Annotated in this window: 48 protein-coding genes (1 of these 48 running past the window's edge); 27 read left to right on the forward strand and 21 right to left on the reverse strand. The window is 71.8% G+C overall.

What is annotated here, in order from left to right; genetic code table 11:
* Nucleotides 1–155: 155 nt before the first annotated feature.
* The 3 genes from ACIP4P_RS41120 to ACIP4P_RS41130 form a co-directional block, all read right to left on the reverse strand.
* A complete protein-coding gene (locus ACIP4P_RS41120) occupies nucleotides 156–740 on the reverse strand; it encodes a molybdenum cofactor guanylyltransferase (RefSeq protein WP_400928362.1) in 585 nt (194 codons plus the stop codon).
* 17 nt (nucleotides 741–757) lie between these two features.
* A complete protein-coding gene (locus ACIP4P_RS41125) occupies nucleotides 758–1798 on the reverse strand; it encodes an MBL fold metallo-hydrolase (RefSeq protein ID WP_400928365.1) in 1041 nt (346 codons plus the stop codon).
* Between the two features lie 135 nt (nucleotides 1799–1933).
* Entirely contained in the window at nucleotides 1934–2581 is a 648-nt protein-coding gene (locus ACIP4P_RS41130) for an FMN-dependent NADH-azoreductase (RefSeq protein ID WP_400928368.1), read from the reverse strand.
* Between the two features lie 125 nt (nucleotides 2582–2706).
* Between ACIP4P_RS41130 and ACIP4P_RS41135 the strand changes: the two genes are divergently transcribed.
* Complete coding sequence (locus ACIP4P_RS41135; RefSeq protein ID WP_400928371.1) at nucleotides 2707–3147, forward strand: winged helix-turn-helix transcriptional regulator; 441 nt, start codon at nucleotides 2707–2709, stop codon at nucleotides 3145–3147.
* A 108-nt stretch (nucleotides 3148–3255) separates the two neighbouring features.
* On the opposite strand, the gene ACIP4P_RS41140 is transcribed toward ACIP4P_RS41135, so the two are convergent.
* Entirely contained in the window at nucleotides 3256–4023 is a 768-nt protein-coding gene (locus ACIP4P_RS41140) for a polyprenol monophosphomannose synthase (protein ID WP_350515716.1), read from the reverse strand.
* A gap of 341 nt (nucleotides 4024–4364) precedes the next feature.
* Between ACIP4P_RS41140 and manA the strand changes: the two genes are divergently transcribed.
* Nucleotides 4365–5543: a mannose-6-phosphate isomerase, class I gene (gene manA / locus ACIP4P_RS41145; RefSeq protein WP_400928375.1), complete on the forward strand. Its 1179-nt coding sequence runs from the start codon at nucleotides 4365–4367 to the stop codon at nucleotides 5541–5543.
* A 43-nt stretch (nucleotides 5544–5586) separates the two neighbouring features.
* On the opposite strand, the gene dnaB is transcribed toward manA, so the two are convergent.
* On the reverse strand, nucleotides 5587–7080 hold the full coding sequence (gene dnaB / locus ACIP4P_RS41150) for a replicative DNA helicase (RefSeq protein ID WP_400928501.1): 1494 nt from the start codon (nucleotides 7078–7080) through the stop codon (nucleotides 5587–5589).
* Nucleotides 7081–7659: 579 nt separating this feature from the next.
* Between dnaB and ACIP4P_RS41155 the strand changes: the two genes are divergently transcribed.
* On the forward strand, nucleotides 7660–9066 hold the full coding sequence (locus tag ACIP4P_RS41155; protein WP_350515713.1) for an MATE family efflux transporter: 1407 nt from the start codon (nucleotides 7660–7662) through the stop codon (nucleotides 9064–9066).
* Nucleotides 9067–9136: 70 nt separating this feature from the next.
* Here the strand turns inward: ACIP4P_RS41155 and rplI are convergent, their stop codons facing one another.
* From rplI to rpsF, 4 genes are all read right to left on the reverse strand, one after another.
* A complete protein-coding gene (gene rplI, locus ACIP4P_RS41160; protein WP_350506558.1) occupies nucleotides 9137–9583 on the reverse strand; it encodes a 50S ribosomal protein L9 in 447 nt (148 codons plus the stop codon).
* Nucleotides 9584–9600: 17 nt separating this feature from the next.
* Nucleotides 9601–9837, reverse strand: coding sequence for a 30S ribosomal protein S18 (rpsR, locus tag ACIP4P_RS41165; RefSeq protein ID WP_350515712.1), 237 nt, complete (start codon nucleotides 9835–9837; stop codon nucleotides 9601–9603).
* 79 nt (nucleotides 9838–9916) lie between these two features.
* Nucleotides 9917–10537, reverse strand: a complete 621-nt coding sequence (locus tag ACIP4P_RS41170) for a single-stranded DNA-binding protein (RefSeq protein ID WP_400928381.1) — start codon at nucleotides 10535–10537, stop codon at nucleotides 9917–9919.
* Between the two features lie 95 nt (nucleotides 10538–10632).
* Nucleotides 10633–10923, reverse strand: coding sequence for a 30S ribosomal protein S6 (gene rpsF, locus ACIP4P_RS41175; protein WP_350515710.1), 291 nt, complete (start codon nucleotides 10921–10923; stop codon nucleotides 10633–10635).
* A gap of 320 nt (nucleotides 10924–11243) precedes the next feature.
* On the opposite strand from rpsF, the gene ACIP4P_RS41180 reads away from it, so the two are divergent.
* The 3 genes from ACIP4P_RS41180 to ACIP4P_RS41190 all read left to right on the forward strand — a co-directional run bounded on the left by ACIP4P_RS41180 (nucleotide 11244) and on the right by ACIP4P_RS41190 (nucleotide 13880).
* Nucleotides 11244–11543, forward strand: a complete 300-nt coding sequence (locus tag ACIP4P_RS41180; protein WP_350515709.1) for a hypothetical protein — start codon at nucleotides 11244–11246, stop codon at nucleotides 11541–11543.
* A gap of 170 nt (nucleotides 11544–11713) precedes the next feature.
* A complete protein-coding gene (locus ACIP4P_RS41185; protein ID WP_400928385.1) occupies nucleotides 11714–12832 on the forward strand; it encodes a lipid II:glycine glycyltransferase FemX in 1119 nt (372 codons plus the stop codon).
* 13 nt (nucleotides 12833–12845) lie between these two features.
* Nucleotides 12846–13880 carry an alanine racemase gene (locus tag ACIP4P_RS41190; RefSeq protein WP_350515707.1) on the forward strand — a complete coding sequence of 345 codons (1035 nt, stop codon included), beginning with the start codon at nucleotides 12846–12848 and terminating at the stop codon, nucleotides 13878–13880.
* A 57-nt stretch (nucleotides 13881–13937) separates the two neighbouring features.
* Here the strand turns inward: ACIP4P_RS41190 and ACIP4P_RS41195 are convergent, their stop codons facing one another.
* Both ACIP4P_RS41195 and ACIP4P_RS41200 read right to left on the reverse strand, forming a co-directional pair.
* Nucleotides 13938–15521 carry a glycosyltransferase family 87 protein gene (locus ACIP4P_RS41195; RefSeq protein ID WP_400928389.1) on the reverse strand — a complete coding sequence of 528 codons (1584 nt, stop codon included), beginning with the start codon at nucleotides 15519–15521 and terminating at the stop codon, nucleotides 13938–13940.
* Nucleotides 15522–15690: 169 nt separating this feature from the next.
* Nucleotides 15691–18387: a transglycosylase domain-containing protein gene (locus tag ACIP4P_RS41200; RefSeq protein ID WP_400928392.1), complete on the reverse strand. Its 2697-nt coding sequence runs from the start codon at nucleotides 18385–18387 to the stop codon at nucleotides 15691–15693.
* 350 nt (nucleotides 18388–18737) lie between these two features.
* Here ACIP4P_RS41200 and ACIP4P_RS41205 point away from each other — a divergent pair, with 350 nt between their 5' ends.
* The 5 genes from ACIP4P_RS41205 to ACIP4P_RS41225 all read left to right on the forward strand — a co-directional run bounded on the left by ACIP4P_RS41205 (nucleotide 18738) and on the right by ACIP4P_RS41225 (nucleotide 23984).
* The gene (locus ACIP4P_RS41205) at nucleotides 18738–19433 is read left to right on the forward strand and encodes a PadR family transcriptional regulator (RefSeq protein WP_400928395.1); all 696 of its coding nucleotides are present in this window, start codon (nucleotides 18738–18740) and stop codon (nucleotides 19431–19433) included.
* Nucleotides 19434–19563: 130 nt separating this feature from the next.
* Nucleotides 19564–20646 carry an inositol-3-phosphate synthase gene (locus ACIP4P_RS41210; protein ID WP_350515703.1) on the forward strand — a complete coding sequence of 361 codons (1083 nt, stop codon included), beginning with the start codon at nucleotides 19564–19566 and terminating at the stop codon, nucleotides 20644–20646.
* A gap of 176 nt (nucleotides 20647–20822) precedes the next feature.
* The gene (locus ACIP4P_RS41215; protein ID WP_400928398.1) at nucleotides 20823–22157 is read left to right on the forward strand and encodes an MFS transporter; all 1335 of its coding nucleotides are present in this window, start codon (nucleotides 20823–20825) and stop codon (nucleotides 22155–22157) included.
* Nucleotides 22158–22291: 134 nt separating this feature from the next.
* Nucleotides 22292–22891, forward strand: coding sequence for a hypothetical protein (locus ACIP4P_RS41220; protein ID WP_400928401.1), 600 nt, complete (start codon nucleotides 22292–22294; stop codon nucleotides 22889–22891).
* Between the two features lie 34 nt (nucleotides 22892–22925).
* The gene (locus ACIP4P_RS41225) at nucleotides 22926–23984 is read left to right on the forward strand and encodes a hypothetical protein (RefSeq protein WP_400928404.1); all 1059 of its coding nucleotides are present in this window, start codon (nucleotides 22926–22928) and stop codon (nucleotides 23982–23984) included.
* A 59-nt stretch (nucleotides 23985–24043) separates the two neighbouring features.
* Here ACIP4P_RS41225 and ACIP4P_RS41230 read toward each other — a convergent pair whose 3' ends face one another.
* Nucleotides 24044–25471 carry a CCA tRNA nucleotidyltransferase gene (locus ACIP4P_RS41230; RefSeq protein ID WP_350515727.1) on the reverse strand — a complete coding sequence of 476 codons (1428 nt, stop codon included), beginning with the start codon at nucleotides 25469–25471 and terminating at the stop codon, nucleotides 24044–24046.
* Between the two features lie 363 nt (nucleotides 25472–25834).
* Between ACIP4P_RS41230 and ACIP4P_RS41235 the strand changes: the two genes are divergently transcribed.
* The 7 genes from ACIP4P_RS41235 to trxA all read left to right on the forward strand — a co-directional run bounded on the left by ACIP4P_RS41235 (nucleotide 25835) and on the right by trxA (nucleotide 36632).
* Nucleotides 25835–28366: a DUF6049 family protein gene (locus ACIP4P_RS41235; RefSeq protein ID WP_400928407.1), complete on the forward strand. Its 2532-nt coding sequence runs from the start codon at nucleotides 25835–25837 to the stop codon at nucleotides 28364–28366.
* A gap of 58 nt (nucleotides 28367–28424) precedes the next feature.
* Nucleotides 28425–30890, forward strand: a complete 2466-nt coding sequence (murJ, locus tag ACIP4P_RS41240; protein WP_400928410.1) for a murein biosynthesis integral membrane protein MurJ — start codon at nucleotides 28425–28427, stop codon at nucleotides 30888–30890.
* Nucleotides 30891–31197: 307 nt separating this feature from the next.
* Nucleotides 31198–33192: a protein kinase family protein gene (locus ACIP4P_RS41245; protein ID WP_400928413.1), complete on the forward strand. Its 1995-nt coding sequence runs from the start codon at nucleotides 31198–31200 to the stop codon at nucleotides 33190–33192.
* Nucleotides 33193–33233: 41 nt separating this feature from the next.
* Complete coding sequence (sigM, locus tag ACIP4P_RS41250; protein WP_400928416.1) at nucleotides 33234–34007, forward strand: RNA polymerase sigma factor SigM; 774 nt, start codon at nucleotides 33234–33236, stop codon at nucleotides 34005–34007.
* Entirely contained in the window at nucleotides 34004–35032 is a 1029-nt protein-coding gene (locus ACIP4P_RS41255; protein ID WP_400928419.1) for a hypothetical protein, read from the forward strand. Before sigM ends, ACIP4P_RS41255 begins: the two co-directional genes overlap by 4 nt.
* Nucleotides 35033–35205: 173 nt before the next feature.
* Nucleotides 35206–36171, forward strand: a complete 966-nt coding sequence (trxB, locus tag ACIP4P_RS41260; RefSeq protein WP_350515694.1) for a thioredoxin-disulfide reductase — start codon at nucleotides 35206–35208, stop codon at nucleotides 36169–36171.
* 134 nt (nucleotides 36172–36305) lie between these two features.
* Complete coding sequence (gene trxA, locus ACIP4P_RS41265) at nucleotides 36306–36632, forward strand: thioredoxin (protein WP_350515693.1); 327 nt, start codon at nucleotides 36306–36308, stop codon at nucleotides 36630–36632.
* Nucleotides 36633–36725: 93 nt separating this feature from the next.
* On the opposite strand, the gene ACIP4P_RS41270 is transcribed toward trxA, so the two are convergent.
* The 9 genes from ACIP4P_RS41270 to rpmH form a co-directional block, all read right to left on the reverse strand.
* A complete protein-coding gene (locus ACIP4P_RS41270) occupies nucleotides 36726–37343 on the reverse strand; it encodes a GNAT family N-acetyltransferase (RefSeq protein WP_400928423.1) in 618 nt (205 codons plus the stop codon).
* A 131-nt stretch (nucleotides 37344–37474) separates the two neighbouring features.
* Nucleotides 37475–38539: a ParB/RepB/Spo0J family partition protein gene (locus tag ACIP4P_RS41275; RefSeq protein ID WP_400928426.1), complete on the reverse strand. Its 1065-nt coding sequence runs from the start codon at nucleotides 38537–38539 to the stop codon at nucleotides 37475–37477.
* The gene (locus ACIP4P_RS41280; protein WP_350515726.1) at nucleotides 38536–39486 is read right to left on the reverse strand and encodes a ParA family protein; all 951 of its coding nucleotides are present in this window, start codon (nucleotides 39484–39486) and stop codon (nucleotides 38536–38538) included. Before ACIP4P_RS41280 ends, ACIP4P_RS41275 begins: the two co-directional genes overlap by 4 nt.
* 269 nt (nucleotides 39487–39755) lie before the next feature.
* Nucleotides 39756–40601 carry a 16S rRNA (guanine(527)-N(7))-methyltransferase RsmG gene (rsmG, locus tag ACIP4P_RS41285; protein ID WP_350515690.1) on the reverse strand — a complete coding sequence of 282 codons (846 nt, stop codon included), beginning with the start codon at nucleotides 40599–40601 and terminating at the stop codon, nucleotides 39756–39758.
* A 159-nt stretch (nucleotides 40602–40760) separates the two neighbouring features.
* Nucleotides 40761–41291: a R3H domain-containing nucleic acid-binding protein gene (locus ACIP4P_RS41290; RefSeq protein WP_350515689.1), complete on the reverse strand. Its 531-nt coding sequence runs from the start codon at nucleotides 41289–41291 to the stop codon at nucleotides 40761–40763.
* A 65-nt stretch (nucleotides 41292–41356) separates the two neighbouring features.
* Complete coding sequence (gene yidC, locus ACIP4P_RS41295; protein ID WP_350515688.1) at nucleotides 41357–42466, reverse strand: membrane protein insertase YidC; 1110 nt, start codon at nucleotides 42464–42466, stop codon at nucleotides 41357–41359.
* A 3-nt stretch (nucleotides 42467–42469) separates the two neighbouring features.
* The gene (gene yidD / locus ACIP4P_RS41300) at nucleotides 42470–42784 is read right to left on the reverse strand and encodes a membrane protein insertion efficiency factor YidD (RefSeq protein WP_350515687.1); all 315 of its coding nucleotides are present in this window, start codon (nucleotides 42782–42784) and stop codon (nucleotides 42470–42472) included.
* A complete protein-coding gene (gene rnpA, locus ACIP4P_RS41305) occupies nucleotides 42781–43209 on the reverse strand; it encodes a ribonuclease P protein component (protein WP_350515686.1) in 429 nt (142 codons plus the stop codon). The genes yidD and rnpA overlap by 4 nt, the downstream gene beginning before the upstream one ends.
* An 18-nt stretch (nucleotides 43210–43227) precedes the next feature.
* Nucleotides 43228–43365: a 50S ribosomal protein L34 gene (gene rpmH / locus ACIP4P_RS41310; RefSeq protein ID WP_031067783.1), complete on the reverse strand. Its 138-nt coding sequence runs from the start codon at nucleotides 43363–43365 to the stop codon at nucleotides 43228–43230.
* A gap of 354 nt (nucleotides 43366–43719) precedes the next feature.
* On the opposite strand from rpmH, the gene dnaA reads away from it, so the two are divergent.
* The 9 genes from dnaA to ACIP4P_RS41355 all read left to right on the forward strand — a co-directional run.
* Nucleotides 43720–45519, forward strand: a complete 1800-nt coding sequence (gene dnaA, locus ACIP4P_RS41315) for a chromosomal replication initiator protein DnaA (RefSeq protein WP_400928434.1) — start codon at nucleotides 43720–43722, stop codon at nucleotides 45517–45519.
* 934 nt (nucleotides 45520–46453) lie between these two features.
* Nucleotides 46454–47584 (forward strand): DNA polymerase III subunit beta, encoded by a 1131-nt coding sequence (dnaN, locus tag ACIP4P_RS41320; protein WP_350515684.1) that lies wholly within the window; start codon nucleotides 46454–46456, stop codon nucleotides 47582–47584.
* A 218-nt stretch (nucleotides 47585–47802) separates the two neighbouring features.
* A complete protein-coding gene (gene gnd, locus ACIP4P_RS41325; RefSeq protein ID WP_400928438.1) occupies nucleotides 47803–48678 on the forward strand; it encodes a phosphogluconate dehydrogenase (NAD(+)-dependent, decarboxylating) in 876 nt (291 codons plus the stop codon).
* Between the two features lie 37 nt (nucleotides 48679–48715).
* Nucleotides 48716–49849 carry a DNA replication/repair protein RecF gene (recF, locus tag ACIP4P_RS41330; RefSeq protein ID WP_350515682.1) on the forward strand — a complete coding sequence of 378 codons (1134 nt, stop codon included), beginning with the start codon at nucleotides 48716–48718 and terminating at the stop codon, nucleotides 49847–49849.
* A 105-nt stretch (nucleotides 49850–49954) separates the two neighbouring features.
* The gene (locus ACIP4P_RS41335) at nucleotides 49955–50500 is read left to right on the forward strand and encodes a DUF721 domain-containing protein (protein ID WP_400928506.1); all 546 of its coding nucleotides are present in this window, start codon (nucleotides 49955–49957) and stop codon (nucleotides 50498–50500) included.
* Between the two features lie 268 nt (nucleotides 50501–50768).
* Nucleotides 50769–52784 (forward strand): DNA topoisomerase (ATP-hydrolyzing) subunit B, encoded by a 2016-nt coding sequence (gene gyrB / locus ACIP4P_RS41340; protein WP_400928442.1) that lies wholly within the window; start codon nucleotides 50769–50771, stop codon nucleotides 52782–52784.
* Nucleotides 52785–52915: 131 nt separating this feature from the next.
* Nucleotides 52916–55462 (forward strand): DNA gyrase subunit A, encoded by a 2547-nt coding sequence (gene gyrA / locus ACIP4P_RS41345; protein WP_400928509.1) that lies wholly within the window; start codon nucleotides 52916–52918, stop codon nucleotides 55460–55462.
* Between the two features lie 145 nt (nucleotides 55463–55607).
* A complete protein-coding gene (locus tag ACIP4P_RS41350) occupies nucleotides 55608–56354 on the forward strand; it encodes a DUF3566 domain-containing protein (protein ID WP_400928445.1) in 747 nt (248 codons plus the stop codon).
* A 257-nt stretch (nucleotides 56355–56611) separates the two neighbouring features.
* On the forward strand, nucleotides 56612–57671 hold the 5' portion of the coding sequence (locus ACIP4P_RS41355) for a class I SAM-dependent methyltransferase (protein WP_400928449.1). 314 nt of this gene lie beyond the right edge of the window; 1060 of the gene's 1374 nt are visible here — the first part of the coding sequence; its start codon is at nucleotides 56612–56614; its stop codon lies off the right edge, out of view.

Consider the following 57671-nt stretch of genomic DNA (forward strand, 5'->3'; position numbering starts at 1 on the left):
CGTGACGGGTGATTTTCAGACTGCCAACGGCGGCCGGGCACAGTCGAACAGGGTCGGCAGTCCGAAAATCACCCAGCCCCCGGAGCACCCACCCCCGGAACCGCCCCCGGCGTCACCCACCCTCCCGAGAGCCCACCCCAAACGACAGACCCCCCTCAGCCCCCCTCCCGCTCCCGAGCCTGCTCCAAGTCCTCCCAGGTATCACAGTCGTACGCGACGTTGTCCGTATCAGCCACCCGCACCCCCGCCAGCCCCCCGACCAGCCGCCACAACGGCCGCCCCGCCGGATCACCCAGCCCGACGAGCGCCGAGCGCAACGCCGCCGTGCGGTAGGCAGCGGCGAGCGGCTGGTCCCGACCCCCCGCGTCGACCAGCACCGCGGCCTCCACCGACGCCCCCGCATCGTCCAGGGCGGCGACCAACCGATCGACCGTACGCCGGTCCAGAAAAGGCAGATCAGCGGCGAACAGCAGCACGACCTCCGCGGTGACGAGGTCCAGCCCCGCCGCGACGGCGGCGACCGGTCCACCACCGGGCGGCCGCTCCCTGGTCCAACGGACTCCCACCCGCGCGGTCGGCCGGACCGGCCCGACCACCACGGTGGTCCGAGCGCCCACACACGCGGCGAGCACCCGGTCCAGCAGCGTGCTCTCCCCCACCAGCAACCCGGGCTTGTCCACCCCGCCGAGCCTCCGGCCCGCGCCGCCGGCCGGGACGATCACGTCGTACGGCGTCGTCATGCGGCCAGTATCCCGCGCTACCCGCCCGCCCCTCCCTCCGAAGAATCCCCGCCCTCCTCGGACTCCCCGGACTCCCCGGACTCCTCGGACTCAGAGACCCCAGAGGACCCAGAGGACTCCGCAACCTCCCCCACCGCCGCCCCCCGCGCGATGTTCGCGACAGCCCCCAGCTCCAGGAAGGACGGCAGCGTCAGCTCCCCGTACCGCTCGTTCATCGCCGTCACCAGCGCCTCCGGGTCGTCCGGGTGCTCCGCCAGCAGCCGGTCGAAGTCCTGGAGGTACTCCCCGGTGAAGGCGAGCACCCGGGCCGCATCGTCGCCCTGCTCCGGCGCGCGGTGCCCGGCGATCACCCGGTCCACCCCGAGGTCGGCGATCCGGCCGAGGTTGTGGCCCCAGGTGGTGCGCTGGGCCGGGGTGGTGTCGGCGGTCCACACGTGGGTGCCGTTGCAGACGAAGTCCCCGGCGATCACGGTCCGGATGCTCGGCACGTGGACGACGGTGGACTCCCCGCAGTCGGCCTGGCCGAGCAGCAGCACCGGGATCACCTGCCGGTCGAGCATCAGCGGCTGGGGCAGCAGCGGCGCGGGGACCAGCGGGTGGTCCGGGATGTCGTCGCCGTAGACCGGCTTCCACTGGGCGACCTTGGCCGCCACGGTGCGCCGGATGCCCTCGACCACGGCCGGCGCGGCCAGCAGCTGGGCGTCCGGGAAGAGCCGGAGCACCTCCTCGGCGCCGAAGTAGTGGTCCGGGTGCTGGTGGGTGACCACGATGGCGAGCAGGCGGCGGCCCTTGCCCGCGACCCACTCGGCGAGTTCGCGGCCCGCGCTGCGGGTGAGCTGGGCGTCGACCAGGATCGCGGTCCGCTCGCCGAGGATCAGCGTGGAGGTGGTGAAGAAGGCCGACTCGGGCCCGGTGAAGACGGCGACCTCCAGCGGAGGGACCGGCCGCCCGGCGTCGTCGACGGCACCGGGCACGGCGGGCTCGGCGGCCCCGGCCGCGACGGGCTCGGCGTCCGCCCGCTCCGCGCCGGCGCTCTCCTCGGGCGGGGACGACGTCACGGGCTTGCTCCCTCTGGTTCGGCGGTCGGACTCCTTGCGCCCTACAGCATGGGAGTACCGGCGGCCGATTGCGCGGAAGGCGCGCCCGGCGGGGCGCGCCTTCGGACCCAGGTCACACCCCCCGGGTCGGACCGCTCAGGCCGCGACCCGGGCGGCCGTCTCCTTGCCTCGGCGGGCGGCCTGCTCCAGCGCCTGCGCCTTGGACTCGACGGCCTTCGGCAGCAGCTCGGCCAGCGCCGGGACGACCGCCGCCATGGTCAGCTCGGGAACGATGAAGTCGACCTCCAGCCCGAGCCCGCCGCCCAGCACCTTCTCCAGGTAGGTGGTGACGAACTCGAACGGCTCACGCGGGGCGCCGGGCGCGTACGAGCCGCCGCGGGAGGCGACCACGGTGACCGGGGTGCCCTTGGCGGAGGGCGCCTCGCCGGCCGTGCGGCCCATCAGGATCACCTGGTCCAGCCAGGCCTTGAGGGTGGACGGGATCGTGAAGTTGTACATCGGGGCGCCGATCAGCACCGCGTCGGCGGTCTCCAGCTCGACCATCAGCTGCTCGCGCAGTGCGAAGGCGGCGGCCTGCCCGGGGGTGCGCGCCTCGGCCGGGAGGTATCCGGCGTTGATGCCCAGGGCGTCCAGGTGCGGTATCGGGTCGGTGGCGAGGTCGCGGTGGATCACCGTGCCGCCGGGGTGCTCGGCCTGCCAGGCGGCCCGGAACGCGGCGGTGACCTCGCGGGAGACGGAGCCGTCGGTGAGGGCCGAGGAGTCGATGTGCAGGAGCGTGGCCATGACTGAACCTCCGAATGATAAGCAGCTGCCTTTTCCGCTGCAGCTGCAGACAACACAGTAGCTGCAAACAACGTAGCAGCTTACTTTTCTGCAGTCACTAATGACCGGTCGAGTACGCTGGACCCATGGCCGAGCACGAGGCAGTCACCGACGCAGTCACCGAGGCAGTCCCGACCGCCGCCAACCCGTGCGCCCCCTCGGAGCAGGGCTGCTTCAACGTCGAGCTGGCCCTCAACCGGGTGTTCACCCTGCTCGGCAAGCGCTGGACCGGCCTACTGATGGGCGTGCTGACCCACGGCGGCCCGGCCTACTTCTCCGAGCTGCGCCGCGCCGTCCCGGGCATCAGCGAGCGGATGCTCTCCGACCGGCTGACCGAGCTCACCGAGGCCGGGCTGGTGCTCCGCGAGGTCGACCCCGGCCCCCCGCTGCGGGTCAGCTACCGGCTCACCGAGGCCGGTCTCGCACTCAAGCCGGCCCTCACCGAACTGGCCGTCTGGGCCGACCGCCACCTGCCGGAGAGCGCCCTCAAGAGCGGCTGCGGCCCGGCGCCCAAGACCGGCTGCTGACCCGGCTGCCGACCCGGCCCCGCCGGAACACGACGCCGGCCCCACCCGAACACGACGAAGGGCCCGCCCGCCGGATTCGGCGAACGGGCCCTTCGGTACGAACGGACCTCAGCGTGCGGCGGCGCCACCGCGCAGCCGGGCCACCCGGTCGGCGATGCCCCAGGAGGTCACCCGCCAGAGCGCCTCGACCACGATGGTGCGGCTCATCTTGGACGCGCCGAGCTCGCGCTCCACGAAGGTGATCGGCACCTCGGCGACCTTGAAGCCCGCCTTCACGGTGCGCCAGGCCAGGTCGACCTGGAAGCAGTACCCGGCCGAGGCCACCTCGTCCATGCCCAGGCCGAGCAGGGTCTCCTTGCGGAAGGCCCGGTAACCGCCGGTGACGTCCCGGATCGGCACGCCCAGCATCAGCCGCGAGTAGGTCGAACCGCCGCGCGAGAGCAGCAACCGCGACTTCGGCCAGTTCACCACCCGGCCGCCCGGCACCCAGCGCGAACCGAGCACCAGGTCGGCGCCGCGCAGCGCGCCCAGCAGCCGGTCCAGCTCCTCGGGCTGGTGCGAGCCGTCCGCGTCCATCTCGACCAGGACGTCGTAGCCGTTGTCGATGCCCCAGCGGAAGCCCGCCAGGTAGGCGGCGCCCAGGCCCTCCTTGCCCTTGCGGTGCATGACCTGGACGTTGGCGTCCTCGGCGGCCAGCTTGTCGGCCAGCTCACCGGTCCCGTCGGGGCTGTTGTCGTCGGCGACCAGCACGTGGGCCTCGGGCACCGCGGCCCGGACCCGACCGACGATCCGCTCGACGTTCTCCGCCTCGTTGTAGGTCGGGATGATCACCAGGACCCTGCCGAGATCAGCAAAACTCTGCTGGTTCACGGTCACGTACAAACCTCTCGGCCGATGGCGGGGAGTGTCAGAGACACCGTCGCCCGCACTCTGGAACGCGGCCCGGCCGACAGCCCGCCGACGGGATGACCACGGTGGAGAATGCTGCGGAGGGCGGAGACTACTGCGTCCTGGCATTCTACTACCGCGCCCGGGAACCACCGGTCGGACCACGGCACTCCCATCCCTTGCCCACTGTTTCCCCGCACGTGACCCGGGTCGGCTAGGGTCGATGCCCTTGCCCGTACGCGGTCCGCCCGCACCGCCGGGCCCGCCCCGGAGATCCGGACCAGGGACGTCCGGGGCCGCCCCGTCAGCGAAGGAGTAGGACCGCGCGCATGGACAGGCTCGTCAACACCGTCCGCCCGTACGCCTGGGGGTCGCTCACGGCCCTGCCCGAGCTGCTGGGCCAGGAACCGACCGGCGAACCGCAGGCCGAGCTGTGGATGGGCGCCCACCCCGGCGACCCGTCCCGGGTCGACCGCGGCGACGGCCCGCGCCGACTGGACGAGCTGATCGCGGCCGACCCCGAGGGCGAACTCGGCGCGGCCAGCGTGGCCCGCTTCGGCCCGGGCCTGCCGTTCCTGTTCAAGGTGCTCGCCGCGGGCATCCCGCTGTCCATCCAGGCCCACCCCACGCTCGACCAGGCCCGGGCCGGCTTCGCCGCCGAGAACGCCCTCGGCATCCCGCTGGACGCCCCCGGGCGCAGCTACCGCGACGACAGCCACAAGCCCGAAATGGTCTGCGCCCTGGGCGAGTTCGAGGGCCTGTGCGGGTTCCGCGAGCCCGCCGGGGCGGCCGGGCTGCTGGCCGGGCTCAAGGTCCCCGGGCTGGACCGGGTGATCGACCTGCTGTCCGTCGAGGACCCGGCCGAGGCGCTGCGCGGCGCCCTGGCCGCCGTCCTCACCCTGGACGGCGCGACCGTCCGGGAGGCCGTCGAGGTGCTGGCCGGCACCGACCCGGCCGGGGAGTACGCGCCGTACGCGCGGATCGCCGAGGACTTCCCGGACGACCGCGGCGTGATCGCCGGCATGCTGCTCAACCACGTCCGGCTGCGGGCCGGCGAGGCGCTCTACCTGGGCGCCGGGGTGCCGCACGCCTACCTGTCCGGCGTCTGCGTGGAACTGCAGGCCAACTCGGACAACGTGCTGCGGGCCGGCCTCACCCCCAAGCACATCGACGTGCCGGAGCTGCTGAAGATCGTGCTCTTCGAGCCCGGCGCCCCCGGGGTGGTGCACCCGGTCCGGGTCGACGGCACCCCCGGCGAGCAGCTCTACCCCGTCCCGATCGACGAGTTCCGGCTCTCCCGCTTCGAGCTGGACGGCGTGGAGCGGGAGATCGACGGCCGCACCCCGCAGATCCTGCTCTGCACCGAGGGCGCGGTACGGCTCACCGCCGCCGACGGCGCCGTCCTGGACCTCGGCCGCGGCCAGTCCGCGTTCCTCCCGGCCACCGGCGCCCCGACCCGCCTCTCCGGCCCGTCCGGCACCCTGTTCCGCGCCACCGTCACGGTCTGACCCGGGCCCGGGCGCCCGCCCCCTGCGGGGCGGCCGCCGGCCGTCAGTCCCTGGTCATGTCGACGAAGCGCGAGTAGTGGCCCTGGAAGGCCACCGTGATGGTCGCGGTCGGACCGTTACGGTGCTTGGCGACGATCAGGTCGGCCTCGCCCGCGCGCGGGGACTCCTTCTCGTAGGCGTCCTCGCGGTGCAGCAGGATGACCATGTCGGCGTCCTGCTCGATCGAGCCGGACTCTCGCAGGTCGGAGACCATCGGCCGCTTGTCGGTGCGCTGCTCGGGACCACGGTTCAGCTGGGACAGCGCGATGACCGGGACTTCCAGCTCCTTGGCCAGCAGCTTGAGGTTCCGGGACATGTCCGAGACCTCCTGCTGGCGGTTCTCGGCCCGGCGGGAGCCGCCGGACTGCATCAGCTGGAGGTAGTCGATGACGATCAGCTTGATGTCGTTGCGCTGCTTGAGCCGGCGGCACTTGGCGCGGATCTCCATCATCGACAGGTTCGGCGAGTCGTCGATGAACAGCGGCGCCTCGCTGACGTCGGGCATCCGGCGGGCGACCCGGGTCCAGTCGTCGTCCGTCATGTTGCCGGAGCGCATGTGGTGCAGCGCGACCCGGGCCTCGGCGGAGAGCAGGCGCATGGCGATCTCGTTGCGGCCCATTTCGAGCGAGAAGATCACGCTGGGCAGCTTGTTGTGGATCGAGCAGGCCCGGGCGAAGTCCAGCGCGAGGGTGGACTTACCCATGGCGGGTCGGGCCGCGATGACGATCATCTGACCGGGGTGCAGCCCGTTGGTGAGCTGGTCGAAGTCGGCGAAGCCGGTCGGCACGCCGGACATCTGGCCGTTCCGGGAGCCGATCGCCTCGATCTCGTCGAGGGCGCCCTCCATGATGTCGGCCAGCGGCGCGTAGTCCTCGTTGGTGCGCTGCTCGGTGACGGCGTAGATCTCCGCCTGGGCCGCGTTGACGATCTCGTCGACGTCGCCCTCGGCCGCGTAGCCCATGCCGGCGATCCGGGTGCCGGCCTCGACCAGCCGGCGCAGCACCCCGCGCTCGGCGACGATCTGGGCGTAGTACTCGGCGTTGGCCGCGGTCGGGACGGAGTTGACCAGGGTGTGCAGGTAGGAGGCGCCGCCGACGCGCTGCAGCTCGCCGCGCTTGGTGAGCTCGCCGGCCACGGTGATCGGGTCGGCCGGCTCGCCCCGGGCGTACAGGTCGAGGATCGCGCCGTGGATCATCTCGTGCGCGGGCCGGTAGTAGTCGGCCGGCTTGAGCACCTCGACCACGTCGGCGATGGCGTCCTTGGACAGCAGCATGCCGCCCAGGACGGACTGCTCGGCGGCGAGGTCCTGCGGGGGGACGCGCTCGAAGCCGTCGACGCCGCCCGGGCCGTCGTCGTCCCGGTGGTCCCGGTCCTTGCCGTTCTTGCCGCCCTTGCCGAAGCCGCCGCCGCCCTTGCGGAAGCCCTCGCCGCGGCCGCCACCCTGGCCGTTGCCCTGGCCGCCGCCGCCCTGCCCGCCGCGGTTGCGGGAGACCGGCAGCCGGTCGCCGGGACTGTCCGGGAACGGGGCGTCGTCGAAGGCACCGGCCGGGAAGGGGTCCTCGGCGGTCTGCCAGTCCTCCTCCGGCGGCGGGGCGTCGTGGTCGTCGTACTGGGGGCCGGTCACGCGTGTTCCCCGATCAGCGAGTGGTGCGAAGTTGGAGCGGGCCTTGCCGGTGGCTGGGTGGAGCGGAGTCGCTCCTCTTTGTACGCCACGGCACCGACAAATCGGACGCCGGGGTGGGTGGGAGTGTCGGGTGGAGGGCCCACGCTAAGGCGCCGGACGCCCTTGCGCCAAGGTGGTTATCCACAGGGGGTGTGGACGAGCGGCCCGGGGCTGTGGAGAACTGCCGCAAAGCTGTGGACACCCCTGTGGAAGCTCCTGTGGATAACCGGACGATCGACCCTTCGTCAACTCATTGACCTGGGATTACCTCTTCCGAGGCCTGTGCATGAGAAATTCTTCACACGCCGCCGGGCGGCCACGGGCACGTACCGGAGGGAGTGCGCCGCTCACAGTTTCGAGTAATGGCTGAACATTGGATAGGCCTATTACCTGTGGATGAGTACCCTGGAGCGCATGAGCGCCGCCACCGACGAGCCACCCAGACCCAGCCCGGGCCGCAGTCCCGACCCCAGCCCCGACCGCAGCCCGGGACGTGACCCCGGACGCCGTTCCGGGCGCGGCCACGACCGCGAGATCCTCGCCCTGGCGGTGCCCGCCTTCGGTGCCCTGGTCGCCGAACCGCTGTTCCTGATGGCCGACTCCGCGATCGTCGGCCACCTCGGCACCCCCCAGCTCGCCGGGGTCGGCGTCGCCTCCGCCGCCCTCACCACCGCGACCGGGGTGTTCGTCTTCCTCGCCTACGCCACCACCGCCGCGGTGGCTCGCCGGATCGGCGCCGGGGACCGCCGGGGCGCCGTCCAGCAGGGTGTCGACGGTCTCTGGCTGGCCCTCGGCCTGGCCGTCCCTGTGGTCCTGCTCACCCTGCTGCTGGCCCCCTGGGCGGCCGGGGTGCTGGGCGCCTCGCCGACCGCGGCGCCGTACGCCGTGACGTACCTGCGGATCAGCTCGCTGGGCATCCCGGCGATGCTGCTGGTGCTGGCCGCCACCGGCGTGCTGCGCGGCCTCCAGGACACCCGTACGCCGCTGCTGGTGGCCGTCGCGGGCTTCACCGCCAACATCGGCCTGAACGTCGGCCTGGTGTACGGCGCCGGGCTCGGGGTGGCCGGCTCGGCCTGGGGCACCGTGCTGACCCAGACCGGGATGGCGGTCGCCTACCTGGTCGTGGTGGTCCGCGGCGCCCGCCGGGAGCGGGCCTCGCTGCGGCCGGACCCGGTCGGCATCCGGGCCGGTGCCCGGGCCGGCGGCCCGCTGCTGGTGCGCACGGTCAGCCTGCGCGCGGTGCTGATGCTCGCCACCGCGGTGGCCGCCCGGCTCGGCGACGACCAGGTGGCCGCGCACCAGATCGCGATGACGCTGTTCGGCTTCCTGGCCTTCGCGCTGGACGCCATCGCGATCGCCGGGCAGGCCATCATCGGCCGCCACCTGGGCGCCTCGGACGCCCCGGGCGCCCGCGCGGCGACCCGGCGGATGGTCGAGTGGGGCGTGGGCTCCGGGGTGGTGCTCGGCCTGCTGGTGGTGCTCGCCCGGCCGCTGTTCGTCCCGCTGTTCACCCCGGACCCGGTGGTCCAGGGGCAGCTGCACACGGCCCTGCTGCTGGTCGCGCTCTGCCAGCCGGTGGCCGGCCTGGTCTTCGTGCTGGACGGCGTGCTGATGGGCGCCGGGGACGGCCCGTACCTGGCCCGGGCCTCGCTCGCCACCCTGGCGCTGTTCGCCCCGGCGGCCCTCGCGGTGCCGGCCACCGGCAGCGGGCTGGCCGGGCTGTGGTGGGCGATGAACCTGTTCATGCTGGTCCGCGCGGTGTTCCTGGTGGCCCGCGCCCGCGGCGGCCGCTGGCTGGTCACCGGGGCGGTCCGGGGCTGAGCCGGTCCGGGAACGACCGAGGGCCGGACTCCCCGGGGGGAGTCCGGCCCTCAGGCCACTGCTAGGAAGCTCAGGCAGCCACGACGGCGACGTCGAGGTTGGCCACGACGTCCGAGTGCAGCTTGACCGAGACCTTGTGGGTGCCCACGGTCTTGATCGGCGAGGCGATCGCGACGGCGCGCTTGTCCACGGCCGGGCCGCCGGCGGCCTTGATGGCCTCGACGACGTCGGCCTGGGTCACCGAGCCGAACAGACGGCCGGCGTCGCCCGAGCGAACGGCCAGCTTGACCTGGACGCCCTCGAGCTTGCCCTTGACGTCGTTGGCGGCGTCGAGGGTCTGGATGGCGTGGATCTTGCGGGCGCGACGGATCGCGTCGACGTCCTTCTGGCCACCCTTGGTCCAGCGGATGGCGAAGCCACGCGGGACCAGGAAGTTGCGGGCGTAGCCGTCCTTGACCTCGACGACCTCGCCGGCGGAGCCGAGACCCGGCACCTCGTGCGTGAGGATGATCTTCATTACTTGGTCACCCTCTCTTAGCGCGCGGTGCTGGTGTAGGGCAGCAGCGCCATCTCACGGCTGTTCTTCACGGCCGTGGCGACGTCACGCTGGTGCTGGGTGCAGTTGCCGGTGACCCGGCGGGCACGGATCTTTCCGCGGTCGGAGATGTACTTCCGCAGCAGGTTCGTGTCCTTGTAGTCAACGTAGTTGACCTTGTCCTTGCAGAACGCGCAAACCTTCTTCTTAGGCTTGCGAGCAGGCGGCTTCGCCATGGTGTGCTCCATTTGGGGTTCACGGCCCGGCCGGCGTCCGGGGACGCCTGCGGCCGGGCCGCACGAAATCTGTCAGCTCTTAGAACGGAGGCTCTTCCGAGTAACCGCCGCCGGACGGGGCACCGCCCCAGCCGCCGCCGCCCTGGTTTCCACCGGACGGAGCGCTGGACGCCCACGGGTCGTCGGAGGGGCCGGACTGACCGCCACCGGAGTTGCCACCCCAGTTGCCGCCGCCCTGCTGACCGCCACCGCCGCCCCAACCGCCGCCCTGGCCGCCGCCGCCACCCTGCTGGCCGCCGAAGCCGCCACCGGGGGCGCCACCGGGACCACCGGACCGGTTGGCCCGGGTGACCTTGGCGGTCGCCGAGCGCAGGCTCGGGCCGACCTCGTCGACCTCGACCTCGAAGACCGTCCGCTTCTCGCCTTCCTTGGTCTCGTAAGACCGCTGGCGCAGTCGGCCCTGCACGATGACGCGCATGCCGCGCTGCAGCGACTCGGCCACGTTCTCCGCCGGCTGCCGCCAGACGTTGCACGTGAGGAAGAGGCTCTCGCCGTCCTTCCACTCGTTCGTCTGACGGTCGAAGGTGCGGGGGGTGGACGCGATGCGGAACTTCGCGACCGCCGCACCCGACGGGGTGAAGCGCAGCTCGGGGTCGTCGACGAGATTGCCGACGAGGGTGATGACGGTCTCGCCTGCCATGGTGGTGATGACCTCTCGGGAAGATGTCCGTTCACCGCTGTTTCACGTGAAACAGCGGACGCGAGCTACCCGAGACCCGAAGGCCTCGGGTTGGCTCAGTGGGTCTCCGGGCGCAGGACCTTGGTCCGCAGAACCGACTCGCTCAGGCCCAGCTGGCGGTCGAGCTCCTTGACGACCTCAGGCGTGGCCTTGAGGTCGATGACCGAGTAGATGCCCTCGGACTGCTTGTTGATCTCGTAAGCCAGGCGGCGACGACCCCAGGTGTCGACCTTCTCGACCTTGCCGCCGCCGTTGCGGACGACGGTGAGGAAGTTCTCGATCAGGGGGGAGACAGCGCGCTCCTCGACCGAGGGGTCGAGGATGACCATCAGCTCGTAGTGACGCATGAGTAACCCACCTCCTTTGGACTCAGCGGCCACGGTCTCTCCGTGGCAGGAGGGTTGTGCGTAGCGTCGGCACCGGTGCGGTGACGACTCCGGGCCCACCGTAGCGGCCGGGTCGGACAGTCGGACCCCGACCACCCGAAAGAGGGTGTCGCCCGAAAGAGGGCGCAAGGGGGCACAACTACACCAGTGCAGACGGCACAGCCTACCTGCACCCGGACGGCCGAACAAAACGCATAGGGGTTGTGAGACGGACCCAACCGCCGCAATCTGGACGGAACGGGATTCCTGCCCGTTCGTCTCCACGCCAGGAGGTGGGACCCATGGCCCAGTCCGTCCACCGCATGCCCGCCCTCACGCTGAACACCGACGGCCACCCGCACCCCCGAGAGAACACCCTGGTGGCCCTGACCGCCGTCCTCGGCGTGATCGCCTTCACCACGTCGTTCTTCCACAACCTGCACCTGCTGACCTCGTGGACCGGCCTGGCCGGGATCATCACCGGGCTGTGGGGCATGTTCGTCTCGGTCACCACCGCCGAGCGCTTCGTCCTGATGATCACCCTCGGCGCCTCCGCGATCGGCTTCTACCTCGGGCTCGCCCGGGGCGGTCTCTGGGGCTGAGCGCCCCGCTCCAGGAACCCTCGGCGCCCCCGTCGCGTATCTGCTCAAGAGACAGGTACCCGACGGGGGCGCCGTCGTGCCCGCAGCGGTGGGCTCCCGGGCCCCGGACGATAGGGTCGAGCCCGAGAACCTGGGGCCACCGCAGCCCGACCGACGAGGAGCACCGAGCAATGAGCCTGCGCCTGAGGACGATCACCCGCGAGGAGCACCTCGCCTTCATCAGGAGCCGCGCCTCGGCCAGCCACATGCAGGTGCCGGCCTGGGGTGACGTGAAGGCCGAGTGGCGCTCGGAGTCGATCGGCTGGTTCGACGAGCACAACCAGCTGGTCGGGGCGGGCCTGGTGCTCTACCGCCAGCTGCCGAAGGTCAAGCGCTACCTCGCCTACCTGCCCGAGGGCCCGGTGATCGACTGGTTCGACCGGGACCTGGACCGCTGGCTCTCCCCGATGCTGGCGCACCTGAAGTCGCAGGGCGCCTTCTCGGTGAAGATGGGCCCGCCGGTGGTCATCCGCCGCTGGAACGCCGCCACCATCAAGGAGGCCATCGCCGGCAAGCAGGCCAAGCGCCTGCGCGACATCGAGGCCGACTGGTACGAGGCGCGCGCCTTCGAGGTGGCCGACCGGCTGCGCAAGGCCGGCTGGCTGCAGGGCGAGGACGGCGGCGCCGGCTTCGGCGACGTCCAGCCGCGCTACGTCTACCAGGTGCCGCTGGCCAACCGCTCGCTGGACGACATCCAGAAGGGCTTCAACCAGCTCTGGCGCCGCAACATCAAGAAGGCCGAGAAGAGCGGCGTCGAGGTGGTCCAGGGCGGCTACGACGAGCTGCCGATCTTCCACCAGCTCTACCTGGTCACCGCCGAGCGCGACAAGTTCACCCCGCGCCCGCTGGCCTACTTCCAGCGCATGTGGAACGCCCTCAACTCCGAGGACCCGAACCGGATGCGGCTGTACATCGCCTACCACGAGGGCGAGCCGCTGGCCTCGACCACCATGCTGGTGGTCGGCGAGCACGTCTGGTACTCCTACGGCGCCTCGGCCAACCACAAGCGCGAGGTCAAGCCGTCCAACGCGATCCAGTGGCGGATGATGCGCGACGCCTACGCCCTCGGCGGCGGCGTGTACGACCTGCGCGGCATCAGCGACACCCTGGACGAGAACGACCACCTGTTCGGCCTGATCCAGTTCAAGGTCGGCACCGGCGGCCAGGCGGCCGAGTACCTCGGCGAGTGGGACTTCCCGCTGAACAAGCTGCTGCACAAGGCCCTCGACCTCTACATGTCCCGCCGCTGAGGAGGCTGCCCCGATGACGCTGTCGCTCTACCTGGACACCGAACGCTGGCGCACCCACCAGCGCTCCGTCCTGGCCGAGTTCCCCGGCCTGGTGCCCGTCGCCAAGGGGAACGGCTACGGCCTGGGCAACCACCGGCTGGCCGAGGAGGCGACGCTGCTGGGCACCGGTGTGCTGGCCGTCGGCACCGCGTACGAGGCGGCCGACGTCGCCGAGTGGTACGGCGGCGAGCTGCTGGTGCTCACCCCGTACCGGGTCGGCGAGGAGGTGCTCCCGCTGCCGCACGCCCGGGTGATCCGGACGGTGGCCGGCGTGGACGCGCTGCGCTCGCTGCACGGCGCCCGGGTGGTGCTGGAGTGCATGACCACCATGCGCCGGCACGGCGTGAGCGCGGCCGACCTGCGCACCGTCGCCGCCGAACTGGACGGCGTCTCCTTCGAGGGCCTCGCGCTGCACCTGCCGATGGACCGGCCGGACGGCTCCAGCCCGGTCGAGGAGGTCGCGTACTGGGTAGACACCGCGAAGGCGGCGGGCATCCCGGTGCACACCGTCTTCGTCAGCCACCTCGGCGCGGCCGGCATGGACCAGCTGACCCAGCGCTACCCGGGCACCGTCTTCCGGTCCCGGATCGGCACCCGGCTCTGGCTGGGCGACCACGGCGCGCTGGAGGTCCGGGCCACGGTGCTGGACGTCACCCCGGTCCGCAAGGGCGACCGCTACGGCTACCGCCAGCACCCGGCGCCCTCCGACGGCCACCTGCTGGTGGTCGCCGGCGGCACCGCGCACGGCATCGGCCTGGAGGCGCCCAAGTACGTGGCGAGCATGGGCGCCCGCGCCAAGGGCATCGCCCGGGCCGGGCTGGCGACCGTCAACAAGACCAAGTCGCCGTTCCACTGGGCGGGCAAGCAGCTCTGGTTCGCCGAGCCGCCGCACATGCAGGTCTCGCTGCTGTTCCTGGACGGGGAGACCGCGCCCCCGGTGATCGGCGACGAGCTGGGCCTCCAGGTCCGGCACACCACCACCCACTTCGACCGGGTGGTGGACCGCTAGGTCCCGTCCGGCCCGGGCGGAAGGGTCCGGGGGCGGTCCCCGCCCCCGGACCCTTCGTCAGGCCTTCTCCTCGGCCGGCTCCGACCGCCGTGGCTCCTCCAGCCACTGCTCGAAGGAGTCGGCCGACCCGTGTCCGGGGTAGCCCTCGTCCTCGTGCAGCCGCCGGGCGGCGCCCAGCGTGACCACGTCAGGGGCGTGGTCCAGCACCCCGCCGGAGGGGTCGTCGCTGCCGTCCCAGCGGACCGGGTCGCGGTCCGGGTACAGGGCGTCCCGGACCACCAGCACGACCAGGTAGAGCGTGCCGAGCAGGTGCAGCACGATCGCGAAGTGGTACCAGGGCTCGCCGATCCCGTGCTGCTTGGGTCCGGTGACGAAGCCCAGGTGGGACCAGATGCCCAGGGTGTAGAGCACCTCGCAGGCCTGCCAGATCAGCAGGTCGCGCCAGCGCGGCCGGGCCAGTGCCGCGAGCGGCAGCAGCCAGAGCGCGTACTGCGGCGAGTACACCTTGTTGACCAGCACGAACAGCGCGACCACCAGGAAGGCCAGCTGGGCGAACCGCGGCCGGCGCGGCGCCGCGAGACCGAGCCACGCTATGGCCGCGCACCCCAGCACCATCAGCACGCCGATGTAGAGGTCGAGGTCGGCCAGCGCCACCCCGCGGTTCTGCATCAGGATCAGCCAGAACGAGCCGTAGTCCTCGCCGCGGTGCTTGCTGAAGACGTAGAAGGTCGACCAGCCCTGCCAGTTGGCCAGCATGATCGGCAGGTTGACCAGCAGCCAGGAGCCCACCGCGCCGCCGAGCGCCAGGCGGAACTCGCGCCACTTCCCGGCCCGCCAGCAGAGCACCAGCAGCGGGCCGAGCAGCAGCAGCGGGTAGAGCTTGGCGGCGGTGGCCAGGCCGATGAAGACGCCGGCCCAGACCGGCTTGGAGCGGGCCCACCAGGCCATCGCCACGGCGGCCAGCGCGACCGCCAGCAGGTCCCAGTTGATCGTGCCGTTGAGCAGCAGGATCGGCGAGAGCGCGAACAGCAGCGCGTCCCAGGGGCGGCGGCGGTGGGTGCGCGAGAGCGCGACCGCGGCGACCACCGCGCAGGCCATCAGCAGCCCGGCGTTGATCACCCAGAACCACTGCTCCTGGTCCTGCTCGGTGCCGCCGCCGGGCGTCAGCCAGGCCGCGACCTGCATGAACAGGCCGGTCAGCACCGGGTACTCCAGGTACTGGAGGTCCCCCGTGGTGCCGGGGATCCGGTCCACGTACGGGTGCAGCCCGGCCGCGAAGCCGCGGCCGGAGAACAGGTGCGGGACGTCGCTGTAGCAGGCGTGGATGTACTGCGGCGAGCCCGGCTGGAACCAGGCCTGCTGGTAGCACGGCAGGTTGTGCACCATGCCGAGCGCCGAGACCACGATCACCACCAGCGCCAGCACCCGCACCGGGATCCACCAGGAGACGCCGAGCAGCGCCCGTCGGCCGGGCGGGCCGCCGAACACCTCGCTACCGGCCGCCGCCACCCGGTCCTCGTCGGCCGGGACGACCACGGTGTTGACCGGGGGCGCGGCCGTGGCGACGGCTGCCGGGGTGGGCCCTGCGGCGCCACCGGGCCCGTGCGGGCCCGCGGTTTCGTCACGATCGCTCGACGTCATGCCGGACATCCTGCCGCACCGGATGCGCCGCGACGAGGAGGACCCCGCGGTGGTCCGGCGGTACCGGTGGGGCGCGGGCGGCGAAACGTGACGAAACGGCGGTGGCGGCCCTCCGGGGAGGACCGCCACCGCCGCTCTGCCGTCTTACCGGCCGGACCGGCCGGCCCGGCTACTGTGCGGCCGCTCCGCCGCCTTGGAGGCCGCCGCCGGTGGTACTGCTCGGGGTCGGCTTGCCGCCGGTGCCGCCCGCACCGTTGGCGCCGCCGGCGCCGTTGCCGCCCGCACCACCGCCGGGGCCACCGGCACCGCCGGCACCACCGGCACCGCCGGGCGGCGGCGTCGACGGGCAGTTGAGGCCGCCGATGAGGCCGCCGCAGGTGTCCGTCGGCCTCGGCTTGTGGGTGGGACTGGTCGGCTGCTGGGTCGGCTGGCAGTCGACGCCCGGCACACAGCCCCCGTCGTGGGTGGGCTGCGGCGGCTGCGGCTGGTTGGGCTGCTGGGTCGGCTGCTGGGTCTCCACCGTGGTCGGCGTGGAGGAGGCCGTCTGGGTCGGCGAGGCGGAGGCCGTGGACGGCGCACCGGAGGAGTCCACCTCGGTGCCGACCGGCTGGGGGGTCGGGAAGTCCATCTTCTTCTCGTTGGCCAGGGCGGCCTTCATGTACCGGGTGAAGACGTCGGTGGGGATGTCACCACCGTGGATGGACTCCTTGCCGCCGGTGCCGTTGAGCGACTCCCGGTCGTGCTTGTTCGGGTCCTCTCGCCACATCGCGACGCTGGTCACCAGCTGCGGGGTGTAGCCCACCCACCAGGCCGACTTGTTCTGGTCGGTGGTACCGGTCTTGCCGGCCACCGGGCGGCCCAGGGAGTTGGTCTTGGTACCGGTACCGTTCTTGGCCACGTTCACCAGCACGTCGGTGACGTTGTCGGCGACGGCCGGCTCCAGCGCCACCTTGACGTCCTTCTTGCCGAAGCCCGGGCGCTCCTTGCCGTCCACCTCGACCTTGGTGACCGAGTAGGGCTCGGCCTCCTTGCCGCTGGCCGCCAGGGTGCCGTAGCCGGTGGCCATCCGGATCGGGCTGATGGTGGAGGTGCCGAGCGGGAAGGTCGCGGTCTTCGGGTCGGCCAGGCTCTCCCGCTTGATGCCCATCTGCACGGCCATGTCGGCCACCGCGGGGCCGCCGACGTCCTGGTTGAGCTGGACGAAGGGCACGTTGTACGACCACTGCATGGCCTGCCGCAGCGAGACGTAGCCGCGCTTGCCGGAGTCCTCGTTCTTCTGCCGGTAGGGCTTGCCGTCGTCGCCGATCACCAGCGAGCCGTCCGGCTTGCGGATCTCGGACATGTCGTCGGCGAGGTAGCGGCTGTCGGCGTTGATCCGCTTCGGCTTGCCGTCGCCGTCCTTCGCGGTCTGCACCCCGGTCTGCATCGCGGTGGCCAGTACGAAGGGCTTGAAGGTCGAGCCGACCTGCACACCGCCGGCGTTGGCGTTGTTGTCGAAGTGCCCGTTCTCCACGCCGTCGCCGCCGTAGATGGCGACCATCGCGCCGTCACCGGGTTTGATGCTGGCGGCGCCGAACTGGACGAAGGTGTCGTTGTTGGGACGCTTCTGCGGGTCGAGGTTCTCGGCCTTGACGTCGTCGACGGCCTTCTTCAGGGCGTCGACCTTGTCCTTCTCGAAGGTCGTGTAGATCTTCAGACCGCCCTTGTCGATCATCTGCGCGGTGATCGACTTGTCGGTGGCCATCACGTACTGGTTGGCGGTGTCGACCAGGTAGCTGATCTCACCGTTCATGTTGGAGCTGGACTTCACCGGGATCGGCTCGGGGAAGGTGGTGCACTTCGCCCGCTCCTCCGGCGTGGTGTTGTGGGTGATCACCATCCGGTCCAGGATCCACTTCCAGCGCTCCACCGCGCGGTCGTGGTTGGCCGCCTTGGAGGGGTCGTAGTAGTTGGCCCCCTTCAGCAGTCCGGCCAGCATGGCGCTCTGACAGAGGTTCAGGTCCTTGGCGTTGACGCCGTAGTACGCCTGGGCGGCGGCCTGGGCGCCGTTGGCGTTGCGACCGAACCAGCTGGTGTTGAGGTAGCCCTTGAGGATGTCGTCCTTGCTCTTGGTCTGATTGATCTTCAGCGTGATGAAGAATTCCTTCGCCTTACGAGTGATCGTCTGTTCCTGGCTCAGGTAGGCGTTCTTCACGTACTGCTGGGTGATCGTCGAGGCGCCCTGGGTCTCACCGCCCTTCGCCATGTTGTAGACGGCGCGCAGCATGCCCTTGGGGTCGATGCCGCTGTCGGTGCGGAAGGTCTCGTTCTCGGCCGAGATGACGGCGTTCTGCAGGTTGGGGCTGATGTCGCTGAGCTCGACGATCTGCCGGTTGGTGTCGCCCTTGCGGGTCATCTCCGTGTTGTCGGCCCAGTAGTAGATGGTGTTCTGGTCCTTCACCAGGTCCTTGAGCTGCGGGACGGTGGTGGTCTGGTACAGGTAGAACACGACGGCCACGCCGGTGGCGAAGAACAGCAGGAAGGCGCTCAGCCACTGCTTCCAGGACGGCAGCCAGCGCCGGACCCCGGTCTTGCCCCAGCGCGGGTAGTCGATGAAGCGCTTCTTGCCGGGGTCGGCGGCGGCCGCGGCGGAAGCGGCGGCGGCACCGCGCCGGCCGCCCTTCCCCTTCTTCTGCGCGGCCTTGCGCATCTCGGCCCGGCCCATCCGCGGCTGTTGGGCGGTCTCCCGGACGCCCGGCGGGCGTCGGCGGCCGATCCCGTCCGAGGCCAGCTCGTCGGGGCCGGGGCCTCCCCGACGGCCGCCGCCTCCCGGGGGCTGCTGCCCGTCACCGCCCGGGTTGGGCGTCCTTCGCCGTCGCTCGCTCATGTTTCCAGCCGCTCCTCGCCAGGCCCGGTCGGCCTGAAGGCAGGGTTCCTGTCCGATGCTCGGACCGCCCTAACCCCGGAGGTTGGTCCTCGTGCACACGCGACAGCGTACGCAGCGCTGAATCACAACTAATCGGGCATCAGGCGCCAATAACCTCAAAACGGCGTCAGATCATTACACGCCCGTTGCCAACCCCACCCGCGCGTCGGCTTGTGATCACATTCACGCGTGCCCCCCTTGCCCCTTCCGAGGGTCGGGTTTACTGTTCTCGATATATCGAGCCGATACATCGAAGCGGTATACCGCCGATGCAGCGGCCGGAGCGAAGGTCGAGAGGGAGGAGGACGGCGGTGGGCAGGCGCTCAGGAGTGCTGGAGTTCGCCGTTCTCGGTCTGCTCCACGACGCCCCGATGCACGGCTACGAGCTGCGCAAGCGGCTCAACATCCTGCTCGGAGCGCTGCGGGCGCTCTCCTACGGAACGCTCTACCCGTGCCTGAAGAGTCTGGTCGCCCAGGGTTTCCTGGTCGAGGACAACCCGGACGTCGAGTACGTCCCGGCCACCGCGCTCAACGGCAAGCGGTCGAAGATCGTCTACCGGCTCTCCCCCGAGGGCAAGCAGCGGTTCGAGGAACTGCTCGCCGACTCCGGTCCGGACGCCTGGGAGGACGAGCGCTTCGGCGTCCACTTCGCCTTCTTCGGCCAGACCGACCGGGCCGTCCGGATGCGCGTCCTGGAAGGCCGCCGCAGCCGGCTGGAGGAGCGCCTGGAGCGGATGCGCGGTTCGCTGGCCCGGGCCCGCGAACGGTTCGACGACTACACCGTCGAACTCCAGCGGCACGGCCTGGAGTCGGTGGAACGCGAGGTCCGGTGGCTCAACGAGCTGATCGAGACCGAGCGAGCCAACCGCACCGGCCGGCCCTCCACCGGCGGGAGCAGCACCGCCACACCCCCCACGACTTCGGACGGCCGTGGCCAGGAGACCGGGTCCCCCGACCCGTCCGGGCCACCGTACGACCGCCCGGGGCGCTCCGCCCAGGAGCGCTGACACCGCGTCAGGCCAAGTGCCGCGCGGCAGGAGTGGGCGCCCCGCGCGCCTGTACAAGCAGTCATTCGAAGAAGCAGGACGAGTGCCGTCGACCCCGGCGGTCCTCATGAGATCACAGGGAGCAACCGGAATGGGTTCGGTTCGCGTAGCCATCGTGGGCGTGGGCAACTGCGCCGCGTCGCTGGTGCAGGGTGTCGAGTACTACAAGGACGCCGACCCGGCCGGCAAGGTCCCCGGCCTGATGCACGTCCAGTTCGGCGACTACCACGTCCGTGACGTGGAGTTCGTCGCGGCCTTCGACGTCGACGCCAAGAAGGTCGGCTTCGACCTGGCCGACGCCATCGGCAGCAGCGAGAACAACACCATCAAGATCTGCGACGTCCCGCCGACCGGCGTGACCGTCCAGCGCGGCCACACCCTCGACGGCCTCGGTAAGTACTACCGGGAGACCATCGAGGAGTCGGACGAGACCCCGGTCGACGTCGTCCAGGTCCTCAAGGACCAGCAGGTCGACGTCCTGGTCTGCTACCTGCCCGTCGGTTCCGAGGCCGCGGCCAAGTTCTACGCCCAGTGCGCCATCGACGCCAAGGTCGCCTTCGTGAACGCCCTGCCGGTGTTCATCGCGGGCACCAAGGAGTGGGCGGACAAGTTCACCGAGGCCGGCGTGCCGATCGTCGGTGACGACATCAAGTCCCAGGTCGGCGCCACCATCACGCACCGCGTGATGGCCAAGCTGTTCGAGGACCGCGGTGTCATCCTCGAGCGCACCATGCAGCTGAACGTCGGCGGCAACATGGACTTCAAGAACATGCTCGAGCGCGAGCGCCTGGAGTCCAAGAAGATCTCCAAGACCCAGGCCGTCACCTCGCAGATCCGTGACCGCGAGCTGGGCGCCAAGAACGTCCACATCGGTCCCTCGGACTACGTGGCCTGGCTGGACGACCGCAAGTGGGCGTACGTCCGCCTGGAGGGTCGCGCGTTCGGCGACGTCCCGCTGAACCTGGAGTACAAGCTGGAGGTCTGGGACTCCCCGAACTCCGCCGGTGTCATCATCGACGCCGTCCGCGCCGCGAAGATCGCCAAGGACCGCGGCATCGGTGGCCCGATCCTGTCGGCCTCCTCGTACTTCATGAAGTCCCCGCCGGTCCAGTACTTCGACGACGAGGCCAAGGAGAACGTCGAGAAGTTCATCCGCGGCGAGGTCGAGCGCTGAGCGCAGCGAAGTTCGCGACTGTCGAACACTGAGCGCTGAGCGCAGCGCCGAGGGCTCGGAGCTGACTGCTCGTAGCCTGCCGTAAGGGCTCACGATCCTCGGATCGTGAGCCCTTCACGTTTCCGCAGCGAATGTTTCACGTGAAACGGCGACCGGTTCCATGGCACTCTGGGCGGGTGGCGATCACCGAGAACGGCAGCACCCACCAGTCCGCGCACCGTGCCACGCTCCTCGGTCTGCTCCGCGGCCAGGACTTCCGCAGGCTGCTGACCGCCCGGGTGCTCTCCCAGCTCTCCGACGGCGTCTTCCAGGTCTCGCTCGCCGCCTACGTGGTCTTCTCCCCCGAGAAGCAGTCCTCCCCCGCCGACATCGCCTCGGTGCTGGCCGTGATGCTGCTGCCGTTCTCGGTGATCGGCCCGTTCGCCGGGGTGCTGCTGGACCGCTGGCGCCGTCGCCAGGTGCTCTACTTCGGCAACCTGGCCCGCTTCGGGCTGGGGCTGGGCACCGGTGCACTGCTCCTGGTCCGGGCGCCGACCTGGCTGTTCTTCGCCTCGGCGCTGCTGGTCACCGCGCTCAACCGGTTCATCCTTGCCGGCCTCTCCGCCGCCCTGCCGCGGGTGGTCGAACAGGACCGGCTGGTCACCGCCAACGCCCTCTCCCCCACCCTGGGCACGGTCGCCGCCGCCTGCGGCGGGGGCCTCGGCTTCCTGCTGCACCAGCTGATGGCCCCCGGGCCGCAGGCGGACGCCGCGCTGGTGACCGTCGCCTCGCTGCTCTACCTGTCGGCCGCGCTGGCCGCCCGCCGGATGGACCGTGACCTGCTCGGCCCGGAGCGGCACGGCGAGCGTCCCGCCCTCGGTCAGGCGCTGCTGCGGGCCGCCGTCGAACTCGGCGCCGCCGTCCGCCACCTGGTCCGGGACTGCCGCCCCGCGGTGCACGCGCTGGCCGCCGTCACCGCGGCCCGGTTCTGCTACGGCGTGCTGATCGTGGTGGTGGTGATGCTCGCCCGGTACACCTTCAACGACCCGACCGACAGCGCGGCCGGGCTGGCCACCCTCGGTCAGGCGGTCGGCCTGTCGGCCGCCGGGTTCTTCGTCGCCGCGGTGGTCAGCCCCTGGTGCACCCGTCGGCTGGGCCTGGCCGGCTGGATGACGGCCTGCCTGCTCGCCCCGGTGGTCTTCGTCCCGGCGCTGGGCCTGTTCTTCGCCCCGATCCCCACCCTGGCCGCCGCCCTGCTGCTCGGGGTGGTCACCCAGGGCACCAAGATCTGCGCCGACACCGTGGTGCAGGAGTCGGTCGAGGACGAGTTCCGCGGCCGGGTCTTCGCCATCTACGACGTGCTGTTCAACGTCGCCTTCGTGGCCGCCGCGCTGGTCACCGCACTGGTGCTGCCGTTGTCCGGACGCTCGGTCACGGTGGTCGTCGGGGTGGCCGTGGTGTACGCGCTGACCGCGCTCTGGTACCTGCGGGCGGCCCGGCGGTCCGGTCCGCTCCCCGGCGACGCCCGGTGACACCGGCCGGTCCCGGAATCGCAACCACCTCGTCCCGAAGCTCCGGACGGCCACCGAACTGATTGCGTCCGACCCGGTCGCTAAGGTACGTAAACCTGTCGGAGCGACAGTACGAGGTCTCGGGGGACGATCCGATGAGCACACCGACCGGTCCGTACGGGCCGCCGCCGCCCGCGGCGCCCGGCTTCGGCCCGCCGCCCCCCTCGTACGGGCAGCCGCCGTACGCCCAGCCTGCCCCGCCCGCGTCGCCGTACGGCCAACCGCCCTACGGCCAGGCCCCCCACAGCCAGCCGCCGTACGCGCAGCAGCCGTACGGCCAGCAGCCGCCCGCCGGGCCGTACGGCTACCCCCAGCCCGGCACGACGCCCCCGCCGCCCGCCAAGCGCACCGCCCGCTCCAAGCTGCGGATCGCCGGCGTGCTCGGCGGCTGCGTCGCGCTCGCGGTCGGCTACTTCCTGACCGGCCCCGGCGTCAGCAGCGCCAAGCCCGGCGACTGCGTCCAGGTGAGCGGCCCGCGCGCCGTCGAGATCGTCAACTGCACTGACAGCAAGGCGAATTACAAGGTGCTGTCGAAGTTCACCGGCACCACCGACGTGACCCGCTGCCGGCAGACCCCGCAGACCACCAGCGCCGTCTCGGGCAAGAGCGGCCGCCGTTGGAACAAGACGCGGTACGTGCTCTGCCTCGGCCCCCTGACCCCCACCGCCGGCTACCCGCCGGTCAAGACGTCCTGACCTTCCCGCCGACATCCTTTTCCCGGGGGACCCCTTGTCCGTTCCGCCTCCGCCGCCACCGCAGCAGCCGTACGGCCCGCCGCCCGGCGACGGCAACCCGTACGCCGACGGCCCGTACGCCGGCGGCCCGTACGGCGCACCGCCGCCGCCCCCACCGCCGCCCGGTTACGGCTACGGCTACGGCTACCCGAGCGCCCCGCCGCCGGAGCAGCCGTACGGCGCCCAGCCGCCCGGGTACGGCTACGGCTATCCGCCGCCGGCCCCGATGGACGGCGAGCACTGCCGCTTCTGCGGCGGCTTCCCGGCCGTGCGCGCCACCGTCCGCGGCCACCAGGGCCTGCTGGTCGCCTGGCGGATGCTGCGGATGCACGGCCCGTTCTGCCTCACCTGCGGGACGGCCACCGTGCGCGACATGTCCGCCAGGACGCTCGTCCAGGGCTGGTGGAGCTGGGCCTCGCCGCTGCTGACCCTGATCACCCTGCTGCTCAACCTCGGCGCCCACAACCGGATCAAGCGGCTGCCGCCGCCCGTGCCGGGCACCCACGGCCCGCAGCTCGACCCGGGCCGGCCGCTCACCGGCCGCCCCCACCTGGCCATGCTGCTGGTGCCGGCGGCGATGCTGACCACCGGGATCCTGGTCGTCACCGGTGTGATCGGTCCCGAGCACGACCCGGGCACCCCGATCAGCTCGCCGACCCGCGACAGCACGATCACCTTCTCGCCGGCCCCGCTGCCGTCGCCCACCTACAGCTACACCCCGCCGCCGCTGCCGCTGCCGTCCTTCACCCTGCCGAGCATCACCCTGCCGCCGCCCGCGACGCCCGCGGCCAAGGACGACGTGGACAACGCCGGCGTCGGCGACTGCCTGCGCAACGAGAACAACACCGGCGCGACCTCCGACGACCACCCGAAGATCACCGTGCTGCCCTGCACCGACGCCAAGGCGCAGTACAAGGTGGTCTACAAGTACCTCGCCACCTCGGACGAGAAGGTCTGCCAGAAGCAGCCGAAGTCGGACAGCACCTACACCCGGACCTACACCAAGTTCCCCTCGCTGGACTACGTGCTCTGCCTGAAGCACGTGAACGGCTGAGCCGGAACGCGACGCGGCGGCCGTCCCCTCCTCCGAGGGGACGGCCGCCGCGCCCGCGATCAGCCCTGCGGCTGCTCGGCCCACCAGGCCCGCAGCGCCGCGACCGCCTCGTCGTGCTCCATCGGCCCGTTCTCCAGCCGCAGTTCGAGCATGTGCTTGTACGCCCGGCCGATCTGCGGGCCCGGCTTCAGCCCGAGCAGCTCCATGATCTGGTTGCCGTCCAGCGCCGGGCGGATGGCGTCCAGCTCCTCCTGCGCCGCCAGTTCGGCGATCCGCTCCTCCAGGCCGTCGTAGGTGCGCGAGAGCGCGGCGGCCTTCTTCTTGTTGCGGGTGGTGCAGTCGGAGCGGGTCAGCGCGTGCAGGCGGCCCAGCAGCGGCCCGGCGTCGGTGACGTAGCGGCGCACCGCGGAGTCGGTCCACTCGCCGCCGCCGTAGCCGTGGAAGCGCAGGTGCAGCTCGACCAGGCGCGAGACGTCCTCGGTGAGCTCCTTGGAGTACTTGAGCTCGCGCATCCGCTTGCGGGTCATCTTGGCGCCGACCACCTCGTGGTGGTGGAAGGAGACCCGGCCGTCCGACTCGAAGCGGCGGGTGCGCGGCTTGCCGATGTCGTGCAGCAGCGCGGCCAGCCGCAGGGTGAGATCCGGGCCGTCCTGCTCCAGGTCGACGGCCTGCTCCAGGACGGTCAGCGAGTGCTCGTAGACGTCCTTGTGCCGGTGGTGCTCGTCGCGCTCCAGCTGCAGCGCGGGCAGCTCCGGCAGCACGTACCCGGCCAGGCCGGTGTCCACCAGCAGCCGCAGGCCCTTCACCGGGTGCTCGGCCAGCAGCAGCTTGTTCAGCTCGGCCTGCACCCGCTCGGCCGAGACGATGGTGATCCGCTCGGCCATCGCGGTCATCGCGGCGACCACCTCGGGCGCCGGGTCGAAATCCAGCTGGGCGGCGAAGCGGGCGGCCCGCATCATCCGCAGCGGGTCGTCGGAGAAGGACTCCTCGGGGGTGGCGGGGGTGCGCAGCACCCGGGCCTCCAGGTCCTCCAGTCCGCGGTGCGGGTCGACGAAGCCGCGGCCGGGCAGGTCGACGGCCATCGCGTTGACCGTGAAGTCCCGGCGGACCAGGTCCTGCTCGATGGTGTCGCCGTAGCTCACCTCGGGCTTGCGGGAGGTGCGGTCGTAGGCCTCGGAGCGGTAGGTGGTGATCTCGATCAGGAAGGAGCCCTCGGGGGTGTCCTTGCGGGCGCCGACGGTGCCGAAGGCGATGCCGACGTCCCAGACCGCGTCCGCCCAGCCCTTGACCAGCTTGAGCACCTGCTGCGGCCGGGCGTCCGTGGTGAAGTCCAGGTCGTTGCCGAGCCGGCCGAGCAGCGCGTCCCGCACCGAGCCGCCGACCAGCGCCAGCCGGTGACCGGCCGCCTGGAACCGGCGGGCGATCTCGTCGGCCACCGGCGACACCCGCAGCAGCTCTTGCAACCCCAGGGTCTGGGCCTCGCTCAGGCCTGGGACGACCTGCTCGGGGGTGCTGGAACGGTCGGTGCGCGCGGTGGGCTCATTGGCAGTGGACACGGCTCACAAGGGTACGTGCCCCAGAAGGTCAACCGCCCGCGCGTTTTGGGCGTCTCACCCCAGAGCCCGCAACACTGCACCCCAGCCTGGATCGTTACCATGCCGGTGGACGAGTCGCGGACACCGCAACCGGGGATGCGGTGTCGTGCGCCGCCGTGCCGACGGAACTTTCCGCGGCAGCAGGGCGGCGTACGGCGTCGAGCGAGGAACGTCGAGCGGGGAACGTCGGGCGCCAGCGCCGGGCGGACAGCATCAGCAGCGAGCGATCGAACAGAACGGCGAGGGCGAAAACGAGTGAGTGAGCCGGCACGGCACTCGGGCCTGGGGGCGCACCGACAGCCTGGACGCACCGCGGATCCCACCGGGCGTCCCACCGACGGGCGGCGCCGCCGCGGCCGCGCCCGCCGCTTCGCCGCCGTCTGCGCGGCCGCCCTGGCCCTGTTCACGGCCGCCCCCGCGACGGCGCTGCCGACCGGCGGCAACATCCGCCCGGCCACCGACGCCGCGGCCAGCGCGGAGTACCCGGTGGTGGTGACCATCGAGTCGGTGAGCCCGCAACTGGCCGTCCAGAACGGCACCGTGTCCATCACCGGGCACGTCACCAACGCCGGCAAGTCGGCGCTCAAGGGCGCCCACGCGGCGGTCCGCAAGCCGGTCTCCAGCAAGCCCCTGCAGCGCCGCAGCGAGCTCCAGGGCGTGGCCGCCCGGACCACGCCGAAGGGCGAGGACGGGGTGGAGCTGGACAGCCCGCAGTACGCCCTGCCTGAGCTGAACCCGGGCCAGAGCCAGCCGTACACGCTGAGCGTCGCGGTCAGCGACCTCGGGCTGTCCGAGAGCGGCGTCTACGAGCTCGCGGTGGACGCCTGGGGCTCGACCGCCGACAACCCGCGCGACCGGCCCCTGGGCATCGCCCGCACCTTCCTGCCGTACACCCAGGGCGGCAACGGGGCCCAGCCGACCAAGGTCACCACGCTCTGGCCGCTGGTGCACGCGCCGGTGCTGGCCGCGCAGACCTTCGCCGAGAACGACCAGACCGTCCCGGTGCTGCGCGACGACAGCCTGGCCACCGAGCTCGCCCCGGGCGGCCGGCTGTACGAGCTGGTCGACACCGGCGCCAAGCTGGACGGGCTGACCTGGGTGGTCGATCCGGACCTGCTGGACGCCGCCTTCGCGATGACCAAGCAGTACCGGGTGCAGAAGCCGGGCAGCGAGGACGGCGGCAAGCCCGCCCGCGAGGACAACACCGTCCCGCGCCAGGCCTCGGCCGCCGCCGAGGCCTGGCTGAACAAGCTGCGGGCGGCCGTCGCCAAGCCGACCGACCAGGTCATCGCGCTGCCGTACGCCGACCCGGACCTCGCCTCGATCGCCCACAACGGCTCGGACCTGGCCGGCATGGGCACCGCGCTGAGCAAGGCGGCCACGGCCGGCCGGCTCACCGTCGAGGGCCGGCTCTCCGTGGACACCCGCTCCGACGTGGCCTGGCCGTACCAGGGCCACCTCGACCAGCAGATCACCGGCATCGCCCGGCAGGCGGGCAGCGGCCTGGTGCTCGCCAGCGGCACGAGCATGCCCGACCCGGACTCGGTCAACTACACCCTGACCGCGGTGCGCCCGATCGGCAACGGCCAGACCGCGGTGGTCGCCGACGACGCGGTCTCCGCACCCTTCCAGAAGGACCTGAGCACCCCGAAGGACCAGACCGAGGCCGCCCAGCGCTTCCTCGCCGAGACCTACGCGATCACCCACGAGCAGCCGCAGAACCAGCGCGGCCTGCTGGTGATGCCGCCGCGCGAGCTGACCGCCGCCACCGCCAAGGTGCTGGCCGGGGCGCTGCAGACGGCGACCTCGTCCGACAAGTGGCTGACCCCGGTGAAGCTGGACGCGCTGGCCCAGTCCACGCCGGACCCGAAGGCCAACACCACCGTCCCGTCGCCCGCCGACTACCCGACCCAGGCCCGGGCCTCCGAACTGTCGGCCGCCGCGCTGAGCGGCACCGACAAGATCCAGGACGACCTGGACACCCTGATGCGGGTACTCACCCTGCCGCAGCGGGTGCGCGGCCCGTTCAGCGCCGCCATGGTCCGCTCGCTGTCGACCGAGTGGCGCACCCAGGCCCCGGCCGGCAACGCCTACCGCACCGGCGTCGGCAAGTACCTGATAGAGCTCCGGGACGCCGTCCAGGTGCCCAAGAAGAACGTGGTCACCCTGGCCGGGGACACCGGTCAGCTCCAGGTCAGCGTGCGCAACGACCTCACCCAGACGGTCACCAACCTGAAACTGCGGCTCACCTCGAACCAGCCGAACAGGCTGGCGGTGGGCGACGAAATGGCGCTCGTCCTCCCGGCCTCGCAGAGCGTCACCCTGCGCTTCAACGCCCAGGCCCGCAGCAACGGCCCGGTCCAGATGACCGCCCAGCTGTACACCACCGGCCCCGATTCCAGGCCCTACGGCGATCCGCAGCCCTTCACCGTCGAGGTCACCTCGGTGACCAACGGGGTGCTGTACGTCTTCGCCGGCGCCGCCGTGCTGCTGGTGCTGGCCGCCCTGCGCTTCGTCCGCCAGCGCAAGCGGCGCGGCGGGCAGCCGCACGAGGACGGCGACCAGCCGGTCGGCGACGGCCCGGCCCAGGACGGCCCGCAGGACACCGCCGAGGCGGAGCCGGAGGCCCCGGACACCGCGGACGGCACCACCGGGAACGCCACCGGGAGCAGCACCGGGAACACCGCCGGGGGCGACCCCGCGCCCGACGGTCCCGCGCAGACACCGCGCGCCAGCAGCCCGGATGGCCGGGATCGGGCCGCCGGTGATGAGAAGGTTGGTCCTTGATACCGCCGACCCCCCGCAACGCCGGGCCGGCCACCCCCCACGACAGCGAAGAGGTGACATGACCGGGCGCAGCGAGGAGCGGCCGCCGGGCCGCGGTGAGAGCCGGCCGGGCGCCGAGTCGCCGTCCGGCGACTGGTACGTGGCCGACACCTACGCCCAGGACCCGTACGCCGCCGAGGCGTACGGACCCGCGCAGGACGGCCAGGACCCGTACGGCCTCCAGACCGGGCGGCCCGCCGCGGCGCCGCCGGTCACCGCGTACGACGTGCCGCCGCAGCTGCCGCCGCAGGGCGGCGGCTACCCGACGCCGGTGCCGTCCACGCCGTTCTCGCCCCCGGTTCCCCCGGTGCAGCCCGGCTGGGACACCCCGATGCAGGCGGGCTGGCCGCAGCAGGCCGCCCCGACCCCCGCTCCCGGGCCGGCCCCCGGCCCGTGGGCGCAGCCCCAGCCGCAGTGGGAGCCGGGCCCGGCGCACTCCACCTGGGACACCGAGACCACCGAGTACGTCGGCGTGGACGCGCTGTTCGGCGGCCGACCGGCCGAGGCCGCGGCCCAGCCGCCGGTGCCCCAGCCCGCCCCGGTCCAGCCGGTCCAGCCGGTCGCGCCGGTGCCCCCGTCCGGCGCGGTGCCGCCGGGCGCCCCCGCGCCGTACCCGCCGGCTGGCGGCTACCCGGGTCAGCCGCAGTACGGCGGCCCGGACGGGCAGCGCCCCTTCGTGCCGCCGATCGAGTTCGACCCGCCGCTCTCCGAGGACGAGGCCACCATGCAGGTGGCCGCCGTGGCGGTGCCCCCGGCGGTCGAGCCGCTGGCGGACCTCGCCGAGGAGCACGCCGCCCAGCCGGCGGCCGCGCCCGCGGCCGCCCCGGGCGCCGGTGGTGGCGGCAAGGTCGCCAGCCTGCTGAACTCCAGCGCGATCATGGCGGCCGGCACCCTGGTCTCCCGCGGCACCGGCTTCCTGCGCACCATGGTCATCGCCGGCGCGATCGGCATCTCGGTCATGGGTGACTCCTACAACGCGGCGAACACCCTGCCGACCCTGCTGTACATCCTGATCGGCGGCGGCGCGCTGAACGCGGTCTTCGTGCCGCAGCTGGTGCGCAGCATGAAGAACGACGAGGACGGCGGCACCGCCTACGCCAGCCGGCTGCTCACCCTGGTGATGGTCGGGCTCGGCGCGGTGGTGGTCCTCACCGTGGCCGTGGCACCGCTGCTGGTGCAGCTCATCTCGCACGAGATGATGACCGACCCGTCCCGCGCGGACACCACGGTGGCGCTGGCCCGGTACTGCCTGCCGACCATCTTCTTCATGGGCATCCACGTGGTGATGGGCCAGATCCTCAACGCCCGTGGCCGGTTCGGCGCGATGATGTGGACCCCGGTCCTCAACAACGTCGTGGTGATCTTCACCTTCAGCGCGTACATCTGGGTCTACGGCGGCTTCGGCAGCACCGGGGTGAGCCCCGGGACCATCAGCCCCGAGGGCATCCGGCTGCTGGGCCTCGGCACCCTGATCGGCCTCGCGGTCCAGTCCCTGGCGATGATCCCGTACCTGCGGGCGGCCGAGTTCCGCTTCAAGCCGCGCTTCGACTGGCGCGGCCACGGCCTGGGCAAGGCCGCCCGGCTGGCCAAGTGGACCTTCTTCTTCGTGCTCGCCAACCAGGCCGGTTACCTGGTCATCACCCAGCTGGCCACCGCGGCCGGCAACGCCGCCGAGAAGACCGGCCACCAGGGCGTCGGCCTCGCCGCGTTCTCCAACGCCCTGCTGATCTGGCAGCTCCCGCAGGCCGTCATCACCGTCTCGATCATGAGCGCGGTGCTCCCCCGGCTCTCCCGGGCGGCGGCCGACGAGGACGCCGGCGCGGTCCGCGACGACCTGTCGTACGGGCTGCGCACCACCGCGGTGGCGGTCGTCCCGGCGGCCTTCCTGTTCCTGGCGCTCGGCCCGGCGATCGGCCGCTCGATCTACGCGGTCGGCGGCGGCGGCACGGCGCTGGACAACGCGACCAACCTCGGCCTGATGCTCTCGGCCTTCGCGCTCGGGCTGATCCCGTACTCGGCCCAGTACGTGATGCTGCGCGGCTTCTACGCCTACGAGGACACCCGGACGCCGTTCTCCAACACCGTCTGGGTGGCGGTCTGCCAGGCCGGCTTCTCGCTGGTCTGCTGGGTCGCGCTGCCCTCCCAGTGGGTCGTGACCGGGATGGCCTTCGGCTACGGCCTGGCCTACGCCGTCGGGGTGACGGTCGCGCTGCCCAAGCTGAAGAAGCGGATCGGCGGGCTGGACACCAAGCGGATCGGCAAGACCTACAGCCGGCTGGCCGCCGCCTGCGTCCCGGCCGCGGTGGTCGGTCTCGGCGTCAGCCTGGCGGTCCAGCAGGTGCTCGACGGCTGGACGGGCAGCGTGCTGTCGGTGGTCCTGGCCGGCGGCCTCCAGCTGGTGGTGTTCGTGCTGATCGCGAAGCGCCTGCGGATCGAGGAGCTGAACGCCATGCTGGGCATGGTCCGCGGCCGACTGGGCCGCTGACCCGACCGACAACCGGCCGGACGGACGGACGCCCTGACCGGGCGTCAACCGGGGCGGACACCGCCCCCGCCCGTCCGGCCGAATTCTGGGCCGCCACCCGCGGCCGGGAACCGCCCGGACCGCCAGGTGGCGGCCCGGTGTCGGATCTGCACCACATCTCTCCACCCCCGTGCAACCGAGCGGACCCCTCAGCGGTCGTACCCGGTGGAGAAGAGTGGGCACAATTGTCCTGGAGCACAGGGCGGCCTATCCGCGCGCTCCAGCGACTCTCTCAGGCCGGGGCGACACAAGGGGAGGCAGGACCACGGTGGCTGATGGCACCAAGGCGGTCGTCGACACGTCAGCAGCTGACGCGGCGGCGGACGAGGCCGCGCTGGCCGCGGCGATCGACGAGCTCGGGGGCGGCGGGACCGCCCCGGCGGGCTCCGCCGACGCCCCCTCCACGGACTCTCCCGCGGACTCTCCCGAGGCCGCCTCCGCAGCCGCCGACGAGGAGGCCGACGAGGACGCTCCCGCGGCGCCGGACCCGGCCCCGGCGTCCCCCGTCAGCGAGGAGACCTCGGAGATCACCGCCCCGCTCTCGGTCCAGGAGATCGCCGCCGAGCTGGCGGCCGGCTCCGCCGGGAAGAAGGCCGGCAAGAAGGCCACCCCCGCCCCTGAGGCCGCGTCCGACAAGCGCCGCCCGACCGACCCGCAGCCCACGGTCGACCCCCGCGACACCGCCACCCTCCCGCGCACCCTCCCCGCCCCGATGCGGCACAGCGGCGACCGGATCGGCAACCGGTACCGGCTGGAGGAGTGCATCTCCCAGACCGACACCTTCAGCAGCTGGCGCGCCGTCGACGAGAAGCTGCGCCGGGCCGTCGGCGTCCACCTGATGGCCTCCGGCCACCAGCGCGCCCGCAAGGTGCTGGCCGCCGCCAAGTCCGCGGCCCTGCTCGGCGACCCGCGGTTCGTCCAGGTGCTGGACGCCGTCCAGGAGAGCGAGCTGGTCTTCGTCGTGCGGGAGTGGCTGCCGCACGCCTCCGACCTCGCCAAGCTGCTCGCGAACGGCCCGATGGAGCCGCACGACGCGTACCAGATGGTCCGCCAGGTCGCCGACGCGGTGGCCGCCGCCCACCGCCGCGGCCAGGCCCACCTGCGGCTCACCCCGCGCTGCGTGCTGCGCACCGACAGCGGCCAGTACCGGATCAACGGCATCGCGGTGGACGCGGCCCTGCGCGGACTGCCCCCGGAGGACTCCACCGAGGACGCCCAGCGCACCGACACCCGGGCGATCGGCGCCCTGCTGTTCGCCGCCCTCACCCACCGCTGGCCGTACCCCGAGGACCGCTACGACCTCAAGGGCCTGCCCAAGGACCTGCAGAACGCCGCACCGGACCAGGTCCGCGCGGGCGTCCACAAGGGCCTGTCCGAGCTCGCCGCGCGCGCCCTGTTCGACCACCCGCCGCACCACGCCGAGCCGATCACCACCCCGGAGGAGCTGGTCCGGGCGATCGCGGCCATGCCGCGGATCCGCCAGCCCGAGCCGGAGCTGCCGGTCTTCCAGGCCCCGCCCCGGCACAACACCCACGCCCTGCCCACCGCGCCCAACCCCACCCGGGTGGCCGACCCGGCGGTCGCCCCGCTGCCGGCCTCCTCCCGGCCGACCGCCGCCCGGCGCACCAAACGCCGACTGCGCCGGGTGGTCAAGGCCACCGCCTGGACGGTCGCGTTGGGCGCGATCGGTGTCGCCTCCTGGCAGTTCGTCGGCACCCTGCGCAACAGCGGGCAGGCCGTCGCCAACCCCCAGCCCTCGGTCAGCTCCAGCGCGCCGAGCGCGCACCCGACGGCGCACACCCCGGTACCGATCCAGATCAAGGAAGCCTTCTCCTACAACCCGCGGGGCGACTCCCCGGAGTCGGTCTGGCTGCTCCCGAAGGTCTTCGACGGCGACCCGAACACCTCCTGGGTGACCAAGACCTACAACGACCCCTTCGGCCCCAAGCCGCCGTTCAAGGACGGCACCGGCCTGCTCATCGACCTCGGCTCGGTCCAGTCGGTGAGCTCGGTGAACGTCCTGTTCACCGGCACCCACACGGCCGAGCTGCGGGTGCCGAACGCCCAGGCCGCCGCCAACCCCCAGGGCGCCCAGCCGGAGTCCTTCAACGTGCTGGACAAGCAGTCCGGAAGCAACGTCGACTTCACCCTGAGCAGCCCGACGAACACGCGTTACGTCTTGATCTGGCTGACCAGCCTGCCGAAGGATACGGGGGGCAGCGGTTACCGCGGGGTGGTCAACGAGGTGAAGGTCTTCGGCTGACCGCGCCCGCGCACGGCGGACGACGGCGACAAGGGGTGACAGTGGCGGACGACGACGCGGCGTTGCTCGCCCGGCACGTCGCCGGCGATCCGGACGCCTTCGGCCTCCTGGTGAACCGCCACCGCGACCGGCTCTGGGCCGTCGCGCTGCGCACCCTGGGCGACCGCGAGGAGGCCGCCGACGCGCTCCAGGACGCCCTGGTCTCCGCCTTCCGCGCCGCCGCCGGCTTCCAGGGCCGCTCGGCGGTCACCACCTGGCTGCACCGGATCGTGGTCAACGCCTGTCTGGACCGCGCCCGGCGCAGCGCCACCCGGCGCACCACCCCGCTGGACGAGGACCCGCAGCGGCTGGACGGACTGGTCGGCACCGCCGAACCGGCCGACTCCCCGGTGGTCCGGGCCGAACTGAACCGGGAGCTCGCGGCCGCGCTCGCCGAACTGCCCGTCGAGCAGCGGGCCGCCCTGGTCCTGGTCGACATGCAGGGCTACCCGGTCGCCGAGGCCGCCGAGCTGCTGGGCGTACCGGTCGGCACGGTGAAGAGCCGTTGCGCGCGCGGCCGGGCCCGGCTGCTCCCGCTGGTCCGACACCTGCGCGAGGCGGACGGCGAGGCGGGCGACGGACGGAACGTTTCACGTGAAACACCGCGGCGCGGGACGCCCGGACGCGGGGCCCCGGGCTCGCCGACCGGCGCGTCCGGTGGGGCGCCACCACCGCACCGCGATGCCCAGGGGAACCCGACGGGCCCCCGCACCGTCACAGGGACGGGCCCGAGCACCGGCCGCACGATGTTGGAAGGAGACGCGAGCACGCGATGACCGCCCACCTCTCCTCCCCCGACCCCGATCACGGCCACGATCCCCACCACGGCCACGGCCACCCCTCGGTCGATGAGCTGGCCGACCTCGCCGAGGGCCTGGTCGAGCCCGCCGAGGCCGCCCGGGCGCTGCACCGGCACCTGGACGGCTGCGCCGAGTGCCGCGAGACCGTCGACGCCCTGGCCGGGGTGCAGGCGCTGCTCGGCACCGTCGAGCCCGAGCCGATGCCCGCCGACGTCGCCGCCCGGCTGGACGCCGCCCTGGCCGAGGCCGCCCTCGCCGCCGAGGAGAGCCGCACCGAGAGCCACACCGAGGACCGCAGCGAGGACCGCAGCGAGGAGGGCCGGGAGCACCCGCGCCCGGCCCGGGCCACGCCCGTCCGGGGCGTCCAGGCCCCCTCCGTGCCGTCCGCGCCCGCTGCCCCGCCCGCTGCCCCGTCCGCGCCGCCGTCCCGCCCCGCCGCGGCCTCCGGCCCCGGTCGGCCCCGGCCCCGCCGCCGACGGTTCGCCCTGCTGCTCGGCGCCGCCGCCGCGTTGGCCGCCGTCGGCCTCGGCGGGGCCCTGCTGCTGAACCGGTCCGACGGCTCCGGCTCCGCCGCGGTCTCGGCCGCCACCGGCGCCTCCGCCGCCGTCGGGGCCCCGAACGCCCGCACCCCGCAGTCGGCGGGCCCCGGCACCGTCTACCAGGAGGACCGGCTCGCCGCACAGGTCCAGCAGCTGCTGGCCCGCACCGAGCCCGGGCTGCGCGCCACCGGCCCGGCCAAGTCCGACGCCGCCCCGGTCGACGGCGCCCGCCCGGAGCTCTCCGGTCCGGGCTCCCCCGCGGCCTCCCCCAGCGCCCCGTCGGCCGGCTGCCAGGCCCCCGCCCCGGGCGCTCCGCTGGCCACCGACCGGGGCAGCTACCTGGGCTCCCCGGTCGAGGTCCTGGTCTACCCGACACCCGGCCGACCCGGTTTCGTGGACGTCTACCTGCGCTCCCCCGACTGCGGCCCGGTCCTGCTGCACCGGACCGTCCCCGGCCACTGACCGGCCGTTCCCATGCGATCGACGACCAGGACGCCACGCCGCTTCCGGAGTCCGGGCGCCTGGTACTGATCCGCCTGGGAATGCGAGAGACTGGTCAGTCGTTGTCCCGGGCGGCGGAGCAGGACCGCCCTCCCCGCAGCAAACGCGGGTCGCGATGCGAACCAGGAGAAGCAGTGAGCGACGTCCGTAACGTGATCATCATCGGTTCCGGCCCGGCCGGGTACACGGCTGCGCTCTACACGGCCCGTGCCTCCCTCAAGCCGCTGGTCTTCGAGGGAGCCGTCACCGCCGGTGGTGCGCTGATGAACACCACCGAGGTGGAGAACTTCCCCGGCTTCCGGGACGGCATCATGGGCCCCGAGCTGATGGACAACATGCGGGCGCAGGCCGAGCGCTTCGGCGCCGAGCTGATTCCGGACGACATCGTCTCGGTCGACCTCAGCGGTGACATCAAGACCGTCACCGACTCCGAGGGCAATGTGCACCGGGCCCGGGCCGTGATCGTGACCACCGGCTCCCAGCACCGCAAGCTCGGTCTGCCGAACGAGGACAAGCTCTCCGGCCGCGGCGTCTCCTGGTGCGCGACCTGCGACGGCTTCTTCTTCCGCGACCAGGACATCGCGGTGGTCGGCGGCGGCGACACCGCCCTGGAGGAGGCGACCTTCCTCTCCCGCTTCGCCAAGAGCGTCACGATCATCCACCGCCGGGACAGCCTGCGCGCCTCCAAGGCGATGCAGGAGCGCGCCTTCGCCGACCCGAAGATCCGCTTCGAGTGGGACAGCGCGGTCGAGGCCATCCACGGCGACCCGAAGCTGACCGGCGTCACCCTGCGCGACACCACCACCGGCGAGACCCGCGAGCTGGCGGTCACCGGCCTGTTCATCGCGATCGGCCACGACCCGCGCACCGACCTCTTCAAGGGCCAGCTGGAGCTCGACGCCGAGGGCTACCTGAAGGTCGAGTCCCCCTCGACCCGGACCAACATCGAGGGCGTGTTCGGCGCCGGCGACGTCGTCGACCACACCTACCGCCAGGCGATCACCGCCTCCGGCACCGGCTGCTCCGCCGCGCTGGACGCCGAGCGCTACCTGGCCGCGCTGGACGACGCGGAGCACAAGACCGCCGCCGTGGCGGTCTGACCTCCCCGCCACCGACCGAACCCCGCGGGGGTGTTCCACGTGAAACACCCCCGCCCCGGCCAGGCAGAAACAGAACGGGCCCGCCCGTTGTTCACCTGGCAGCAGCCCCCTCCGTCCGAACCCGAGGAGTTCCCGTGGCCGGCGCCACCACCACCGTTACCGACGCGACGTTCAAGTCCGACGTCCTGGAGAGCGACAAGCCCGTCCTGGTCGACTTCTGGGCCACCTGGTGCGGCCCGTGCCGCCAGGTCGCCCCGGTCCTGGAGGAGATCGCGGCCGAGCAGGGCGACAAGCTGACCATCGCCAAGCTCGACGTGGACGCCAACCAGGCGACCGCCGCCGAGTACAACGTCATCTCGATCCCGACCCTGATCCTGTACAAGGGCGGCCAGCCGGTGAAGCAGATCACCGGTGCCCGTCCGAAGGCCGCGCTGCTGCGCGAGCTGGACGGCCTGATCTAGGTCCCGTCCGGTCGGCGGCCGAACGGCGGCGGGGCTCCCCGACGGGGGAGCCCCGCCGCCGTCGTGCATCCGGGGTCGGTGCCGCTGACCCGCTCAGAACGGCCGCAACGCGGGCTCCTTGCGCCCGCCGCCGAGCAGCCGCTCCAACGCCCCCTCCACGTCCTCCCGCCAGGTCAGCGTGGTCCGCGCCTCCAGCCGCAGCCTCGGGTAGCGCGGATGCGGCCGGACGGTCTTGAAGCCGACCGCGAGCAGGTGGTCGGCCGGCAGCACGCAGCTGGTCGGCACCCGGCCCGCCGAGCCGAAGGCCTCGATCGCCCGCACTCCCCGCCCCAGCAGGTCCTTGGCCACGGTCTGCACCAGCACCCGGCCCAGCCCCTGGCGCTGGTAGCCCGGCAGCACCCGGCTGACCATCAACTGCACGGCGTCCGGTGAGAGCGGGCTGGTCGGGAAGGACTGCGAGCGGGGTACGTAGGCGGGCGGCGCGTACAGCACGAAACCGGCGGGCTGGTCGTCCACGTAGGCGATCCGTCCGCAGGACCCCCACTCCAGCAGCACCGCGGAGATCCACCCCTCCTTCTCCAGCTCCGGCTTCCCCGACTCCACCGCCTCCTTCCCGCTGACCGGGTCCAGCTCCCAGAACACGCAGGAGCGGCAGCCCGTCGGCAGGTCCACGAGGTTGTCCAACGTCAGCGGAGCGATCCGGCGTCCCATGGCCCTCCCTCCTCCTCCCTCTCACGGTCGAGCATTCCCCCACGAACGCCGATGGGTGCATGTTTCACGTGAAACGGCGCTCACGTGGCACATGCACCCATCGGGTCGTTGCCCTCGATCCGGTGGACCGGCTAGCCCTGCGACAGCCGCAGACCGTCCTCGCCCGGAGCCATGCTGTCCAGGATCCGGTTGAGGTCCTCCACCGAGCCGAACTCCAGCACCACCTTGCCCTTGCCGAGCTTGCCGCCGCGCTGGGACACCTCGACCTTGACCCGGGTGTCGAAGCGGTCCGACAGCCGGCTCGCCAGGTCGTTGAAGGCCGGGGAGATGATCTTGCCCGCCTTCGGCGTCTGGCGCTTGGGCTTCTGCTCCAGCCGCATCACCTTGACGATCTCCTCGATGTTGCGCACCGTGAGACCCTCCGCGATGATCCGCGTGGCCAGCCGCTCCTGGTCCTCGGCGTCCGGCACGCCGAGGAGGGCCCGGGCGTGCCCCGCCATGATCGTTCCGGCCACCAGCCGGCGCTGGACGGACGGCGTGAGCTTCATCAGCCGCAGCGTGTTGGAGACGTGCTCGCGCGAGCGGCCGACCCGGTCGGCCAGCTCCTCGTGGGTGCAGGAGAAGTCGCGCAGCAGCTGGTCGTAGGCGGCGGCCTCCTCCAGCGGATTCAGCTCCGCCCGGTGCAGGTTCTCCAGGAGGGCGTCCAGCAGCAGCTTGTCGTCCTCGGTGGCCCGGACGATCGCCGGGATCCGCTCCAGCCCGGCCTCCCGGGAGGCCCGCCAGCGGCGCTCACCCATGATCAGCTCGTAGCGCTCGGCCTCGACCTGACGCACCACGATCGGCTGGAGCAGGCCCACCTCCTTGATGGAGTTGACCAGCTCCTCCAGCTTGTCCGGGTCGAACACGTCGCGCGGCTGACGCGGGTTGGGGGTGATCGCGTCCAGCGGCAGCTCGGCGAAGGAGGCACCGGGGACCGGCTGCAGCTGCTCCGCCCGCTTCAACCCCGCGATCCGGGCCGCCACCGTGCCGCGACCGCCCGGCAGCACCGGCACCGAGGCCGGCGACGTCGTGCCGGTCGCCACCACCGAGGTCGGCGCGGACGGGGCCGCGGCGGGCTGCGCCGCCCCGCCGTCAGCCGGCGCGGCGGGGCCGATCAGCGCGCCGATCCCTCGTCCCAGACCCCTGCGACCACTCACTGATGACCCTCCGTCGTACCGTGCTGTGCCATCGGGGCGCCGTGCCCCGTACCGCTGCCGTCCCGCTGCTGACCCACCAGCGAGCCGCCGCCCTGGCCCACCGCGCGCAGCGCGAGCTCGCGGGCGGCCTCCAGGTACGAGAGCGCCCCGGTCGAACCCGGGTCGTAGGTCAGCACCGTCTGCCCGTAGCTGGGCGCCTCCGAGATGCGCACCGAGCGCGGGATCGCCGTGCTCAGCACCTCGTTCTGGAAGTGTGTCCGGACCTCCTCGGCGACCTGCGCGGCCAGCCGGGTCCGGGCGTCGTACATGGTGAGCAGGATGGTCGAGACGTGCAGCGAGGAGTTGAGGTGGGCGCGCACCAGATCGACGTTGCGCAGCAGCTGGCCGAGGCCCTCCAGCGCGTAGTACTCGCACTGGATCGGGATCAGCACCTCCTGCCCGGCCACCAGGGCGTTGACCGTCAGCAGGCCCAGCGAGGGCGGACAGTCGATCAGGATGTAGTCCAGCGGCTGCTCGTAGGCGGCGATGGCCCGCTGCAGGCGGCTCTCCCGGGCCACCAGCGAGACCAGCTCGATCTCGGCGCCGGCCAGGTCGATGGTCGCGGGGACGCAGAAGAGCCCCTCCACGTCCACGACCGGCTGGACCACGTCGGCCAGGGGCTTGCCCTCGACCAGGACGTCGTAGATGGACGGCACCTCGGCGTGGTGGTCGATGCCGAGGGCGGTGGACGCGTTGCCCTGCGGGTCGAGGTCGACCACCAGGACGCGCAGCCCGTGCATGGCCAGCGAGGCGGCCATGTTCACGGTGGTGGTGGTCTTGCCCACCCCACCCTTCTGGTTGGCGACCACGATCACCCGGGTGGCCGCGGGCCGGGGCAGCCCCTCCCCCGCTCGGCCGATCGCCTGAACCGCAGCCTGGGCAGCCCGCGCGATGGGCGTGTCATCGATCTGGTCGATGGTCTCCGAGTCCTGCATGGGGCTCAGTGTTTCACGTGAAACCGGAGCGGCAACAGTCGCCGCCCGACCACGACCAAGGATTCCGGAGAGCAGGGAGCGACGTTTCACGTGAAACACCATGCCCGCTATGCCGGAAATCTGACGTTGCGACACTCCGGTTTCCCCCCGGAGGCCGATCGGTCACCTGAACGACGACGGGCGGACGGCTCCCCCGTCGAGAAGGGGAACCGTCCGCCCGTCAGGCGTCGTGCTGGCCGGGGTCAGCGGCTGCGGCGCCGCGTGCCCCGGGCGCCGGCCTGGCCCGGCTTGGCACCGGCGTTGCGCCCGGCCCGGGCCATCTTGGCCCGTCGGGTCGCGGCCTTCACCCCGCCGGGGCTCTCCCCCGCCTTGACCTGGACCACCCGGGTCGAGGTCTCCAGGGTGCCCTCACCGACCGAGATCACGGACCACTCGACGGCGCCCAGCTTGGCCAGCCCGGCGCGCGAGTCGGCCAGCTCCTGCTCCGCGCTGTCGCCCTTGAGCGCCAGCATCTGCCCGTGCGGGCGCAGCAGCGGCATGCCCCAGCCGGCCAGTCGGTCCAGCGGCGCCACCGCCCGGGCGGTCACCACGTCCACCGCGAGCTTGCCGACCATCTCCTCGGCCCGGCCGCGCAGCACCGTGACGTTCTCCAGGGCCAGCTCCCGGACGACCTCCTCCAGGAAGGTGGTCCGGCGCAGCAGCGGCTCCAGCAGGGTCACCGAGACGTCCGGACGGGCCAGCGCCACCGGGATGCCGGGCAGGCCGGCGCCGGAGCCGACGTCGCAGAGGGTGGAGCCGGCCGGCAGCAGCTCGGCCAGCACCGCGCAGTTGAGGACGTGGCGGTCCCACAGCCGGGGCACCTCGCGGGGCCCGATCAGGCCGCGCCGGACCCCCGCGGTGGCCAGCAGCTCGGTGTAGCGGACGGCGGCGTCGAAGCGGTCGCCGAAGACCACCCGGGCGGCGGCCGGCGCCTCGGCCAGCACGTCCAGTTCGGGCGTCTCCGGTGCCTCGGGCGCCTCGGTCCGCTGCTCGGCGTCAGGGTTCACGTCCGCCCCCGGACGGCCGGTGGCCGCGCTCTCCGTGTCCATCTCGACCTCTCCGATCTCCGGATCCACCGACCCGCTCAACGCACTGTTTCACGTGAAACATCCCAGAAGGAACAACGACCCCGCCCGCACGAGGCGGACGGGGTCGCGTCAGGCAAGGCTCACCGGCCGCCGCGGCGACCGGTCGTCGGTCCGTCGGCCTCAGGCCGGCAGCACGACCACGCACCGCTGGGGCTCTTCGCCCTCCGACTCGCTGCGCAGACCGGCGGCCGCGACCGCGTCGTGGACGACCTTGCGCTCGAAGGGCGTCATCGGCCGCAGCTTGACCTGCTCGCCGCTGCTCTTGGCCTGCTCCGCGGCCTCGGCGCCCAGGACGGCCAGCTCCTCGCGCTTGCGGGCCCGGAAGCCGGCAATGTCCAGCATGAGACGGCTGCGCTCGCCGGTCTCCCGGTGGACAGCCAACCGGGTCAGCTCCTGCAGGGCCTCCAGCACCTCGCCGTCCTGGCCGACCAGGCGCTGCAGCGCGCGGTCGTTGCCGTCGCTGACGATGGAGACCAGGGCGCGGTCGCCCTCGACGTCCATGTCGATGTCACCGTCGAGGTCCGCGATGTCGAGCAGACCCTCCAGGTAGTCCGCCGCGATGTCACCCTCCTGCTCCAGGCGGGTGATGATGCTCTCGTCGGCGCTGCCGGCGGCCTCGGCCTCGATGGCGGAGGTGGTGCCTTCCGTCACTGATGGACTCCTTCGGGGATGGGCCCGGCTGGCGGGCGGGGAACGAAGCTCTTCGCAGAAGTCGGTCAGGACTTCTTCTTCGGCCGCTGGCCGCCGCGCTTGGGCTGCTGCCGGGTGCCCTGCTTGGTGCCGCCGGGCTTGGCCGCGGCCTCCTCGGCGGGCGCCTCGACCGCAGTGTCCTCGCCCGCCTCGACGGCCTGGGTGGTACCGCCCTGCTGGCGCTGGGCCTTGGTCTGGCGACGGGGCTGCTGGCGGTTGGCCCGGACCGCGTCCTCGACCACGGTGGCGGCGGAGGCCGCCTCGGCGATGGCCGTCTTGGACGGGGGCAGCATGCCCCAGAGCGGGCCCTTGATCTCCGTGCCGTCCGCGCGCAGTCGGCCGGCCTTCTTCAGCCGCGCCTGGCGCTCCGAGAAGGCCTTGCTGCCCGGGGTCGGGTTGTTGTGGATGACGACCAGCTGCTGGCCCATCGACCAGACGTTGGTGGTCAGCCAGTAGACCAGGACGCCGACCGGGAAGTTGATGCCCATCACGGCGAACATCACCGGGAAGACGTACATCAGCATCTTCTGCTGCTGCATGAACGGCGTCTTCACCGTGAGGTCGACGTTCTTGGTCATCAGCTGGCGCTGGGTGACGAACTGCGACAGCGACATCATGATGATCATCACCGCGGTGACGATCTTGACGCTGGTCTCGGGGCTGCTGACGAAGGTCGCGGAGAGCGGGGCGCCGAAGATGTGCGCCTTGCCGGCGCTCACCAGCAGGGGACCGTGGATCACACCGATGTCGTGGCCCTTGGCCACGTTGGACAGCACGCCGTAGAGGGCGGTGAAGAACGGCGCCTGGACGATGATGGGAAGGCAGCTGGAGAACGGGTTGGTACCCGCATCCTTGTACAGCTTCATCATCTCTTCGGACTGGCGCTGCTTGTCGTTCTTGTAGCGCTCCTGGATGGCCTTCATCTTCGGCTGGATCGCCTGCATGGCCCGGGTCGCCTTGATCTGCTTCACGAAGAGCGGGATCAGGCAGATCCGGATGACGACCACCATGGAGGCGATGGCGAGCCCCCAGGCCCAGCCGCCGTCCGGGTTGAAGACGTTGCTGTACAGCGAGTGGAACTGGACGATGATCCAGGACACCGCTGTGTAGAGGGGACTCAGAAAACCGAAGGTCACCGGTCAGACTCCTTGGACATCGGGCTTCGCCACCGGCTCCGGCTCGGCGGTCCCGCTCTTGGGGCTCAGCAGATCACGCAGCCGGCGATGCCACACCGGGTGCTTGCGCGGCGGAACGTGGTCCACCCCGCCGGGCGACCAGGGATTGCACCGCAGGATGCGCCAGACGGTCAGCCCGCCGCCCTTCACCGCCCCGTGCACCTTCACGGCTTCGAAGCCGTAGTGCGAGCAGGAGGGGTAGTAACGGCAGACCGGACCGAGCAGTGGGCTGATGGTCCACTGGTAGACCCTGATCAGACCCATCAGCAGGTACTTCATCGCCCTGCTCCCGTCGGCGCCGTCGTGGCGGGCTCCACCCGCAGCAACCGCTTGAGCGCCGCGTCCAGGTCCCGTTCGAGTTCCTGGTACGAGGCGGTCGCGGCCTGGGGCAGCGCACGCACCACTATCAGGCTACCGGCGGGCAGCCTGGACAGACGATCACGGATGAGATGGCGCAACCGGCGCTTGACCAGGTTGCGAACGACCGCCGGGCCAACGGCCTTGCTCACGACGAAACCCGCACGCGCCGAAGGAGTCCCCTCGGCGACGTGCGGGCGGGAGTCGCTGGTCCGGTCGGTCTGCCCCTGCGGGTCACCGTCTCTGCTGAGATGGACGACCAGAAGGGGCCGGCCGGCCCGGCGACCGCGTTTCACCGCGGTCGCGAAGTCCTGGCGCCGCCGCAGCCGATTCTCGGAGGGCAGCACAACAGACTCTGGTGCGGATCAGGCGGACAGGGCGGCGCGACCCTTGCCACGGCGGGCAGCCAGGATGGCGCGGCCGGCGCGGGTACGCATACGCAGACGGAAACCGTGGGTCTTCGCGCGACGACGGTTGTTCGGCTGGAAGGTGCGCTTGCTCACTCGGGGGCTCCTGAGGTGAATCGTAGGATGACGGGGGGTCGCTTGGCCGTCACCGTGCGTCCGCGTGATCTCCCTATGTTTCGGAAATCCGGCCCATCGCCCCAGTTCGGCTGGGGTCTTGGGCAATCCACGGCGCCCGTGCTGCGCGCCTTATGGAAGCGGGTGGACCCGCGGACATGCGGCAGCGGCCATCGACAACTCGACCTGGTTACGGTACGCGGGATGGGGCACGAGGGTCAAACCGGTCGTCCGGGGGCCGCTTACCCACAGCCTGTGGACAACGACTTGATCCGTTCCTGTTCGCTGACTACCGTTGCAGGACTTGTCTGGTTTGTTCTTGGAAAGCGTGCACCAGTGGCTGATGGCAACAGCGACCTCGTCCCGGTCTGGGCTCGGGTCGTCGAGCGGCTGGTCAACGACCCCGATATCGGGGAGATGGACAAGCAGTGGGTGCAGCGCACCCAGCCGATGTGGATGATGCACGACACCGCCCTGCTGGCGACCCCGAACGAGCGGGCCAAGCAGGTGCTGGAGGGCCGGCTGCTGCCGCAGCTGACCGACGCGCTCAGCCGCGAGCTCAGCCGCCCGGTCCGGATCGCCGTGATGGTCGACGCCAACGCCGTGCCGACCACCCCCGCGCCCGCCCCCCAGGCCCCCGCCGAGCCCTACCCGGGCCCGGTCGAGGAGGACGCCGACTACGGCGGCCAGGACTACCAGCGGCAGTCGTACGAGCAGGACTACGAGCGCCCCCGCTACGACACCGGCGGCTACGAGCAGCGCCCCGCGCACTACGGCGGCCAGCCGGCCCAGCCCTGGCCCGGCTTCCAGGAGCCGCAGGCGCCGTACCACGAGCCCGAGGACCCCTCGCCCCGCCAGGCCCCGCGGCCGCTCCCCAGCCCGCCCTCGACCACCCAGGGCGACCTCTTCGGCGGCGCCTACGGCCCCGGTCCCGGCGAGCAGCCCCGCGCCGGCGCCGGACGCCGCGGGCACGGCTCCCGGCCCACCGGCGGCCGCCCGGCCGAGAAGTCGGCCGCCGAGCCGCCGACCGAGCGCCCCGCCGTCCCCGGGGTGCCCGCCCCGCCGGGCGCTCCCCCGGCCGGCGGCTCCCGCAAGGACGAGCCGGCCGCCCGGCTGAACCCCAAGTACCTGTTCGACACCTTCGTCATCGGCGCCAGCAACCGCTTCGCGCACGCGGCGGCGGTGGCCGTCGCCGAGGCCCCGGCCAAGGCGTACAACCCGCTCTTCATCTACGGCGAGTCCGGGCTGGGCAAGACCCACCTGCTGCACGCCATCGGGCACTACTCGCGCAGCCTCTTCCCGGGCACCCGGGTGCGGTACGTGTCCTCGGAGGAGTTCACCAACGAGTTCATCAACTCGATCCGGGACGGCAAGGCGGACACCTTCCGCCGCCGCTACCGGGACATGGACATCCTGCTGGTGGACGACATCCAGTTCCTGGCGAGCAAGGAGTCCACCCAGGAGGAGTTCTTCCACACCTTCAACACCCTCCACAACGCGAACAAGCAGATCGTGCTGTCCTCGGACCGGCCGCCCAAACTGCTGACCACGCTGGAGGACCGGCTGCGCAACCGCTTCGAGTGGGGGCTGATCACCGACGTCACCCCGCCGGAGCTGGAGACCCGGATCGCGATCCTGCGCAAGAAGGCGATCCAGGAGCAACTCAACGCCCCCGCCGACGTGTTGGAGTTCATCGCGTCCCGGATCACCCGCAACATCCGGGAGTTGGAGGGCGCCCTGATCCGGGTCACCGCCTTCGCCAACCTCAACCGGGCGCCGGTGGACCTGGAGTTGGCCGGAATCGTCCTCAAGGACCTGATCCCCGGCGGCGACGAGGACGCCGGGCCGGAGATCACCGCGCAGGTCATCATGCAGCAGACCGCCGCGTACTTCGGCCTGGGTGTGGACGACCTCTGCGGATCCTCGCGCAGCCGGGTGCTGGTGACGGCCCGTCAGATCGCCATGTACCTGTGCCGGGAGCTCACCGACCTGTCGCTGCCGAAGATCGGCGCGCAGTTCGGCGGCCGCGACCACACCACGGTGATGCACGCGGACCGCAAGATCCGCTCGCTGATGGCCGAGCGGCGCTCGATCTACAACCAGGTCACCGAACTCACCAACCGCATCAAGAGCTAGCGCCGGTCCGGCAGGGCCGGGGAAGGGCGTCAGGAGCGATCCTGACGCCCTTTTCGCGCATCCACAGGTGTGTCGCCGGCGGCGGCTGGGCAGGAATCCGACCGACGGACGTCCCGCCAGTCCACAGCCGGCGCCGAACAACTGACCGGTGATTCGAAAACCGAGGGCGCGCAGGGCAGTTGTCCACAGGACGGGCCCCTTCTGCACAGTCCACAGGCCAGGGAGTCCGGAGTTATCCAGAATTCGTCCACAGGCCCGTCGCCGCTACGCTCTTCCGCGCAGGTCAGGTGCCTGTGGACTTGTGCACAACGGTTATCCACAGGGTGTGGACAATTGACGGGCCACCAGTGGGCCGTCCGGGTTATCCACCGGTTGTCCCCAGGGTCGGGGCGGTTATCCCCAGGTTGTCCACAGCCGGGTCCACAGTTCGACAACCTTGGGCGCCCGTTCATACCCTGGTGTGAAAGGCGTCACGTAAAGTTGACCGGCGCCCGTGGATAACCGGGCCCGGATCTGGGGACAGTCCTGGGGATAACCTGTGGATACCCAGCGTGCCCTGTGGGTAACGCTCGGCTGTCCACAGCGCGGCCCGTCCGTCCACAGCCGCCGTCCACACCCACTGTGGACAAAATCCGGGCGCTGACCTGCGGAAACGGGGTTATCCACGGTTTCCACAGGCCCTACTACTACCGCTACACAGATAGACCGTGAACCTGCTTTCAAAGTGGGTGGGCCCGAAATCTGTGGACAAGCGCTCCCCGACATCTGTTCGGCCTCGCTTCCGCCCGTCTGCCCCGTCTGTCGGCGGAGTACGTCAGACTGTCCTTTGCGACTGGAAGCGGAGTGCTAGCGCTCGGCGGACAGGCGGACCGACGATCAAGATCAGACGAACCAGAGTGCGAGCGGGAGCGCTCGAACCAGGAGGCGGTTACCGGTGAAGTTCCGGGTGGAGCGTGACGTCCTCGCGGAGGCGGTGGCCTGGGCTGCCCGCAGCCTCCCGGCACGGCCGCCGGTGCCGGTGCTGGCCGGCCTGCTGCTGACCGCGCAGGAGGGCAGCCTGGCGCTGTCCGGCTTCGACTACGAGGTCTCGGCCCGGGTCGAGCTGGAGGCGGACGTCGAGGAGGCCGGCACCGTCCTGGTCTCCGGTCGCCTGCTCAACGACATCTCGCGCAACCTTCCCAACAGGCCTGTGGAGATCTCCACCGACGGCCAGCGGGTCAGCGTGGTCTGCGGCAGCTCCCGGTTCACCCTCCCCACCCTCCCGGTGGACGAGTACCCGGCCCTGCCCCAGATGCCGACCGCCACCGGCACCGTCGCCGGCGACGTCTTCGCCTCCGCGGTCAGCCAGGCCGCCGTCGCGGCCGGCCGGGACGACACCCTGCCGGTGCTCACCGGTGTCCGGGTCGAGATCGAGGGCGACCGGATCACCCTGGCCGCCACCGACCGCTACCGCTTCGCCGTGCGCGACCTGCTGTGGAAGCCCGAGCAGTCGGACATCTCGGCGGTCGCCCTGGTGCCCGCCAAGACCCTCCAGGACATCGCCAAGTCCCTGGGCAGCGGCGACACCGTCTCCATCGCGCTCTCCTCGGGCGGCGCGGGCGAGGGCCTGATCGGTTTCGAGGGCGCCGGCCGTCGCACCACCACCCGGCTGCTGGAGGGCGAGTTCCCCAAGTTCCGCAGCCTGTTCCCGACCGAGTTCAGCGCGGTCGCCGCGATCCAGACCCAGCCCTTCCTGGAGGCGCTCAAGCGCGTCTCGCTGGTCGCCGAGCGCAACACCCCGGTCCGGCTCAACTTCGAGCAGGGCGTGCTGACCCTGGAGGCCGGCTCGGGCGACGACGCCCAGGCCACCGAGCGGATCGAGGCCGACCTGGAGGGCGACGACATCTCGATCGCCTTCAACCCGGGCTACCTGGAGGAGGGCCTCAAGGCCATCGACTCCCCCTTCGCCCAGCTGAGCTTCACCACCCCGACCAAGCCCGCCCTGCTCAGCGGCAAGGTCTCGGTGGACGCCGAGGAGGACAAGGCGTACCAGTACCTGATCATGCCGGTCCGCCTTTCCGGCTGAGGGCTGACGGCTGACGATCGGCTGCCGGCGCCCGGCCGCCGACGGTCCCGGGGCCGCCGAGGTTTCCCACAGGCTGTGCACACCCGCTGTGCACAGCCTGTGGACGTCTCCCCCGGTCGGCCCCGACCGCAGGGAGCCCGGATTCCCCGGAAGCGTAGGCTCGGGGAGTGCGGCAACGGCGCCGCCGCCAGGCACGTCCCCACAGTAAGGATTTGGTCATGGAGCTCGGCCTCATCGGTCTCGGCAAGATGGGCGGCAACATGCGCGAGCGGATCCGCCGCGCCGGCCACACCGTCATCGGCTTCGACCGCAACCCGGAGATCTCCGACGTCGAGAGCCTCCAGGAGCTCGTCACCAAGCTCCAGGGCCCGCGCGTGGTCTGGGTGATGGTTCCGGCCGGCGCCGCGACCCAGGCGACCGTCGACGAGCTCGCCGAGCTGCTCTCCCCCGGTGACGTGGTGGTCGACGGCGGCAACTCCCGCTGGACCGACGACATCAAGCACGCCGAGGCGCTGGCGGCCAAGGGCATCGGCTTCGTGGACTGCGGCGTCTCCGGCGGCGTCTGGGGCCTGGAGAACGGCTACGCGCTGATGTACGGCGGCAACGCCGAGCACGTCGCCGAGGTCCAGCCGGTCTTCGACGCGCTCAAGCCGGAGGGCGACTTCGGCTCGGTGCACGCGGGCGCGGTGGGCGCCGGCCACTTCGCCAAGATGGTCCACAACGGCATCGAGTACGCCATGATGCAGGCCTTCGCCGAGGGCTGGGAGCTGCTGGAGGCCGCCCCCGAGGTCACCGACGTGCGCGAGGTCTTCCGCAGCTGGCAGGAGGGCACCGTCATCCGCTCCTGGCTGCTGGACCTCGCCGTCCGCGCCCTGGACGACGACGAGCACCTGGACAAGCTGCGCGGCTGGGCCGCCGACTCCGGCGAGGGCCGCTGGACCGTCGAGGCCGCGATCGACCACGCCGTGCCGCTGCCGGCGATCACCGCCTCGCTGTTCGCCCGCTTCGCCTCCCGCCAGGACGACTCGCCGCAGATGAAGATGATCGCCGCGCTGCGCAACCAGTTCGGCGGCCACGCGGTCGAGTCCAAGTAGTCCCCTCACCACCAGAAGGCGAGCGCAGTCCACAGCCATGCACGTCGCGCACCTGTCGCTCGCCGACTTCCGGTCGTACGCCCGGGCCGAGGTTCCCCTCGACCCGGGCGTGACGGCCTTCGTGGGGCCCAACGGCCAGGGCAAGACCAACCTGGTCGAGGCGATCGGCTACGTCGCCACCCTGGGCAGCCACCGGGTCGCCACCGACGCCCCGCTGATCCGGCTGGGCACCGAGCGGGCGGTGATCCGCACCTCGGTGGTGGACCGCGGCCGGTCCACCCTGGTCGAGCTGGAGCTCACCGCGGGCAAGGCCAACCGCGCCCGGATCAACCGCTCCGACAACGTCCGCCCGCGGGACGTGCTGGGCCTGCTGCGCACCGTGCTGTTCGCCCCCGAGGACCTCAGCCTGGTCAAGGGCGATCCGGGCGAGCGCCGGCGCTTCCTGGACGAGCTGCTGACCGCCCGGGCCCCCCGGCTGGCCGGGGTCCGGCAGGACTACGAGCGGGTGCTCAAGCAGCGCAACGCCCTGCTGAAGACCGCCGCGATGGCCCGGCGGGCCGGCGGCGGCAAGGGCGCCGACCTGTCCACCCTGGAGGTCTGGGACGGTCATCTGGCCCGCGCCGGGGCCGAGTTGACGGCCTTCCGGATCCAACTGGTGTCGGCGCTGCAGCCCTTGGTGACGGCCGCGTACGGCCGGGTGGCCCCGGGCGGCGGCGAGACCACGCTGGAGTACCGCAGCTCCTTCGAGGGCGAGCTGCCGACCAGCCGGGAGCAGGCCGAGGAGCAGCTGCTGGAGGCGCTCCGGACGGTCCGCAAGCAGGAGGTCGACCGCGGGATCACCCTGGTCGGCCCGCACCGCGACGAGCTGGGGCTCAAGCTCGGCCCGCTGCCCGCCAAGGGCTACGCCAGCCACGGCGAGTCCTGGTCCTTCGCGCTCGCGCTGCGGCTGGCCTCGTACGAGCTGCTGCGCGCCGACGGCGGCGAGCCGGTGCTGATCCTGGACGACGTGTTCGCCGAGCTGGACGCCGCCCGGCGGGACCGGCTGGCCGAGCTGGTGGCCGACGGCGAGCAGGTGCTGGTGACCGCAGCGGTGGCCGAGGACGTGCCGAAGGCGCTGGCCGGCGCCCGGTTCGCGGTCGCCGACGGCGCCGTCCGTCGGATCGACGCCTGATCCACCCGCTCCCCCACTCCCGGCACGGCAGGTGCCGACGTCCGGCGTGCCCGCGCTCCCGTAGGCTGGACGGCTCATCGGTTGTCCACAGGCTGGGGAAAGGAGATCGCCGTGAGCGATTCGGCGGAGACCTCCCCCGGTCCCGGAGCCGGCGAGCCGACCGGGGCCGACCTCGCGCGTTCCGCCCTGCGGGCGGCCCGGGCCCAGGCCCGCCAGCGCGGCGAGCAGGTCCAGCAGAAGCGCGAGGCGAAGCGGCACGGGCTGCGCAGCGGCGCCCGTTCGGACGGCCGTGACCCGGTGCCGCTGGGGGCGGCGCTGAACCGGCTGCTGACCGAGCGCGGCTGGGAGTCCTCGGCCGCGGTCGGCGGGGTGATGGGGCGTTGGCCGCAGATCGTCGGCCCGGACATCTCCGCGCACTGCCACCCCTCCTCCTACGACGAGGCCGAGGCGGTGCTCACCGTGCAGTGCGACTCCACCGCCTGGGCCACTCAACTGCGGTGGCTGGCACGCCAGTTGGTGGCGCGTCTGAACCACGAGCTGGGCCACGGCACGGTGCGGACCATCAAGGTGCTGGGCCCCGCCGCACCGGCCCGCGGCTACGGCCGGCTGCGCGCGCCGGGCAGCAAGGGCCCCGGCGACACCTGGGGCTGAGCCCGGCCGACGGCGGCCGGGCCGGGCCGGGATCGGACCACGATCTTCCGGAACCCCTGACGGCCCTTCCAGGCGCCTCGGGCCCCCCGGGCGAGTATCGGGACATGTCCCGAGGGGATTCAGGGCGGCATATCTGCCTTCAAGGGCTGCCAAACGCCCATCTCTGTCAGTCGTACCGGTAGACTGAAAGCCAAACACTGTTGCTAGTGGCAACCGAGTCGAAACGCTGTGGTCGCACGCCTGCCCGCACGGGGCGGGAATGCGGCCCGTGCTGTGCCAGAGAGGGCGCTTCGTGGCCGATTCCGGCAACCCCAGCCAGACCCCAGACCAGACCGACCAGGCTTCCTACACCGGTAGCAACATCCAGGTGCTGGAAGGCCTCGACGCCGTCCGCAAGCGCCCCGGCATGTACATCGGCTCCACCGGTGAGCGTGGCCTGCACCACCTGGTGCAGGAGGTCGTGGACAACTCCGTCGACGAGGCGATGGCCGGGTACGCCGACACCATCGACGTCACGATCATGGCCGACGGCGCGATCCGTTGCGTCGACAACGGCCGTGGCATCCCGGTCGACATCGTCCCGGGCCAGGACAAGCCCGCCGTCGAGGTCGTGCTCACCGTCCTGCACGCGGGCGGCAAGTTCGGCGGCGGCGGCTACGCCGTCTCCGGTGGTCTGCACGGCGTCGGCGTCTCGGTCGTGAACGCGCTCTCCACCCGGCTCGCGGTGGAGATCCACAAGGACGGCCACATCTGGACCCAGGACTACAAGATGGGCGCGCCGACCGCCGCCCTGGTCAAGGGTGCCGAGACCGACCGCACCGGCACCACGGTGACCTTCTGGGCCGACCCCGACATCTTCGAGACCACCGTCTACTCCTTCGAGACGCTGTCCCGGCGGTTCCAGGAGATGGCCTTCCTCAACAAGGGCCTCTCCATCTCGCTGACCGACGAGCGCCCCGAGCACGTGGACGAGGAGGGCAAGCCGCTCTCCGTCACGTACAAGTACGACGGCGGCATCGCCGACTTCGTCGCCCACCTCAACTCCCGCAAGGGCGAGGTCATCCACCCCTCGGTGATCGACTTCGAGGCGGAGGACAAGGACAAGGCGATCTCGGTGGAGATCGCGATGCAGTGGAACTCCTCCTACACCGAGGGGGTCTACAGCTTCGCCAACACCATCCACACCCACGGCGGCGGCACCCACGAGGAGGGCTTCCGCGCCGCGTTGACCGGCCTGGTCAACCGCTACGCGCGGGACAAGAAGCTGCTCCGCGAGAAGGACGACAACCTCTCCGGCGAGGACATCCGCGAGGGTCTGACCGCGATCATCTCGGTCAAGCTCGGCGAGCCGCAGTTCGAGGGCCAGACCAAGGACAAGCTCGGCAACACCGAGGCGAAGACCTTCGTCCAGAAGGTCGTCCACGAGCAGCTCAACGACTGGCTGGACCGCAACCCCAACGAGGCTTCGGACATCATCCGCAAGTCCATCCAGGCCGCCACCGCGCGCGTCGCCGCCCGCAAGGCCCGCGACCTCACCCGCCGCAAGGGCCTGCTGGAGTCCGCCTCGCTGCCGGGCAAGCTCTCGGACTGCCAGTCCAAGGACCCGTCCGAGTGCGAGATCTTCATCGTCGAGGGTGACTCCGCCGGCGGCTCGGCCAAGCAGGGCCGCGACCCGCGCACCCAGGCCATCCTGCCGATCCGCGGCAAGATCCTGAACGTCGAGAAGGCCCGGATCGACAAGGTGCTGCAGAACACCGAGGTCCAGGCGCTGATCTCGGCCTTCGGCTGCGGCATCCAGGAGGACTACGACGAGTCCAAGCTGCGCTACCACAAGATCGTCCTGATGGCCGACGCCGACGTCGACGGACAGCACATCCGCACCCTGCTGCTGACCCTGCTGTTCCGCTTCATGCGGCCGCTGGTCGAGTCCGGCTACGTCTACCTGGCCATGCCGCCGCTGTACAAGATCAAGTGGGGCAAGGACGACTTCGAGTACGCCTACTCGGACCGCGAGCGCGACGCGCTGATCAGCGCCGGCGTCGCGGCCGGCCGCCGACTCCCCAAGGACGACGCGATCCAGCGCTTCAAGGGTCTCGGCGAGATGAACGCCGAGGAGCTCCGGGTCACCACCATGGACGCCGAGCACCGGCTGCTGCTCCAGGTCACCCTGGAGGACGCCGCCCGCGCCGACGAGCTGTTCTCCGTGCTGATGGGCGAGGACGTCGAGGCCCGCCGTTCCTTCATCCAGCGCAACGCCAAGGACGTCCGCTTCCTGGACGTGTGACGCCTGCGACCCAGGCCCCGCACGTACCAGTCCGCGTGAAAGGAAACTGACCACCAGTGGTCGACGACAACCGTCCCGAAGGCGACCAGCCCGAGACTCCCGAGGCCGCCGAGGCCACCGTCCAGACGACGATGCGGATCGAGCCGGTCGAGCTCGAGACCGAGATGCAGCGCTCGTACCTCGACTACGCGATGAGCGTGATCGTCAGCCGGGCGCTGCCCGAGGTCCGCGACGGCCTCAAGCCGGTGCACCGCCGGGTGCTCTACGCGATGTACGACGGCGGGTACCGCCCCGAGAAGGGCTACTACAAGTGCGCCCGCGTCGTCGGCGACGTGATGGGCAACTACCACCCGCACGGTGACACCTCGATCTACGACACCGTGGTCCGCCTGGCCCAGCCGTGGTCGCTGCGGATGCCGCTGGTGGACGGCAACGGCAACTTCGGCTCCCCGGGCAACGACCCGGCCGCGGCCATGCGCTACACCGAGTGCAAGCTGATGCCGCTGGCCATGGAGATGATGCGCGACATCGACGAGGACACCGTCGACTTCGCGCCCAACTACGACGGCCGCTCGCAGGAGCCGACCGTCCTGCCCGCGCGCATCCCCAACCTGCTGGTCAACGGTGCCACCGGCATCGCGGTCGGCATGGCCACCAACATCCCGCCGCACAACCTCCGCGAGGTCGCCTCCGGCGCGCTCTGGTACCTGGAGAACCCCGAGGCCTCCGCCGAGGAGCTGCTGGAGGCCCTGATCGAGCGGATCAAGGGCCCCGACTTCCCCACCGGCGCGCTGATCGTCGGCCGTCGCGGCATCGACGACTACTACCGCACCGGCCGCGGCTCGGTCACCATGCGGGCCGTCGTCGAGGTCGAGGAGATCCAGGGCCGCCAGTGCCTGGTGATCACCGAGCTGCCGTACCAGGTCAACCCGGACAACCTCGCGCTGAAGATCGCCGACCTGGTCAAGGACGGCAAGATCGCCGGCATCGCCGACGTCCGGGACGAGTCCTCGTCCCGCACCGGCACCCGCCTGGTCGTCGTGCTCAAGCGCGACGCGGTGGCCAAGGTCGTGCTCAACAACCTGTACAAGCACACCGAGCTGCAGACCAACTTCGGCGCCAACATGCTGGCCCTGGTCGACGGCGTGCCGCGCACCCTGTCGCTGGACGCCTTCATCCGGCACTGGGTCAACCACCAGGTCGAGGTCATCGTCCGGCGCACCACCTTCCGGCTGCGCAAGGCCGAGGAGCGCGCCCACATCCTGCGCGCCCTGCTGAAGGCCCTGGACGTGATCGACGAGGTCATCGCGCTGATCCGGGCCTCGGCCAGCGCCGACGCCGCCCGCACCGGCCTGATGGGCCTGCTGGACATCGACGAGCTCCAGGCCAACGCGATCCTGGAGATGCAGCTGCGCCGGCTGGCCGCCCTGGAGCGCCAGCGGATCACCGACGAGCACGACGAGCTGCAGCGCAAGATCGACGAGTACAACGCGATCCTGGCCTCCCCGGTCCGCCAGCGCGAGATCATCTCCGAGGAGCTCGCCGCGATCGTCGAGAAGTACGGCGACGAGCGGCGCTCGACCCTCATCCCCTCGGACGGCGACCTCTCGATCGAGGACCTCATCGCCGAGGAGGACATCGTCGTCACGATCACCCGTGGCGGCTACGTCAAGCGGACCCGCTCCGACCTCTACCGCTCGCAGAAGCGCGGCGGCAAGGGCGTGCGCGGTGCCCAGCTCAAGCAGGACGACATCGTCGACCACTTCTTCGTGACGACGACCCACAACTGGATCCTGTTCTTCACCAACAAGGGCCGGGTCTACCGCGCCAAGGGCTACGAGCTGCCGGACGCCGGGCGCGACGCCCGCGGCCAGCACGTGGCCAACCTGCTGGCCTTCCAGCCGGAGGAGCACATCGCCCAGGTGATGGCCGTCCGCACCTACGAGGACAAGCCGTACCTGGTCCTCGCCACCCGGGCCGGCCTGGTGAAGAAGTCCCCGCTGAAGGACTACGACTCCCCGCGCTCCGGCGGCCTGATCGCGATCAACCTGCGCCAGGACGAGGAGGGCCGGGACGACGAGCTGATCGGCGCCGAGCTGGTCTCCGCCGAGGACGACCTGCTGCTGGTCTCCAAGAAGGCCCAGTCGATCCGCTTCACCGCGACCGACGACGCGCTGCGGCCCACCGGCCGTGCCACCTCCGGCGTCAAGGGCATGGCGTTCCGCGAGGACGACGAGATGCTCTCGATGAACGTCGTCCGCCCGGGGACGTACGTCTTCACCGCCACGGACGGCGGGTACGCCAAGCGAACGGGCGTCGACGAGTACCGTGTCCAGGGACGCGGCGGCTACGGCACCAAGGCGGCGAAGATCGTCGAGGGCCGGGGCTCGCTGGTCGGCGCCCTGGTGGTCGACGACACCGACGAGATCATGGCGATCACCCTCTCGGGTGGGGTGATCCGCACGAGGGTTTCCGAGGTTCGTGAAACCGGACGTGACACGATGGGCGTCCAACTGATCAACCTCGGTAAGCGCGACGCGGTCGTGGGCATGGCCCGCAACGCGGAGGCCGAGGACGAGGAGACGGCGGAGGACGAGGCCTCGGGCACCGAGTCCGCCGATTCCACCGAGCAGACCGAAGGTGCGGGGACGGCGGTCGGCGGCGACGCCGAGGTCTGAACCGAACCGCAGACCGGTGCCGTCGCGTCCTGAGAAGGGACACGGCGGCACCGGGCGCACCAGTACCGGGCAAACCCGCCGGGCGCTGGATGACGAGTGACGGATCAGGGCGGCCCCGCCCTGGTGGGAAGTGCGGGAGGACCAGGTGAGTGGAGCCACGGGTGCTGCGGGAGGACCCTCCGGCGGCCGTCCGGGCGCGCAGGGCGGGGGTTCGTACGGCGTGCCGGGACAGCCGCCGACCGAGCACTCGGCCGCGTCCACCTCGCTGATGCCGCCGGTCGGCGGAGCGGGCCAGGCCGGTGCGACCTACGGGGGCCAGACCCCGCCCCCGGCCGGCAGCCCGGCCTCCGGTGCGGGCGGCTTCTCGCAGCCGACGACGTACACCAAGGGGCAGCCGACCCCGCCCCGGGGCACCCGGACCGGGGGCAACACCCCGGCCGGCGGCACCCCGGTGCCCGGTGCGGCACGCCGCCCGGCCGGCGGGCCGGCCACCGTCACGGGCGGTCTCGGCCGGACCCGCAAGGCCCGGCTGCGGGTGACCAAGGTCGACCCGTGGTCGGTCATGAAGGTCAGCTTCCTGCTGTCGCTGGCCGTCGGGATCATCATCATCGTGGCCTCGGCCGTGCTGTGGATGACCCTGGACTCGCTCGGCGTCTTCGACTCGCTGACCAAGACGCTCAAGGACGTCACCGGCGGCGGCGCGGACAACGCCAGCAGCCAGCTCAACCTGATGGACTACATCGGCTTCGGCAAGGTCATGATGTTCACCACGCTGATCGCCGTGGTCGACGTCGTCCTGCTGACCGCGCTGTCCACGCTCTCCGCCTTCATCTACAACGCGGCGGCCGGCTTCACCGGCGGCGTCGAGCTGACCCTGGCCGAGGAGGACTGATCCCGGCCGGATCCTGACCACCGGTCAGTTCGCCGTCCGCAGACGGAATGTACGGGCCCCGCAGGCTGTTGCAGCCTGCGGGGCCCGTCGCATTCGGGTGACACCGGCACCCCGCGGCGTGCCGCCCGGAATCGGGCCGTCCGCGGTGGGATTAGCTGGACGCCGCCCGCTCCCGCCCTCGGGAGCGCCACAGGCCGCCCCCGGTCGGCCGACCGGGTCGGGTGAGGTTCCGCAGGACGGCTGGACGGAGGCGCGCGGTGGCGAAGCTCGCAGGTCAACTGGTCGAGGCAGTGGACGGGCTGTTGGGTGTCCCGATCCCGTTGCGGGTGCAGGCCTGGGACGGCAGCGTCGCCGGGCCGCCCGGGGCGCCCACCGTGGTCCTGCGCAACCGTCGGGCCCTGCGCCGACTGCTCTGGCAGCCCGACGAGCTGGGTCTGGCCCGGGCCTACGTCGCGGGGGACCTGGACCTCGCCCCCGGCACCGACCTGTACGAGACGCTCAACGCGGTCGCCCAGTTCGCCGAGCTCCCGGAGATCCGCACCATGGCCCTCGGGCCGCGCGACGCCCTCGGCGCCAAGGGCCGCCGGGCGCTCGCCGCCGTGCTGCGGGCCGGGGCGCTCGGCCCGCAGCCCACCCCGCCGCCGGAGGAGGTCCGCCGGGCCCCGGGGCGGCTGCACAGCCGCGGCCGGGACCGCGCGGCGATCAGTCACCACTACGACGTCGGGAACGACTTCTACGGCCTCGTGCTGGGCCCGTCGATGGTCTACTCGTGCGCCTACTGGACACCCGAGGCGAAGAGCCTGGAGGCCGCCCAGGAGGCCAAGCTCGACCTGATCTGCCGCAAGCTCGGCCTGCGGCCCGGGATGCGGCTGCTGGACGTCGGCTGCGGCTGGGGCTCGCTGCTGCTGCACGCCGCGAAGCACTACGGCGTCACCGCGGTCGGCGTGTCGATCTCCGAGGAGCAGGTCGCGCTGGCCCGGCGGCGGGTCGAGGAGGCCGGTCTGGCCGACCGGGTGGAGGTCCGGCTCCAGGACTACCGGGAGATCACCGACGGCCCCTTCGACGCGATCTCCAGCGTGGGCATGGCCGAGCACGTCGGCGAGGTGCAGTACCGGGTGTACGCCGAGGGCCTGTACGGGCTGCTGGCGCCCGGCGGCCGGCTGCTCAACCACCAGATCGCCCGCCGCCCCGACCACCCGGGTGAAGCGCACCGCACCAGCCCCTTCATCGACCGCTACGTCTTCCCCGACGGCGAGCTCTCCCCGGTCGGTTCCACCGTGGCCCGGTTGGAGGAGGCGGGTTTCGAGATCCGGGACG

The sequence above is a fragment of the Kitasatospora sp. NPDC089509 genome (genome assembly GCF_044749365.1).
In the GTDB taxonomy this organism is placed as follows: domain Bacteria; phylum Actinomycetota; class Actinomycetes; order Streptomycetales; family Streptomycetaceae; genus Kitasatospora.

Bases quoted from the DNA above. Each gene is read 5' to 3' on its own strand.
- ACIP4P_RS41120 (WP_400928362.1), bottom strand. From the start codon at position 740: ATGACGACGCCGTACGACGTGATCGTCCCGGCCGGCGGCGCGGGCCGG.
- ACIP4P_RS41130 (WP_400928368.1), bottom strand. From the start codon at position 2,581: ATGGCCACGCTCCTGCACATCGACTCCTCGGCCCTCACCGACGGCTCC.
- ACIP4P_RS41135 (WP_400928371.1), top strand. From the start codon at position 2,707: ATGGCCGAGCACGAGGCAGTCACCGACGCAGTCACCGAGGCAGTCCCG.
- manA (WP_400928375.1), top strand. From the start codon at position 4,365: ATGGACAGGCTCGTCAACACCGTCCGCCCGTACGCCTGGGGGTCGCTC.
- ACIP4P_RS41155 (WP_350515713.1), top strand. From the start codon at position 7,660: ATGAGCGCCGCCACCGACGAGCCACCCAGACCCAGCCCGGGCCGCAGT.
- rplI (WP_350506558.1), bottom strand. From the start codon at position 9,583: ATGAAGATCATCCTCACGCACGAGGTGCCGGGTCTCGGCTCCGCCGGC.
- rpsR (WP_350515712.1), bottom strand. From the start codon at position 9,837: ATGGCGAAGCCGCCTGCTCGCAAGCCTAAGAAGAAGGTTTGCGCGTTC.
- ACIP4P_RS41170 (WP_400928381.1), bottom strand. From the start codon at position 10,537: ATGGCAGGCGAGACCGTCATCACCCTCGTCGGCAATCTCGTCGACGAC.
- rpsF (WP_350515710.1), bottom strand. From the start codon at position 10,923: ATGCGTCACTACGAGCTGATGGTCATCCTCGACCCCTCGGTCGAGGAG.
- ACIP4P_RS41180 (WP_350515709.1), top strand. From the start codon at position 11,244: ATGGCCCAGTCCGTCCACCGCATGCCCGCCCTCACGCTGAACACCGAC.
- ACIP4P_RS41185 (WP_400928385.1), top strand. From the start codon at position 11,714: ATGAGCCTGCGCCTGAGGACGATCACCCGCGAGGAGCACCTCGCCTTC.
- ACIP4P_RS41190 (WP_350515707.1), top strand. From the start codon at position 12,846: ATGACGCTGTCGCTCTACCTGGACACCGAACGCTGGCGCACCCACCAG.
- ACIP4P_RS41195 (WP_400928389.1), bottom strand. From the start codon at position 15,521: ATGACGTCGAGCGATCGTGACGAAACCGCGGGCCCGCACGGGCCCGGT.
- ACIP4P_RS41200 (WP_400928392.1), bottom strand. From the start codon at position 18,387: ATGAGCGAGCGACGGCGAAGGACGCCCAACCCGGGCGGTGACGGGCAG.
- ACIP4P_RS41210 (WP_350515703.1), top strand. From the start codon at position 19,564: ATGGGTTCGGTTCGCGTAGCCATCGTGGGCGTGGGCAACTGCGCCGCG.
- ACIP4P_RS41220 (WP_400928401.1), top strand. From the start codon at position 22,292: ATGAGCACACCGACCGGTCCGTACGGGCCGCCGCCGCCCGCGGCGCCC.
- murJ (WP_400928410.1), top strand. From the start codon at position 28,425: ATGACCGGGCGCAGCGAGGAGCGGCCGCCGGGCCGCGGTGAGAGCCGG.
- ACIP4P_RS41255 (WP_400928419.1), top strand. From the start codon at position 34,004: ATGACCGCCCACCTCTCCTCCCCCGACCCCGATCACGGCCACGATCCC.
- ACIP4P_RS41270 (WP_400928423.1), bottom strand. From the start codon at position 37,343: ATGGGACGCCGGATCGCTCCGCTGACGTTGGACAACCTCGTGGACCTG.
- rsmG (WP_350515690.1), bottom strand. From the start codon at position 40,601: ATGGACACGGAGAGCGCGGCCACCGGCCGTCCGGGGGCGGACGTGAAC.
- yidD (WP_350515687.1), bottom strand. From the start codon at position 42,784: ATGAAGTACCTGCTGATGGGTCTGATCAGGGTCTACCAGTGGACCATC.
- gnd (WP_400928438.1), top strand. From the start codon at position 47,803: ATGGAGCTCGGCCTCATCGGTCTCGGCAAGATGGGCGGCAACATGCGC.
- recF (WP_350515682.1), top strand. From the start codon at position 48,716: ATGCACGTCGCGCACCTGTCGCTCGCCGACTTCCGGTCGTACGCCCGG.
- gyrA (WP_400928509.1), top strand. From the start codon at position 52,916: ATGCGGATCGAGCCGGTCGAGCTCGAGACCGAGATGCAGCGCTCGTAC.